This is a genomic window from Sphingobacterium sp. R2, assembly GCF_040760075.1.
Lineage (GTDB): Bacteria > Bacteroidota > Bacteroidia > Sphingobacteriales > Sphingobacteriaceae > Sphingobacterium.
Genome location: NZ_CP142884.1, coordinates 1,441,786 through 1,499,456, shown reverse-complemented (window position 1 = coordinate 1,499,456; position 57,671 = coordinate 1,441,786). Strand labels below are relative to the sequence as shown.

The 57,671-nt window shown below is 37.8% G+C and carries 56 protein-coding genes (1 of these 56 running past the window's edge); 16 read left to right on the top strand and 40 right to left on the bottom strand.

Annotated elements, in window-relative coordinates:
• Window positions 1-144: 144 nt before the first annotated feature.
• Window positions 145-381, bottom strand: a complete 237-nt coding sequence (locus tag VXM68_RS06340) for a hypothetical protein (RefSeq protein WP_367210789.1) — start codon at window positions 379-381, stop codon at window positions 145-147.
• 436 nt (window positions 382-817) lie between these two features.
• On the opposite strand from VXM68_RS06340, the gene VXM68_RS06335 reads away from it, so the two are divergent.
• From VXM68_RS06335 to VXM68_RS06325, 3 genes are all read left to right on the top strand, one after another.
• Window positions 818-1,822, top strand: a complete 1,005-nt coding sequence (locus VXM68_RS06335; protein ID WP_367210788.1) for a hypothetical protein — start codon at window positions 818-820, stop codon at window positions 1,820-1,822.
• A gap of 351 nt (window positions 1,823-2,173) precedes the next feature.
• Window positions 2,174-3,652 carry a TlpA family protein disulfide reductase gene (locus tag VXM68_RS06330; RefSeq protein ID WP_367210787.1) on the top strand — a complete coding sequence of 493 codons (1,479 nt, stop codon included), beginning with the start codon at window positions 2,174-2,176 and terminating at the stop codon, window positions 3,650-3,652.
• 168 nt (window positions 3,653-3,820) lie between these two features.
• Window positions 3,821-4,894: an AI-2E family transporter gene (locus VXM68_RS06325; protein WP_367210786.1), complete on the top strand. Its 1,074-nt coding sequence runs from the start codon at window positions 3,821-3,823 to the stop codon at window positions 4,892-4,894.
• Window positions 4,895-5,320: 426 nt separating this feature from the next.
• On the opposite strand, the gene VXM68_RS06320 is transcribed toward VXM68_RS06325, so the two are convergent.
• The 3 genes from VXM68_RS06320 to VXM68_RS06310 are packed head-to-tail and all read right to left on the bottom strand — an operon-like array spanning window position 5,321 to window position 6,659.
• Window positions 5,321-5,599, bottom strand: coding sequence for a hypothetical protein (locus tag VXM68_RS06320; RefSeq protein WP_367210785.1), 279 nt, complete (start codon window positions 5,597-5,599; stop codon window positions 5,321-5,323).
• Between the two features lie 25 nt (window positions 5,600-5,624).
• The gene (locus VXM68_RS06315) at window positions 5,625-6,077 is read right to left on the bottom strand and encodes a DUF5675 family protein (protein ID WP_367210783.1); all 453 of its coding nucleotides are present in this window, start codon (window positions 6,075-6,077) and stop codon (window positions 5,625-5,627) included.
• A gap of 3 nt (window positions 6,078-6,080) precedes the next feature.
• The gene (locus VXM68_RS06310) at window positions 6,081-6,659 is read right to left on the bottom strand and encodes a hypothetical protein (RefSeq protein WP_312365311.1); all 579 of its coding nucleotides are present in this window, start codon (window positions 6,657-6,659) and stop codon (window positions 6,081-6,083) included.
• Between the two features lie 78 nt (window positions 6,660-6,737).
• Here VXM68_RS06310 and VXM68_RS06305 point away from each other — a divergent pair, with 78 nt between their 5' ends.
• Entirely contained in the window at window positions 6,738-6,917 is a 180-nt protein-coding gene (locus VXM68_RS06305) for a hypothetical protein (RefSeq protein ID WP_367210782.1), read from the top strand.
• 93 nt (window positions 6,918-7,010) lie between these two features.
• Here VXM68_RS06305 and VXM68_RS06300 read toward each other — a convergent pair whose 3' ends face one another.
• From VXM68_RS06300 to VXM68_RS06280, 5 genes are all read right to left on the bottom strand, one after another.
• Window positions 7,011-7,289, bottom strand: coding sequence for a hypothetical protein (locus VXM68_RS06300; protein ID WP_367210781.1), 279 nt, complete (start codon window positions 7,287-7,289; stop codon window positions 7,011-7,013).
• 74 nt (window positions 7,290-7,363) lie between these two features.
• Window positions 7,364-8,137 carry a LytR/AlgR family response regulator transcription factor gene (locus tag VXM68_RS06295; protein ID WP_367210780.1) on the bottom strand — a complete coding sequence of 258 codons (774 nt, stop codon included), beginning with the start codon at window positions 8,135-8,137 and terminating at the stop codon, window positions 7,364-7,366.
• A 26-nt stretch (window positions 8,138-8,163) separates the two neighbouring features.
• Complete coding sequence (locus VXM68_RS06290) at window positions 8,164-9,192, bottom strand: hypothetical protein (RefSeq protein ID WP_367210779.1); 1,029 nt, start codon at window positions 9,190-9,192, stop codon at window positions 8,164-8,166.
• A gap of 189 nt (window positions 9,193-9,381) precedes the next feature.
• Window positions 9,382-10,299, bottom strand: a complete 918-nt coding sequence (locus VXM68_RS06285) for a hypothetical protein (RefSeq protein ID WP_367210778.1) — start codon at window positions 10,297-10,299, stop codon at window positions 9,382-9,384.
• 85 nt (window positions 10,300-10,384) lie between these two features.
• Window positions 10,385-10,513, bottom strand: a complete 129-nt coding sequence (locus tag VXM68_RS06280) for a hypothetical protein (RefSeq protein ID WP_293956111.1) — start codon at window positions 10,511-10,513, stop codon at window positions 10,385-10,387.
• A gap of 325 nt (window positions 10,514-10,838) precedes the next feature.
• Between VXM68_RS06280 and VXM68_RS06275 the strand changes: the two genes are divergently transcribed.
• The gene (locus tag VXM68_RS06275; RefSeq protein ID WP_367210777.1) at window positions 10,839-11,810 is read left to right on the top strand and encodes a helix-turn-helix domain-containing protein; all 972 of its coding nucleotides are present in this window, start codon (window positions 10,839-10,841) and stop codon (window positions 11,808-11,810) included.
• Between the two features lie 149 nt (window positions 11,811-11,959).
• Here the strand turns inward: VXM68_RS06275 and VXM68_RS06270 are convergent, their stop codons facing one another.
• Both VXM68_RS06270 and VXM68_RS06265 read right to left on the bottom strand, forming a co-directional pair.
• Entirely contained in the window at window positions 11,960-12,163 is a 204-nt protein-coding gene (locus VXM68_RS06270; RefSeq protein WP_367210776.1) for a recombinase family protein, read from the bottom strand.
• A gap of 311 nt (window positions 12,164-12,474) precedes the next feature.
• Window positions 12,475-13,560: an ATP-binding protein gene (locus VXM68_RS06265; protein WP_367210775.1), complete on the bottom strand. Its 1,086-nt coding sequence runs from the start codon at window positions 13,558-13,560 to the stop codon at window positions 12,475-12,477.
• Window positions 13,561-13,830: 270 nt separating this feature from the next.
• On the opposite strand from VXM68_RS06265, the gene VXM68_RS06260 reads away from it, so the two are divergent.
• From VXM68_RS06260 to VXM68_RS06240, 5 genes are all read left to right on the top strand, one after another.
• Window positions 13,831-14,013, top strand: coding sequence for a hypothetical protein (locus tag VXM68_RS06260; protein WP_293956114.1), 183 nt, complete (start codon window positions 13,831-13,833; stop codon window positions 14,011-14,013).
• A 14-nt stretch (window positions 14,014-14,027) separates the two neighbouring features.
• A complete protein-coding gene (locus VXM68_RS06255; protein WP_367210774.1) occupies window positions 14,028-14,249 on the top strand; it encodes a hypothetical protein in 222 nt (73 codons plus the stop codon).
• Window positions 14,250-14,546: 297 nt separating this feature from the next.
• On the top strand, window positions 14,547-15,191 hold the full coding sequence (locus VXM68_RS06250) for an OmpA family protein (protein WP_367210773.1): 645 nt from the start codon (window positions 14,547-14,549) through the stop codon (window positions 15,189-15,191).
• 34 nt (window positions 15,192-15,225) lie between these two features.
• Window positions 15,226-15,927, top strand: coding sequence for a PRC-barrel domain-containing protein (locus VXM68_RS06245; protein WP_367210772.1), 702 nt, complete (start codon window positions 15,226-15,228; stop codon window positions 15,925-15,927).
• A gap of 397 nt (window positions 15,928-16,324) precedes the next feature.
• Complete coding sequence (locus VXM68_RS06240; protein WP_367210771.1) at window positions 16,325-16,738, top strand: hypothetical protein; 414 nt, start codon at window positions 16,325-16,327, stop codon at window positions 16,736-16,738.
• Window positions 16,739-16,796: 58 nt separating this feature from the next.
• Here the strand turns inward: VXM68_RS06240 and VXM68_RS06235 are convergent, their stop codons facing one another.
• Genes VXM68_RS06235 through VXM68_RS06220 form a run of 4 tightly spaced genes read right to left on the bottom strand, consistent with a single transcriptional unit; the run spans window position 16,797 to window position 22,331 of the window.
• A complete protein-coding gene (locus VXM68_RS06235; RefSeq protein ID WP_293956119.1) occupies window positions 16,797-18,164 on the bottom strand; it encodes a RagB/SusD family nutrient uptake outer membrane protein in 1,368 nt (455 codons plus the stop codon).
• 10 nt (window positions 18,165-18,174) lie between these two features.
• Complete coding sequence (locus tag VXM68_RS06230; protein WP_367210770.1) at window positions 18,175-21,351, bottom strand: SusC/RagA family TonB-linked outer membrane protein; 3,177 nt, start codon at window positions 21,349-21,351, stop codon at window positions 18,175-18,177.
• Window positions 21,335-21,952, bottom strand: coding sequence for a TlpA family protein disulfide reductase (locus VXM68_RS06225; RefSeq protein ID WP_367210769.1), 618 nt, complete (start codon window positions 21,950-21,952; stop codon window positions 21,335-21,337). Before VXM68_RS06225 ends, VXM68_RS06230 begins: the two co-directional genes overlap by 17 nt.
• 1 nt (window position 21,953) lies before the next feature.
• Window positions 21,954-22,331, bottom strand: coding sequence for a hypothetical protein (locus tag VXM68_RS06220; RefSeq protein WP_367210768.1), 378 nt, complete (start codon window positions 22,329-22,331; stop codon window positions 21,954-21,956).
• An 873-nt stretch (window positions 22,332-23,204) separates the two neighbouring features.
• Here VXM68_RS06220 and VXM68_RS06215 point away from each other — a divergent pair.
• Entirely contained in the window at window positions 23,205-23,690 is a 486-nt protein-coding gene (locus VXM68_RS06215) for a hypothetical protein (protein WP_294346609.1), read from the top strand.
• Between the two features lie 306 nt (window positions 23,691-23,996).
• Here the strand turns inward: VXM68_RS06215 and VXM68_RS06210 are convergent, their stop codons facing one another.
• Window positions 23,997-24,929 carry an Rpn family recombination-promoting nuclease/putative transposase gene (locus VXM68_RS06210; RefSeq protein WP_367210767.1) on the bottom strand — a complete coding sequence of 311 codons (933 nt, stop codon included), beginning with the start codon at window positions 24,927-24,929 and terminating at the stop codon, window positions 23,997-23,999.
• A gap of 63 nt (window positions 24,930-24,992) precedes the next feature.
• A complete protein-coding gene (locus VXM68_RS06205) occupies window positions 24,993-25,490 on the bottom strand; it encodes a TlpA family protein disulfide reductase (RefSeq protein WP_367210766.1) in 498 nt (165 codons plus the stop codon).
• Between the two features lie 828 nt (window positions 25,491-26,318).
• Here VXM68_RS06205 and VXM68_RS06200 point away from each other — a divergent pair.
• The 3 genes from VXM68_RS06200 to VXM68_RS06190 all read left to right on the top strand — a co-directional run bounded on the left by VXM68_RS06200 (window position 26,319) and on the right by VXM68_RS06190 (window position 28,301).
• Window positions 26,319-26,948 (top strand): hypothetical protein, encoded by a 630-nt coding sequence (locus VXM68_RS06200; protein WP_367210765.1) that lies wholly within the window; start codon window positions 26,319-26,321, stop codon window positions 26,946-26,948.
• Between the two features lie 426 nt (window positions 26,949-27,374).
• A complete protein-coding gene (locus VXM68_RS06195) occupies window positions 27,375-27,848 on the top strand; it encodes a hypothetical protein (RefSeq protein WP_367210764.1) in 474 nt (157 codons plus the stop codon).
• 102 nt (window positions 27,849-27,950) lie between these two features.
• Window positions 27,951-28,301, top strand: coding sequence for a helix-turn-helix domain-containing protein (locus tag VXM68_RS06190; protein ID WP_367210763.1), 351 nt, complete (start codon window positions 27,951-27,953; stop codon window positions 28,299-28,301).
• Between the two features lie 69 nt (window positions 28,302-28,370).
• Here the strand turns inward: VXM68_RS06190 and VXM68_RS06185 are convergent, their stop codons facing one another.
• Complete coding sequence (locus VXM68_RS06185) at window positions 28,371-30,284, bottom strand: polysaccharide biosynthesis protein (RefSeq protein WP_367210762.1); 1,914 nt, start codon at window positions 30,282-30,284, stop codon at window positions 28,371-28,373.
• A 258-nt stretch (window positions 30,285-30,542) separates the two neighbouring features.
• Here VXM68_RS06185 and VXM68_RS06180 point away from each other — a divergent pair, with 258 nt between their 5' ends.
• Window positions 30,543-31,595 carry a nucleotidyltransferase family protein gene (locus VXM68_RS06180; protein WP_367210761.1) on the top strand — a complete coding sequence of 351 codons (1,053 nt, stop codon included), beginning with the start codon at window positions 30,543-30,545 and terminating at the stop codon, window positions 31,593-31,595.
• Window positions 31,596-31,643: 48 nt separating this feature from the next.
• Here the strand turns inward: VXM68_RS06180 and VXM68_RS06175 are convergent, their stop codons facing one another.
• From VXM68_RS06175 to VXM68_RS06070, 22 genes are all read right to left on the bottom strand, one after another.
• Entirely contained in the window at window positions 31,644-32,606 is a 963-nt protein-coding gene (locus VXM68_RS06175) for an NDP-sugar synthase (protein WP_367210760.1), read from the bottom strand.
• A 264-nt stretch (window positions 32,607-32,870) separates the two neighbouring features.
• Window positions 32,871-33,854 carry a gliding motility protein GldN gene (gene gldN / locus VXM68_RS06170; protein WP_367210759.1) on the bottom strand — a complete coding sequence of 328 codons (984 nt, stop codon included), beginning with the start codon at window positions 33,852-33,854 and terminating at the stop codon, window positions 32,871-32,873.
• A gap of 31 nt (window positions 33,855-33,885) precedes the next feature.
• Window positions 33,886-35,181 (bottom strand): SUMF1/EgtB/PvdO family nonheme iron enzyme, encoded by a 1,296-nt coding sequence (locus VXM68_RS06165; protein WP_367210758.1) that lies wholly within the window; start codon window positions 35,179-35,181, stop codon window positions 33,886-33,888.
• A gap of 29 nt (window positions 35,182-35,210) precedes the next feature.
• Window positions 35,211-35,903, bottom strand: coding sequence for an outer membrane beta-barrel protein (locus tag VXM68_RS06160; protein ID WP_367210757.1), 693 nt, complete (start codon window positions 35,901-35,903; stop codon window positions 35,211-35,213).
• A 132-nt stretch (window positions 35,904-36,035) separates the two neighbouring features.
• Window positions 36,036-38,438 (bottom strand): GumC family protein, encoded by a 2,403-nt coding sequence (locus tag VXM68_RS06155; RefSeq protein ID WP_367210756.1) that lies wholly within the window; start codon window positions 38,436-38,438, stop codon window positions 36,036-36,038.
• Window positions 38,438-39,133 carry a polysaccharide biosynthesis/export family protein gene (locus VXM68_RS06150; protein WP_367210755.1) on the bottom strand — a complete coding sequence of 232 codons (696 nt, stop codon included), beginning with the start codon at window positions 39,131-39,133 and terminating at the stop codon, window positions 38,438-38,440. Before VXM68_RS06150 ends, VXM68_RS06155 begins: the two co-directional genes overlap by 1 nt.
• 399 nt (window positions 39,134-39,532) lie before the next feature.
• A complete protein-coding gene (locus VXM68_RS06145) occupies window positions 39,533-40,669 on the bottom strand; it encodes a DegT/DnrJ/EryC1/StrS family aminotransferase (RefSeq protein WP_367210754.1) in 1,137 nt (378 codons plus the stop codon).
• A gap of 17 nt (window positions 40,670-40,686) precedes the next feature.
• The gene (locus tag VXM68_RS06140; protein ID WP_367210753.1) at window positions 40,687-41,274 is read right to left on the bottom strand and encodes an acetyltransferase; all 588 of its coding nucleotides are present in this window, start codon (window positions 41,272-41,274) and stop codon (window positions 40,687-40,689) included.
• A 9-nt stretch (window positions 41,275-41,283) separates the two neighbouring features.
• Entirely contained in the window at window positions 41,284-41,889 is a 606-nt protein-coding gene (locus VXM68_RS06135) for a sugar transferase (protein WP_367210752.1), read from the bottom strand.
• A gap of 103 nt (window positions 41,890-41,992) precedes the next feature.
• Window positions 41,993-42,163 carry a hypothetical protein gene (locus VXM68_RS06130; RefSeq protein WP_367211291.1) on the bottom strand — a complete coding sequence of 57 codons (171 nt, stop codon included), beginning with the start codon at window positions 42,161-42,163 and terminating at the stop codon, window positions 41,993-41,995.
• Between the two features lie 172 nt (window positions 42,164-42,335).
• Window positions 42,336-43,484: a glycosyltransferase family 4 protein gene (locus tag VXM68_RS06125; protein WP_367210751.1), complete on the bottom strand. Its 1,149-nt coding sequence runs from the start codon at window positions 43,482-43,484 to the stop codon at window positions 42,336-42,338.
• A gap of 3 nt (window positions 43,485-43,487) precedes the next feature.
• Window positions 43,488-44,810 carry a polysaccharide pyruvyl transferase family protein gene (locus VXM68_RS06120; RefSeq protein ID WP_367210750.1) on the bottom strand — a complete coding sequence of 441 codons (1,323 nt, stop codon included), beginning with the start codon at window positions 44,808-44,810 and terminating at the stop codon, window positions 43,488-43,490.
• 55 nt (window positions 44,811-44,865) lie between these two features.
• On the bottom strand, window positions 44,866-45,771 hold the full coding sequence (locus VXM68_RS06115) for a glycosyltransferase family 2 protein (protein WP_367210749.1): 906 nt from the start codon (window positions 45,769-45,771) through the stop codon (window positions 44,866-44,868).
• A gap of 118 nt (window positions 45,772-45,889) precedes the next feature.
• Window positions 45,890-47,323, bottom strand: a complete 1,434-nt coding sequence (locus VXM68_RS06110; protein ID WP_367210748.1) for a hypothetical protein — start codon at window positions 47,321-47,323, stop codon at window positions 45,890-45,892.
• A gap of 115 nt (window positions 47,324-47,438) precedes the next feature.
• Window positions 47,439-48,506: a glycosyltransferase gene (locus tag VXM68_RS06105; RefSeq protein WP_367210747.1), complete on the bottom strand. Its 1,068-nt coding sequence runs from the start codon at window positions 48,504-48,506 to the stop codon at window positions 47,439-47,441.
• Window positions 48,503-49,921 carry an O-antigen polymerase gene (locus tag VXM68_RS06100; RefSeq protein ID WP_367210746.1) on the bottom strand — a complete coding sequence of 473 codons (1,419 nt, stop codon included), beginning with the start codon at window positions 49,919-49,921 and terminating at the stop codon, window positions 48,503-48,505. Before VXM68_RS06100 ends, VXM68_RS06105 begins: the two co-directional genes overlap by 4 nt.
• A gap of 144 nt (window positions 49,922-50,065) precedes the next feature.
• Window positions 50,066-51,508 carry a lipopolysaccharide biosynthesis protein gene (locus VXM68_RS06095; RefSeq protein WP_367210745.1) on the bottom strand — a complete coding sequence of 481 codons (1,443 nt, stop codon included), beginning with the start codon at window positions 51,506-51,508 and terminating at the stop codon, window positions 50,066-50,068.
• A 24-nt stretch (window positions 51,509-51,532) separates the two neighbouring features.
• A complete protein-coding gene (locus tag VXM68_RS06090) occupies window positions 51,533-52,816 on the bottom strand; it encodes a nucleotide sugar dehydrogenase (protein WP_367210744.1) in 1,284 nt (427 codons plus the stop codon).
• Window positions 52,817-52,845: 29 nt separating this feature from the next.
• Complete coding sequence (locus tag VXM68_RS06085; protein ID WP_367210743.1) at window positions 52,846-53,814, bottom strand: SDR family oxidoreductase; 969 nt, start codon at window positions 53,812-53,814, stop codon at window positions 52,846-52,848.
• Window positions 53,815-53,826: 12 nt separating this feature from the next.
• Window positions 53,827-54,345: an ArsR family transcriptional regulator gene (locus VXM68_RS06080; protein ID WP_367210742.1), complete on the bottom strand. Its 519-nt coding sequence runs from the start codon at window positions 54,343-54,345 to the stop codon at window positions 53,827-53,829.
• An 83-nt stretch (window positions 54,346-54,428) separates the two neighbouring features.
• A complete protein-coding gene (locus tag VXM68_RS06075) occupies window positions 54,429-55,811 on the bottom strand; it encodes a nucleotide sugar dehydrogenase (protein ID WP_367210741.1) in 1,383 nt (460 codons plus the stop codon).
• 221 nt (window positions 55,812-56,032) lie between these two features.
• Window positions 56,033-56,494 carry a hypothetical protein gene (locus tag VXM68_RS06070; protein WP_367210740.1) on the bottom strand — a complete coding sequence of 154 codons (462 nt, stop codon included), beginning with the start codon at window positions 56,492-56,494 and terminating at the stop codon, window positions 56,033-56,035.
• Window positions 56,495-56,675: 181 nt separating this feature from the next.
• Here VXM68_RS06070 and VXM68_RS06065 point away from each other — a divergent pair, with 181 nt between their 5' ends.
• Window positions 56,676-57,671, top strand: partial view of a 7TM diverse intracellular signaling domain-containing protein gene (locus VXM68_RS06065; RefSeq protein ID WP_367210739.1) — the 5' portion only. 918 nt of this gene lie beyond the right edge of the window; the window shows 996 of its 1,914 coding nt (coding positions 1-996); the start codon lies at window positions 56,676-56,678; its stop codon lies off the right edge, out of view.

The window sequence follows — 57,671 nt, the reverse complement described above, 5'->3', positions numbered from 1 at the left end:
TAATAAGCAATGATTCCATTCTTATTACCGAAAAATTCATTTCTTATTGCACAGAAAAACAAGCTATTATTGTGTTGTTATTGTTTAATGCATTGGGGTTAGACACAAGAATTCCGTATTCACCTTGCTCCATACCGTTAATACTCAATTTGTAAGAACTATCTTTGATTTTACTTTACCTATACCAATAATGTACATGGAAGCACTCGCTTTACTTTTGATTTTCACACTTTGCTTTTCAAGTGGAAGAGGTGCTCCATCGCTTTTTACATATACCGCCTCCCCTATATATTCAGGTTCTTCAATATGGTCAAAATTTTGTTGGCTAAACCCTTGAAGGGCAAATGTCAATAGGCTAATGATTAATAAAATTATTTTCATTTATTAATCAATAAATTGCGTTAATATAGAAAAAGAAAATATATCCGCCCAAATATTACCGCATCTTTAAAATGAAAAAGCCACTCCCGTTCGGAAATGGCTAAACAAAATTATTTATATGCTTTAAATGTAAAAAGAAACATTTTGAGTACGGTTGAATATACATCATGCAAAAAGGGTTATTTAATGAAAATAGTTACATGTGGCCACAGTATTGTTAGCATGCGCGAGAAAATCGCTTGGGATATACCAAATACAAATTCAACCTTACCAATTGTAGATTAACAAGCCCAGGTAAACTTGACATTTTGTAATATTGTATTACTCAGATAAAGAGCTTGCATGTCTTCACACTCCATATGATGAGTGTATCCGCTGCAAATCATTAAGTTCTTATGTTAAATAATGGATTGATTTAAGATATAAACATATTTTTATGAGTGGATTTAAACAAAGCGAGTTAATCAAATTAGTTGGGCTAGCCTCAACAGATAGCTCTTTGGTACAGTTTTTTGAATATCATGGTTTAGGAAAGTTGCCAAAAACAATTACTAGCAATCAGGGGACAAAAAGCATTATTTGTAAATCATTAAATATATCATTTTGGTTTGCTTACGATATTATTAATGATCATTATCAACCCCCAATTAGCCCTCGTAACGACAATTATAAATTTAAAGCTTACTTATCCAGCATCATTTTCACGCATAGAGAACATTCTGTTAAACATCCTGATCCCAAACCTAAAGATTTTTGGGATGTACTCCCTCCACCGAGCGCATCTCGGGAAGAAACAGAAATGGTAATGGGTCCCCCAGTGCATATTAACGATGATTCCTGGAGTTATAAATTGTCCATAGCGGAAGAAAAAAAACTAGTTTTGAACTATACCAAAAGTTCAAAAAATCAGCTATCCTATAATAGCTGGATATCAATACGTCAAGAGTCAGAAATTGTAAGCCGAGTTTTCTATGATCGCAAGAATGATTTTGAGAACTTTCCTTTTTTAAGACGAGCACACACTTCAATTATCAAATGGTTATTTGACAGCAGGTTTCTACAACTTACTGAGGATGTATATCAGTTGCCCCTAAAAGGAGATACCGAAACAATTTTGGATTTTGTTGAACATCACCTTAAGAGTCATCTTTGGAAAAATCAACTGGCAGCTATTGATCAGCTCGCCAGTTTTTTATATCATATTACTACAAATAGAATACTACAAGATCCTGAAGGTAACCGTGTATCACTTTACATTCGCACTATCATATTAGAGATTTTAAATCAGGCTGAAGTTTTTGAACAGATTTATGAGCAGAATTTTAGCGCCACAGATCAGTTTCTAAATGATATTTTATTTGATGAAACCCTGTATAGCGATATTTCTACCGTTTTAACGGAAAAATTTAAATTATTTCAAAGCTGGAAAGCATCTCGATGATGCTTTCTAGCCCTCCTTCCATATTGCCTTTCTCTTTGCCTACGTTATCAACTTTTTTCAAAAGGATACTCATATCGAAGTTGATGAGTATAGACGAAAATAAATAATTACATCTATAATAGATTTGAGCGATTATAACTATCTTTAAAATTATAAAAGATTATAAATTATACAGCTAGTTTACTCAAATCGCAAAAAATATGCAATTTAATAGTATTATCGATGTTGAGACACGAGACCCTAACTGGACAAAATGGAGAACCCGCTTTATATTGGTGCTGAAGGAACACGTTTTGAGTGGAATGTTAAAAAAAATATCCTCTAAATAATCTCCATATCATGGATAATCGAATGAAAAATAGAACTTGTCTTAAAATACTTTTATGTTCCTTAATTTGCGCCATTACGATTCATGTAAATGCACAAAATAAGTTGGAAAAAAATGGGGAGAGTTTCGGAGAGTCGTATCTTAAACTTGAAATAAGAGGAAACACGAGTAAAGAGCCACGATTTTTCAAATTAACGTTGACTAGTAATTTGACCAGCTATTATGATATCAATATTCCTATTTTGGGAAATGCTGATACGCTCTTAAAAATTCCATCATTTAAGCTGACATCAGCGATTTTGAAAATAGATAGTATCGAGCGATACATATTTCTTCTTCCACATGATTCTACCCAAGTAATTTTTAATTTCAAACCTAGCGCCCCACCTGATATTCAGTATAAGGGCCCCTACAAGACGATATTTCGGGAAACAAAAGTTATACAAAATCTATTTAGAAGCATATTCAACGATAATCATACTTCAGATAAATATGTATTTGAACCTAACACCTATCGCGATAATGCATTGTCTTCAATGAGAGAAAAGATAGATAAGATTAACAATGCTCCTTTAGCTGAAGATTCAAAAAAAAGTTTGCAAAGAACATATGCTACCGTATACGCCCGAATGTTCTTATTGGATCCAAATAATGGGATGTATCTGGATAATGTGAATGCGGGTATGGATAAAGAAAAAGCCAAAATTAAAAATAAAATTAATTTAGACTACTACACCTTCTTGAGGGACCTCGACCTCAATAATAAAGACTACCTACTATCAAACTATTATAATGAATTAACCAAATCCCTTTTGGCTGATAGTGTGCTAAACTTGCCTACTACAGATCATATTTTATTACAAGATTGGATGAATAGGACTGTCGCTATACTAAATCCCTTATTAGGATACTCTCGAGGTTATTTCTATGATATTATGTTAGCAAATGCCTATTTGGATCAAATCGCCAGAAATAAATATCTTTCGGATGAACAAACTAAGGATATTATTGGATATTTTAAAGACAAATCGTTTTCTGATTATATTTTGTACCAAAATAATATCAACACGCTCCGGATTGCTCAGGATACAGGACGAGTTTATGACTGGTCTCGTCTCGACAAGGGGGATTTACTTTCCGAAATCATAAAAAAATATCCAGCTAAAAGTATAGTTATTGATTTTTGGGCCACCTGGTGCGGGCCTTGTATAAGTGCTATGGACAAAATTAAACCGGTAAAAGAAAAATATAAAGATGTCGTCTTTGTCTATATAGCAGACGTATCCTCTCCACGGACTTTGTGGAACAATCAAGTCAAAAGTATAGCAGGATATCATTATTATCTCTCATCAGCACAAATGGAACGACTACAAAAACAAATGAACTTTTCATCGATTCCAACTTATTTAATTTATAATAAGCATGGAAAATTGGAAGATCAGCTAACAGGCTTTCCTGGCGTGCAAAAATTCGAAGAAATTCTGAGAAATTTGCACAACTAAATGATGCCAAACCATCAATTGGTATAGAAAGGCCGTGCGTCCAGTAAGTGCATCAACTAATACCACCTTTTACGATCTATTGAAACAAATCCTAACGGTAGCATGTTATCTGTAGAGGTCACTCTTTATTTCAATCATCCGTATTTCGTAGAAAACAAATTCATTTTTATGCTCAAATTGCCTATGACTTCTATTTACAAAAAAACTGCAGCAGTGTGTATCGTTGTGTTACTTTTTTTGATGATGACCGTTCTATTCGTCAAAGCAACCACGTTGTTACTCTTGCTATTCGGTGGAATACTATTTTCTATACTTTTTCATGCCATCTCTGCCAAAATAAGACAATGGACAGGCTGGCATACCAAGGTATCCCTGTTGCTCGCTATCGTTTGGGTGGTTGTCTTCTGTAGTGGCATATCCTATTTTATTGGCAATACTGCGGTAACCCAATATAAAGAACTTGCTGCCACATTACCCGAAATGATTGACAATTTACAGCGTTACCTTGCCAATACAAACTGGGGCTCTTATCTGATCGACAACATCGACAGTGCCGAAGATCAGATGAATACCATCATTCAGCATCTGCCACAGGTGTTCAGCGGTACCTTTGGCTTTTTTGGAGACCTTTACGCTTTCCTATTTTTAGGCATATTTATTATGATCTCCCCCAGAGAATATATGATCGGCATCCTCAGCCTCTTTCCAGATCAAAACAAGCAAACCGTCGAAACGGTGTTAGATAAAGTAGGTGAGCAACTGAAGATATGGTTGAAAGTACAGCTGTTGGATATGCTCTTTGTTTTTACACTTACCGCGATATCATTGCTTATTTTAGGTATCGACCTTTGGTTAATTTTGGCCTTGATTGCAGGACTGTTGACCTTCATTCCCAATTTAGGTCCAACACTGGCACTCGTACCAGCTGCATTGGTCGGTCTGCTGGATGGCCCCGCAACGGCCTTGTATATTATCGCTATTTTCGTTGGCGTTCAAATGATAGAATCTGCAGTATTCGCACCTTTTGTCCAAAAGAAAATGCTGTCCTTACCGCCTGCTATGGTGCTCTTTTTTCAGTTGTTAATGGGCACACTCACAGGCCCCTTAGGTCTACTATTTGCAACACCCATCTTGGTCGCTATAGTCAATTTTGTCAATGAGATCTATGTCATGAGGGTATTGAAGCAAGAGACAGCAGGCGAGCTGATCGAAGAAATGGAACATCTGAAACAGGAAAATTGATCTGGTTTAAGTATCAGGTAATCTTAGCGCATCAATTTAGTCTCCTTTTTGCCTCAATAAAAGCGTTTGATAGAATTTTGATAACTAGTTACGCTTGGCCATCAAATCTGACGAATGTCATTTTGAACTATGATAAAATTTCCTCTGGTCACTCTTTAAGGAATGAGCTTCATGAATTAATACAATCATTTCCCAATACAGCGATTTACAAAATGAGGTAAGGATACCTGATTTTAAAGGCATAGGCACCTGCTTATGCAGATGCCTAAATTCTATTTCCTCCTGAACATACGATTTAACAACCGGCTCAACAAAAAGCTGGCGAGTGTCCCCACAAGCGCTGTCAATGCACTGTACAGTAGCCCGCCCACTGAAAATGATGCCCAGACCCCACAAACGGTTCCACCAATGGTAGAAAGTTTAATATCACTCCAGCGCATCGGCTCCCCCCTTCCTGCGGTTCCGTTCGACCGCTTTTTTATCCTTATCCAAATCATCGCCCTGTCGGGTCCCGTCCGGCAAATCTGCCGAAGCAGCAGTCTTTTCATTCGCCGCTCTGTCCGTATCTTTTTCCAGAACGGACTCCACAATGCCAAGCCCTAGCGCGATATATTTAACAACATTCAACGCCTTATTTGGCAATTTAACAGGTGCCAGCAGAATTACCTGCAGGACCTTTGCGATTTTATTTACGATTTTTTTCATTGATCTTACGTGTTATTGATCAGCCCTATCGCGAAAACTTATTCTCGATTTTTAAGATGACCTGCCCAATTTTTACCTGTTCAATAATTGTCCTATACAACTGCTTATACGCTTCGGCCGATTGATATACCCCCCAGTCGTCATAACTTTTATGAAAATAGGTTCCGACCAGCAGGCAGCCTTCCGTATCGTCATGCGTATTGCCGATATGGATGTAAACGAGACTGAAATTGGGGATAGCCCTAATCTCGATCATACCTTCGTGCATATTCGGAAAACGCTTTTTGTAAGCGGTATTCATGCCGCCCGTCCTGTTGATCCCGAGTTTGTAGGTTCCCGCGGGAATAGCTGTCCGACCTTTTATCTTTACATCGCGCACGGTGTCCTCAAGACCATAACACTGGAAGGTTCCGTCGATGTAGAGTTCGGACAGGGTACTATTATTCCCCTGCCGAAAACGTTTTAGTGTCAGCTCCATACCTTACGGATTGCCATATACTAATTCATACGTATATTCATGCCCGGGCGTATCCGTCAGTGTAACCCGGTACTTCGCATTTTCGAAATTCGGATTATCGGCCTGCACCTGGTACATCCACGATATCCCTTGTCCGTCCATGTCCTGCGCCATCCCTACCTCCAGCTCCAAGTCATTTGCATCGAAAATCCCGACCTCTACTTTCACCACCTTCATCACGTCCTTCACCATAAACAAGATCTGATCCATGGCGTTGCCTTGATAACCACTATCGTCCCAACGACGAATGACCGGTGCCGTAAAGTAATCTTTAAAGGCTACATTATAGGCCGTCTGATTAATATTTGCCTTGGCCTGATAGGCCGCCTTTAGGTCAGGATCCTGTATCGCCGTACGGGCGTACAACGATGCATCAATAAAGCGATTCTGTACAGCAAGCTGTTTAACTGTGGGTGCTTTCTTATTTTGAAAAGTCGGTCTGCGGGCAATGATTGTCTGATTGCCACGTTGCCGGAATACGAGCATCTTGCCTACTGTCCCCGATGCTCCCTCCATGACGATATTACCTTTTGATTTTGCCATTACGTTTGTTTCTAAATGTTAAATAATCTGTCTATTGTCAAAACGAAGGGCGCCCATCATTGCCTTGACGATACAAATATGCACTCGAAATCAAGCGATGTCAATAGCGTCAGACAGATGCGGGGAAATACGGTTAAATCTGACGGAAAATGTTTAAAAACGGTTAAACAGATGAATCCAACGGTATGTGGCGGCGAGATGCCCCTGGCTTATGTTATCCTTGTGCTTAACAAGGGCTTAGAAAGGGTCATCCTTTAGTTGTTGTAGTATGTTTCTTGTGCGAGGCTAGGGTGAAGCACATAATTGCCCAGATCCGGTCCATATAAAATCCGGGCAATTAGATCTCCTTTGCTATTTCTGCTTTTTGGGGTTTGCCCTGATGTGAGCTGCAATCTCATTTTTAAAGTAATAATCTTTGCCGTCGAGATTGTAAATCGGGAGCTGGCCTTTGATTTGCCCCAATTTAGTATCCCGTATATGCAGCAATGCCTTAAGATCGGTATTATCCAATATTTCCACCGCGCTATCGGCCAGGTGTTGGCTTAAATGCTGCGCTTCCGTGGCGATTACCTGCACAGCCTGTACGAGCTCGCGTAATTCGGATCGAACTTCTTCAAAAAATTTTTCCATAATCTTTGTTTATTTAAACTATCATTCGGTTTATTAATTCAGTTTAATTCATCCCTCCCTACTTATCCGTCTGCTCATTCAAACACGTGCAGCTTCTGCCGAAGTTCCTTGATATAGCTACGGGTCACGGCAAACGAGCGCTGAGGACCCTCACTCATCACAATTTTATTCTTCAAAAAGGAAACAATAAAGTTCATATTGACTAGGGTCGATTGATCCACCTGAACAAATTCGGTTGCCGGTAGAAAATCGACAATTTCTTTTATGGTCTTTTTTGCCTTTCTCGGCACTGGCTTGCCAAACCCATCCAATCGCATATTTCTTTCGAAAAAAGCCAGTTCATTGTCCCCTTTCACTTTCTGCACGAAATAAATATCACTGAACTGTACCCTTTGACACATTTTATCAGACATTTCGATAAAGGCAAATTCAGGTTGTGGCCTAAACGTGAGATTGATCGGAACAGCCAAACGTCGAAAAGCATTTTCTAGCGCCCTACAGACCATCGCAAATGTAGCCGGTTTGGGCATAAAGTCCGCTGCATCCAAACGATAAGAGCGCAGCGAAAACGCTTCATGCTCCGTCACAAATACGACCTCGGGTCTTCTCTTCGCATCAATAGACTCATAAAGATCCATTCCATTGAGCACAGTATCCTCAGCGCTCCGATTCAGCACAATATCCATAAAGAGTACATCATACTTGCTGGAGTGGATTTTTTTCAACGCATCTTTTTTATTATCCGCCACATCAATTAGCAGATCCAAATCTGTTTTTTCTAAAAGAGCTTTTAATTTCTCAGCATCAGGTCGAAAATCTTCAACGATAAGAATAGGAATTATTGGCATACGCTATTATTTTTTAAAATACTCCGTTAAATCGCTTTCCGGTAGTTGTGGAGCAGCGTTAGCTGAACACTAAAAATGGAATGTTGTTCCCGATATTCAATCCGATAGGCTCCGGGCAATACCGCAGCAAATAGTTCCCGAAGCAACTTATTGCCCTCCCCTGTATGCCCTTCTGAGCGCTTTCTGCAGACATAATTGATCATCTGGAAATGCAACTGACCATTTACCCGGGTCCATTCCATGATAATTTGGTCCTGTGTTCCCGGCGGACTGTAGTTCAGCGCATTTTCAAACCACGAGAGCATCGATGCAGCAATGATAGAGCGGCTCCAATCGGTTGCAAGGAGCACTTCTTCCCCCTTAAATAGCATGAGGCGGTCTGTAAAACAGGAGGCCATCACCTTGAGCTGCTTCCATTCTTCAGCAATAGCTACTTTGACTTTTCGGTTTGCTGTCACTGCGATGATATATCGGAATAGTTCCAGTGTATCGTTTCGGTGCAGCAATTTATTCTGCTGCGCGATCTTGATCCATTCTTTCACAAAGTGCTTGGAGAGACGTCCCGCCAGCCTGCCGACCTCCAATTCCATTGTGAGCAATTGAAATCTTAGCCGAAAGGAACAATAGTTATAAACGATATGTACAAGCAAGGCTGTTTCCAGTGCCAATAAATTGCCTATCGCAATACGATTATGAAATTTCATCAAATGGTAATCGGTCAGTTTACCGATAAAAGAAACACCATGCGCCGGGAGCCATGAATAGGTATAATATACCCAAAAGTCCATACTCAGGTAATACCAACCACCAGCCAACAAGACCACGAGCAGCCTGCCATATAAACCGCTCATTTGGAATACTTTTATGGCAAGCCAATAGAGCGTAAATGAAAACAGGTAGGGTCCGGTCAAGGCCAATAGATGTCGCATGGTCAATCGATGCCATACATGAATATTCATTTTGAGCAGCAGCAGCAGCCAGAATCCTGTTCCGATAAAAAATAAGATGTATCTACGCGTGAAAAACTGGGTTATTTTGGGCCGTCTATCTTCCATTATCTCCTCTTTAAAACATTGGCGAAATTATTTTTCCCCCATAATTAATGTACTTTGAACACTTAAATTACAAAAAACAAAACGTAAATAATAAATTAATTAAAAATAATATTTCGCTAAAAGGAAACATCATCCTTATCAAGAAATTATACAGCACCTCATTTACTTGATTTTATACTTTTTACCCTTTCAGCAAATTTCTCGTTTTTTAGTTCGAAAAATTCCCGGTTTTTCACGTCGAAAAAGAAAGCACGCCCGTGTACAGATATAGGCATTACGCACCGGAGCGTATCTTGTAAAAACGACCGTTCTATCCTCAACATCCGGATGATAAATATGAATCAAGGGCCAGTTTTCCCATGCCGTCCAATCCTTCATAACAATCCCAGTGATCACCTTGTTTAATTGTCCCTTAAACCTCTTCATAAACCCGTTAGGTTGCTCCCCTCTTTTACAGTTCAGTCTTTTTAATAAAGCGAGCTTCCACAGGCCATTATTCACATTTTTTTCCATCAGTAGAAAAGAAAGGGGTAATTGAAACCGGAAGGCAAACTGTGTTATACTCGCGTGGAAATACAGTCTACTAGCTGCGACGGGGACCTTTAACAGGGCCCGGGGCTCTTTGGCAGCCAAGCGATTTGCCCCTTCGTCCGCGTCAAGGTATACCAAGACCAAACGCTTTTCATGTAAGTCCGAAAGTACATTTTTGAGCACGGTACGTCTTGAAGCATCGATATAGCGCAGGCTGTCTGCTTCGAGATTGTTATACTGCAGCAGCTGTTCAGTCTCTTTCTCTTCCTTTTTAATAATATTGTGCGAAGCCAATACAGTAATTTTATAGCCTGCCGCAAGCAGATAGCGCGGTATCAGACGGTATGGGCCATAATGAAAAGAGATGACAATGCCGGTAAGATCAGTTGGAAGCATTTCAAGACACGTGGCATCCAGCATTTGGTCCAGTTGGACAGATTCCAGCATCTTGGCAAAAGACTGTCGGTAAGCGCTCCATCTCAGGTAATTTAGTTCAAGATCTTCGACAGTAAATTCCGGAAAAAAATTCCATACGTTGGCAAACCAAAACGGTTTGGTCAATTGGTTATTGTTCATTTAAATTGTGGTTTAAAAAAAATTAGGTTCTTGTTCAATCAGTCAACAGCATCGCCTTCAGGAAGAAAGCGATGCTGAATTAAGGTTACGGTATTTCTACCCAGCATTTTTCATCGTCAACAACATCTCCCATTTCCGGAAATAGCTGCATCATCTGAGACAAAGTCAACCCTAGATTGACGATCTGATCACTTGTCTGCATGTTCTCGTTCATGTTGATTTGAATTAAACACCGGCCTGCAACGATACGGGTCAGGCCACTCCCGTTGGCTGTACATGCACTAAAATTGTATGAGCTAACGATCAAATGTGGCTGAAATCCTTCAAAAAAAGAAAAAGAATGATAGGTTACAAAAAAAGAAAGCAAATTGACAGTGATGAACTAAAGAACAGGGAAAGAGGTCAGATATCCCTTATTTTGTGCATGATTTCCTCAGAAATACGTCATCTATCATTTTTTTAGCTACTTCTCAAACCTCGATTTTACTTTTATAAACATAGATTGAGCCCTTTATAAAACCTGATTAACTGCATATCTAATGATCAAAACGTTTCATTTTATATTGCCCAAGGTGGCCCAATTTACCAGGCAAGTAAAAGCCTTTTCACCTAAGTTGCCCGATTCCCAACTACAGCGCTATGAGGATGCGAACATCCAATTGATAGAAGAATATATTGATTACCATAGCGTTATATTTTATCGCTTGCAGGCTCAGGTGCAAGGAACATTTCACTTGTCCGTGCAAACCAATAAATCCGATTATCATCTGCTGTATAATAGACATTCCGTTTCGACCATTAAAATAGAACATGCAGTAAATAATAGTCACTTGCAGCTGCCTGCTGGATATGATACTTATGCCTACATTCCCAAAGGGAAGATGCAAATGCTTCTGGTGCAGGGAGAATATTTGATCTACGGTGTTCTGGTCGATATAGGATATATCCGGTCAGCCATATTTAAAGAAGACCATTTTCTATTTAAATTCAGTACCGCACATCTCCGCGACAAAAAGCGACTCTATCAAAGTGCAGTATGGCCCATCAAAGAAAAGACAAGCTATCAGCTATCTAGAATTGAAGAGCATTTTTTCAATTATCATAAAGACAATGAAGCTATGGCGGTAAAACTTGTCTATGACCTATTTGATATCGCCATCTACAAAAATTTTGAACACTATGAAAAGATAGATCCCGATCAGTTCCTGGCCGAAAGGGCCAAGAGAATGATTAGGGATCAGGTTATGCAGACTTTTAGCACTTGTTCGATACAGGTTATTGCCGACCAGCTAAAGATTGACATCAGTAAATTGGATAAGTTGTACAAAACCGTCTATGGTGAGACTCCCAGACAGACCTGGAACACGCTTATAATTCAAAAAGCAAAAGATTTACTTCTTGCAGGGCATTCGGTCAAGGAAGTTTCAAACTATTGCGGATATGGGTCCCAGCAGAATTTTTCAGCTTTTTTTCGGAAACAGACCGGCATCTGTCCCAGCGCTTATAAATAAAGAAACATCCCTATCCATCCCACATATTCGGCATTCACCCCTAAAATTAGACCGCTCGTCCCAAAAATGAGTGCTAACATTCAGTAATAAAAATACAACCTCAAAGAAGAGACGGGGCATCATCGCCAAAAAACCATACAACTACGTACCTAAAAATCATACATCCATGATATTGCATTGGGCTTTATGATGATACCTTTTTCACTTAGCGACAATACCAAATCAATAATATGTTTTAGACTTCTACCCAATCGATCAAGTCGCCAAACATACAGTTCATCTCCTTCTCTAAACTGTTCGATCATCTTATCTAACTCAGCGATTCTTTGTCGAGCCTGATATTTTTTCCTCAAAGATTTTCTCGCAACCTGCTTTTTGAAGGGCTTCAATTTGCAAGTCTAAGTTCCAGCATGCTCCGGTATATGCATCTGGCTTATCTTATTTAAACCTTCTTCGAGATACGATAAAATCGGGGGACAGTTCGACACCCGCATCACTCGATGGATGGGGAGTTTTTTTGAGCATAGATCATCTTTAAAATGAAAAGCCACTCCCTTTCGGAAATGGCTCAAAATAAATATCTATAAACTTTAAAAGTATTTGATTACAGTTTTTCGATTTCTTCGATAGAAAGACCGGTGCCTTAAACTCCTGGCGTTCGCGATCAAACTGGAAAAAATAAGCGAACTACGGTACCTTTGTTAAGTTCGCTCGATAAGTGAATCGTCCCACCGATACGTTCCATTAGATGTTTAACCAATGCCAGTCCGATTCCCGTTCCAGCAATCTTGGAAGCATTGCTCGCCCGTTCATTTGTAAGAAAAACCTTCTGCAACTCGTCTTCCGGAATTCCAATACCATTATCTTCGAGATAATATACTACTCCTTTATCAGCTTTTTCACTGTAAATATGCAAAAAAGACTCGCCTGATTTTTTTGCATACTTAACGGCATTACCAATTAGATTTATAAAAACCTGATAAACGATTCCGCCATCCGTATACAAAGGAAATAGATCTCCTAATTTGATTTCTATTTGTTTGTCGGGATATACCAGTTTAATTTCATCAATACAATTCCCTATTTTTTTATCCATTGCCACACACGTGACTTCTTTCTCGGCACTGCGTATCTTGCCAAGCTGCAATGTCTGATTTATAATACTTTCTATATTTTGAATAGATGCCGCAAAGGCTTCAAACCACCTTTCACTTACCTTAACCGAAACACCCACATTTTTGCTCAGAAAACTATTCCCGATTTTCAAAACAGACAATGGATTTTTTAGATCATGTGCCAATGTGCTAGCGAGCACGTCCAATTCGCGGCTAAACATAAGTTGCTCTTGCTTTTCTTCCACATTTTTGTAAGCAAGATGTCGGTCAGTCACATCGCTTGCCGTATGCAAAATAGCATAGGTTTCCCCCTCCTTGTCAAGCAATGGCCTATATTCAAAATTAAAATACCGCAGTGTCTTCGTCCCTTCATGAACAATATTTGCGGGTGTATTCTCAGCCTGATAGACAATTCCTGTTTTCCATACGTTTTTCAAAATAGATGAAAAACCTTCTTCTTTAAAATTAGGAAAGCATGCACAAAAACTACGCCCCAGAATGGACCGATCCACACACCAGATATCCAGCATACCTTGGCTAACAAAAGCAATATTTAGGTCTATGCTATCATAAATTGCAATCGCACTATGGGACTGCTCTAGAATAGACACCAGAAGATTAGCTGTAATTTTCATCTACACTAATTTAATCATAATATTTTACAACTGATAAATCAATAACGGAAAATCCGAAAAACAAAAGCTAATCACGAAGTTGACCTGATGCATCTTGACAGAGAAAGCTTCGACCCCATGATGTCCCCAGAAAAGATTATGAAGTACATTGAATCTCTTTACGACCTTGCCGATTTCTTCTGGACACGCTTTTTTCTTTGATGCAGTAAACTACATCTTTTTCAACAACAATGCCGGTAGATTCGAATAGCTTTGAACGATAATGGATACATGGATGAACATATCCCAATTGTTCTATTTGACCGGGATCCGGTCGAAGGTGTGGATTTTGTCGGAACCAACAACAAGGAAGCAATGATTGAAGCTTGTATGCATCTATATGATAAGGGTTTCGTCAGATTGGATTTGTTACACTCGAATCTACACAAAGCCAAATGCATGAACGATTATTAAATTACCAAGAGACGATGGAAAAATTAGCTGTTGACCCTAAAGTAGCCTTTACGATCACCGCCATACGTCAGCCCTTGGAGGAACTAAGTAACAACATTATAAAATTATTGCTAAAGCAGATAGAAAAACCAACAAAAGATAATGCTAGTCATGTAGTGTTACCCTCTGTGATAAAAGCAAGAAAGTCATCTGAAAGAAAAAGCAATAATCTTCTGCCAATCGGTCGCAACAACTGATCGGCCGAACAGTGCGTGCCCCCTAGTTCGATACATAAAATTATATTCTCAATACTAGACATTGGTTATAAGTTGGTTATTAATAATCCCGTATCTAAGCAAAACCCGGTTTTGCCTAGATAATGTGAAGAAAACACTTATATTTGAAAATCAAATTTTTAATGTAAATTTTTATCTTCCATCCGTCTTACATCCTCCCTTAAGTTTAGCGGTAGCCCCTATTTTGTATGTGCCGTAAAAAAACTTTTAAAACGGAAGATAGATTTTAGGTGTTCTCCTAAAAAAAATAAAATCTATATGGCACATTTAGAAGTAAAACCTAAAAGCGGAGCACCATGGTGGCTTTGGCTTCTGCTCGCACTTATTGCGTTGGCAATAATCTTGTTTTTTGTAAATCGTAATAACAGTGCATCCGATGTCGTTGATGGCAGGGACAGCACCGGCATGGTAACGGATCAGGGCGATATGGTCGGAGATACCCTTGCAACAACGGAACCGAGCTGGAATTCAGTAGATTTCAATAGTGCTGAATCTTCGGACCCGAATATCACGGACAAAGATATTCGCGTACGCTCCAGTGATGGCTATACCATTTACTCGCTTGGCGAAAATATATTATTTGCCACTGACCAAAGCGCCATACAAAGCAATTCCGAAGCGAAACTTAAACAAATTTCGTCGGCTTTGAATAAAGACTTTCAAGGTGCCTACGTAGGCGTATTTGGGAATACGGATTCTACAGGCACGGCATCCCACAACAAGCAACTGGGCATGGAACGTGCTACTGCCGTGAAGGACTGGTTGGTTAGTCAAGGTGGAATTGACCAAAGCAAAGTAAGCGTACATTCACGTGGAGAAAATGCTCCTGTGGCTGACAATGCAAGCGCAAGCGGAAAAAATCAAAACCGAAATGTAGAGATCGTGGTTTTTCGCAATAAATAGAAACCTAAAGTTTTGAACTCAAAAATTTAAAGACATGGCATTAGAAGAAAAAAAATACAACCATTTGATCGAATTAGGAGGAAGCGATTATGAAATCGTTGATGGTGAACCAGATATTAGAGGCTGGAAAGTAAAAAATCAGGCCGGACAATCGCTAGGTGAGGTAGATGACCTCCTTTTTGACCCTCAAAGCCAACAAGTGCGCTATATTATTGTTGACCTGAAAGATGCAGATTTACCTATAGAAGACGACAAAAAGATATTGGTGCCCATTGGCGTAGCTGCACTTTATGACGGGAAGCGTATACAGGCGAGTAATGATGACACGGGTACCGTGGAGCCCATCGAACGCAGCGGCATACTAACGGTAGATGAAATCGATCCCGTGGAACCTGCTACAGACTATCGCTATAATCCGGCCGATGATGGTGAAGTCGTGGTGGTACCGGTTACTCCCGACCGTCTGACCAGACTACCGGCGTACCGTGAAAATTACCTGGATCCGGATACTGAGTTATCAATTCGCCATATTTATGAGGGAACAGGTGATGTCGGATTTACGGTAGGATCTGGTGTATATGACCACGATTTTTATCAACATCCACATTTTAATGAAGATACATTTTATAGCCCGGGATCAAAGACAGACGAATTTGCTGCGGAGCGCGAGCGTGCCCGACGTGTACGTGCGAGATATGATAGAAATTTAGATGGTGATCCCAATGATTTAATCTAAAGAATTTATCAGGTTAAGATCTTACCATTCCAAAGGTTTTCATTCTTTACAGTTTGAAAACCTTTTTTTTCGGGAACCTAGTCCTTAGCAGCTGCAGGCAGATCCTCCCATATTCGACATTCACCCCTGAAATTAAACCTCTCGTCCCAAAAATGAGCGCTACCATTCAGTAATAGAAATACAACCTCAAAGAAGAGACCGGGCGCCATCGCACAAAAAACCATACATCGAGCTCCCCAAAAGTCATACATCTATGGCTGATCACTGCGCTAACTTTGGTATAAGACAACAGATCGGAGGACAGGGAGATGCCCGGCCGGTCAATAGTAATCACTCCACGGCCGATCCAGGAGGATAATAAGGATAAGCAAAAGTATAACCATATAAAAACAAAAACATGAGAACATTAGTAAAAAGATTCATCAGCACCATGAGTATTGGTGTGATGGCGTTAGGAATTTCATTCAGCGCGAATGCGCAAAGTATTAAAAGTGAAAAAGAAGTTAAAGGAGAACAAGAAGTAAAGACAGTAGCGGCGAATCAGGTGTGGTCATACCATGGCACATCCTCAGACTCTCCTACGGACCCCAGCAAATACAGCCTGGGACCAAGTGATGAATGCGGAACACGAAGCGAGACCATCTGCCAGATCAATGCACCTGCAAATCCATCAAATCCATCACAACCCGATATGACGGCGCTGGTTACCCCGCCGGGATCATCTACCCCAACAACGATCGCCCTTCGCATCAGCACTGCCAACAGTAGTAAAACACCGAATGAAACTGTCACCGATTTCAGGCCGTTTTAATTCAAGCTATAGCTCAAAGAAATTAGCGAAGGAACTACCCTTCGCTATTTTCTTATGATTATTCCATACCGGTCATATTTTTAACCTCAGCTGGAATATTAAAAATGTAACCGCTGCTATTCGGCAAGAGTTTGAATTGTTCAGTTTTACCGTCAACGGTTACCTCACGGACAATTTCCTTTTTAAAACGTTCGTCTTTATTCAACCGTCTCAAATCCGACCACCTTAGCCCTCTACGAACCAACTCTTTACGCCGCTCCCTAATTATTATTTTCAACAAAGCTTCTGAGTTAGTTTCTGTTACAGGCACAAAGAATTGCTTCTCAATCCGATTTTGCAACAGATAATTTAACTGTTCCAATGCGCTGGTAACATTTCCCAATCGTGCGTTACATTCAGCGGCATTTAATAATACTTCAGAAGTCGTCATACCTACAAAAAAGAGCCCTGCCCCCGTTCCCATATACTGCCCTTTAAATGTAGAGAAGCCATCTGTTCCTTTTTTATAGTTTGCCCGAAGTCGCAAGTCATGCGCTTCATATAGTTGAAGTAAATCCATTGTCAAGTACGACCCTCGACTCCCAATAAACATGGTCGAGCCGTTTGAGTATGCAAAAAATAACGTTTCAGCATTCATCGCTGGATAAGGATAAGCTGCATCGACATTCATTGTATTGAGATCCATCAAAGTCTTATAACTGCCCAATACCTTATCCGCATAATTTTTTGCTTGCACATAATCTTCCATCGCCAAATACACGCGTGAAAGTGCAGCAAAGGCTGAAATCCTGTTGGGTCTTGTCAGTATACCCAGTTCATGTGGCAGCAAGTCACTCGCTTGTTCCAAATCTTCAATAACCGAACGATAACATTCCCCGACTGTTGACCGCTTGGTTTTGTCATTGATATCAGCAGTCAACTTGAGCGGTATGCCAGCCCCATTATTATCACCTTTCTGATCAAAAGGCGCAGCATATAGCTGCAAAAGAGTAAAATGCATCAATGCCCGATGAAAAAGCGCCTGTCCTTTGATGTTAGAAGGATCAAGTCCTTTCAAAATTTTAATATCAGGAAGTCCATCCAGCACCGTATTTGTTACAGCAATAGCCTTATACGCGTTGCGCCACACAACCATGTTTTCAACTGTTCCATAGAGCGCTGGATTTTGAAAGGTATACACTTGTTGTTCAAAATTGTAAAGCCTATTGTAACCAGCGTCCGAAACGAAAAAATCATCTGTACAAGCTTCGAGCAAAAAAGGGTAACTCCCCAAATTGAGCTGATTACCTGCATCAAGGAGTGCCTGCATATCCTCCAATGTGGATGGCACTGTGCTTGTTTTATTTGTTTTATCCTCTAGAAATTTAGTACAGGAAGCCATACAAAATAGGCTTACTAGGAGTAGTTTGTAAATATATTGTTTCATGACACAAGTATTAAAAATTAATATTCCCACCAACTGAAATTACGCGCGGCGCAGGCAAATCCAAATAATCAGGATCGAGATTTTCCTTATTCTTCCGCCAGATCAATCCCACGTTATTTGCTCCAATGTAAAGTTGGCCTTTGATCTTTTTGTCGTTTAGGCCAAAGTTGTAGCCGAGTCTAATATTTTGTACCCTAATGAGATCACCTTTGACGATATTATTGGTAGAATGCTGATAAAACAGATCGCGATAACTATCGTTGGGGTATTGCATCGATGGAACTGTTGTCGTCAATTCGTCCCCTGGCTGCTGCCATCTCTTGGCAAAATCAGCGTGTCCATCCCAAGAGTCAAATAGACTACCATAGACAATGGATTTCTTCTTAAAATAGTGGCCAAATTTAAAGAGTAGACTAAAATCTAGGTAAAACTTGCCATAACCTATGGTATTATTCCATGCTCCGTATATTGGAGGTAAGGCAGTGCCATGATAATTTAGGTATTGCAGTGAATCTGTCGTCAGGGTCTGATAATCTTTCGATATGTCGCCATTTTTATATCCCCTTGGATCGCCATTGACCGGATCCAGCCCAGCGGATTTATAAGAGAAAACAGGGTACAGAGATTTACCCAATAGCGGCATCAGCGTCTGTCCCCCATCCAGATACAAGCTTGTCGCTCCGATTGTCCCTCTATAATCAGTCACTTTATTTTTGCTATAGGAAAAATTAATGGAAGATTGCCAGTAGCCTTTTCCGAACCTACCGCTTGAGGCGAGCGTTAAATCAATGCCATGCGTTGCTATTTGACCTACATTTTTTGTCAACAGCGAATAACCCGAAGTCGGATCTAAGGGATCATCAGAAAGTAGGTCAAAAGACTTCTTCCGGTAATAATCTAGATTAGCCATTAATTTTCCACCATAGATTGAAAAGTCCATTCCGAAATTTAAGGTACGTACCGTTTCCCATTTGAGTCCCGGGTTTGGCGGGCTTCCAATCAGAGCATAAGGCAAATTGCTGTAATTTGAATTACCGACGTAGCCGATTACAGTTTTATTGAGTGCCCCATAAGGTTGTACACCACCGTAACCGAAGGTTGACCGCAGTTTAAGATGATCTATCCAATCGGTCTCTTTCATAAATTTTTCCTTTGCTATCTGCCAAGAAAGTCCTGCCGACCATAGTGGATTCCACTGGCTGTTGACATTCGTCCCGAAGGAATTCGCGGCATCCTTTCGCGCAGAAAAAGAAAGCCCATATTTCCCCTTATATTCGTATAAGCCATTAAAATACATGGAAACGGTTCTCGATAATGTTCCTGCATACGAATCCAAGGGCGTCATAAACCCGTAGCCGAGCCCACCGTAGAGCTGATAGATAGCATTATAATCCATGCTTTTGCGGCTGAGAACTTCGGCATTGTAACCATAAGATCCCGAAGAGCGCTGGTCGGCATTTCTGGTATACAGCTCTGTACCGATCAGTGCATTCAAAACATGGTCGCCCCCAAAAGACTTGTTGAAGCTCACTTGTACCCTTCCACGATGCGATTGCATCTCATTGTCAGCATTGCGCAATATAGCTCCAAATGGAAAATCGTACAACTTTGCCCCATTGACAATTCGCGTATACTTATTGATCAAATCCCGCACCTCAAAAGAATCCTCTCCCGAAAGCGATTCTGATTTGGTATTACTATGCTCATAACCATATATCAAATCGGCCTTTAAGAACGGGAGGATGTCATAATGCAAGTTAAAATTTAAATAAAGGTGCCTATTCCAGGCCTTGTAAGTCGACTTATCCCGATCCGCTAAAGGTCGGTAGTTCCAGTCCAATAGACCGTCAGCATTTGCACTTTCAAGAAAAGATGAATTATAAAATCTCGGAATCGACAGGAAGTTTCCTTCCCCATCAGCCAATGAAGCATAAGGGTATAACGTATTTTTTCCACCACTGGGAACCATAGGATAACGTGGCGTTGAAGAGAAAATTCGGTCTCGACCATTGATCAGGGAAAGCGTGTTCTCTATGGATAACTTTTGCCCCAATTGCCAGCTGTTTACGGCTCGCAAGGTTAACCGGTCATTATTTGCCCCTTTTGTATCCCCTGTCCCGCGATCATAGCCTACCGAATAGCGGTTTCTATTGGTTGCATTACTTGTGGAAATATCCAAAAAGTACTGCTGATTGACCGCAGCTTGATAAATATATTTCATCAGGTCATTTCGATAATCGTTACCCTCTAGCGCCCTCAATCGCGTATTCAGATCAATATCCGACAAGCGCCCCGCTTTATTTGCATACAACATATCCACAACAGGCGAAAATATCGTCGTCTGATTGTAGGCGCTATTGTATGCATCATCGTAATACTTATTATCAAAGAGAAAACGTTCCACATCGATAAAATCCTTACTATTGATCACTTTGTTATAGAATAGGTCAGGCTTGCTGCTGACCATTGTTGTTGTTGTGAAATTGATAGTAGGCTTACCGCCCACCTTTCCCTTTTTGGTGGTCACGACGATCACGCCATTTCCTGCTCGAGATCCCCATATACTGGAAGCTGCCGCATCCTTCAATACGGAGACAGATTCCACATCATTAGGATTAAGATCATCCAATGTACCATCGTAAGGGAAATTATCGACCACGATGAGGGGCTGAGCCGCTATTTCAGAAAAGGTGTTTATCCCCCGTATATTTAACACCGATTTTCCGCTCCTTCTATCAAACTGCAGTCCGGAAACTTTACCTTCTATACGGTCCAAGATCCCTCTGCTCGGGATTTTATTGAAGTCTTTATTCGATACCGCTCCGAAGCTACCCGTGGACCGTTCTTTCGGCATAATTTGATATCCCGTGTTCACCTGAACTTCATTCAGTTTATTTTCTTTGGTCTGCATCGAAATTATCAAGTTTGCACTATAATTATTCCAGCTGACCTTTTGGGTTTCATAGCCGATTGCTGAGACGGAGACCGTAAGTGGAGTAACTATACTGCTTATTTCAAACTTACCCAATGAATCAGTTCGATAAATTGATGCAGAACCCACCAATTTAATATTCGCATCAGCAATTGGATGCATCTTCTGGTCGATAACCTTTCCACTGTACCTACCCTGAGCAAATACAGTAAAGCAACAAAGAGTTGCCAAGATGGAGCTAATTATTCGTGTCATAGCGATAATAATTTTTTAGAAAGGAGTTAACAGATGCCCGACCAATCAATCTTTTTAGTGTTATTGCCGCTATTCTTTCATTGGCATCTACCCAAACATAAAATGGGTATACATCGTGCGGAAACAGCTTAATCAAATAATCATCAGCATATATTGAGGTAAGGTCATTTGTTCGAAGGATATCATTAGGCATATTGTGTATCCGTTGATAAGTATCTTTTTTACCGTAGGAGTTTACTAACAAAATATTTAATTCCTTCCCGAACTGCTTTTGTAGCTCGACTAAGTCTGGAAAAGCAGCGATACAGGCGCCGCAGGTAGTAGACCAAAAGTCAAGAATAAAAGATTTGCCTTTGTACTTAGATAGTTCTACGAATGCTGTGTCCCCTTGATTATAGATTTTCACTTTTCGGGACCAGAAATCTTGAGGTAATTTATTTCCGACGAGTACTGGACGCACTGGATCAGACCCATCCGCCCCGCTGTCCTGGCGGGGCGTTTGGGCAGATAAACTAAACATAGAAACCAAACACAGCAGCATCGCTCGTGCTCGTTTGCTTTTAAAAGCCTTATGTAAATTATATAGTATTGTTTTCATCATCTTAAGGTTTTGGTTGGTTAATAGATTGAAAAAAATCGTTGATTTTTTTGGTCAGCTGGAGTTCCTCCATATTCGCTTCCAGAGCTGACAGTTTTAATTGGCCCGTATCAATTTGACGGCTATGCGTCAGGAAATAGGCTATTAGCGCGCGCAAAATATCCGACAAAAACAACGTTTGCTGTAGAGACTCCAATTTGCTTTCGGTAGCTTCGCCGAAGGTTTTGCATTTGAGATCCAATGCGTAGAGGTTTTCGCGTATGGTGACTAGCGAATAATGATCCCAAAAGTTTTCGATACATTTCAATGGATCGTAACTATCTTCATGGATCTCATAGAATGGCCTGTCGAGATGCAGGAGATCTTCATAAATGGCTTTCATGTGTTTAGTTTTTAGCTGTGACCATAGCACATAGCATTCCCTGTCCGACCGAAATCAGCTTTTTTGTGGGAACCTGAATGGGCTCAGATCACAACGGTGGAAAAATAAGAAATAGGTTATCGGGCGCGGTGCAGGACAGTTACACGTAATTTGATAGAGACGATACCGCGTCCGTTGGTAAAATAAAAAACCGACCTTTTATATAGAAATTCTATAACAGTATTTTTCTCAAATCTTTGCTTTTGAAATCGGAAACCCTTACTTTTAAAGTGCGAAGATAAAAGAGATGAGGGCTGTTCAATTTTAGAGCGTGGATCTAAAAAAATAGGCCGGCAAAATCAACAATTGGTATGCAATAAATAGGCCATTACGGCTTTTATATCCATTCGATACCCAGGGGCTATTGGCCATTATTGATTTTAAGCTTTTAAGAAGCTATTCAGGTGGGCAGTATTTGTTCTTTATGAGCAATGATACTGCAAGCTGACGAAGCTGATCCTTGATCTGCTGCCGCTTTGTTGTAGTTAATGACTCTTTTTGCCTCATAATTTAATAGTTGGATTATCAATAAGAGTCTCGAGGGGAAGTAAGAGGGCAAAAATTTATAAATATAAAAGAGGCAAGCCCCACTATCTTCCACCAAATATCAAGCACGGCAAAGAGCTCTGATGCAGTTTCCAATAGGGGAGCTTGCCCCTTCTTTTGCAAAGATACAAAAAGCATTGGGGGTCGCAAACCCTACGTCTCGCATCAATTGAAATTTGCCGTTTCGATATTTGAGACTAAATCAGACTACTGATTATAAAGCAAATATAGTAAATAAAACCAAAATAACGAGCAAATAACCGGATTTAAAATTAAAAAATAACACAAATGACTGACTACAAGAAGTTTAATTTAAAATCATTCAAAGGTTTTATTGAAATAATTTTAGATAAAAAATTTAGAGGTAAATTCAATTATTCTGAAATAGATAGTAAAATTGAGAATATTCTAATTAACGAAACGTCGAAACTTAGTGCTCTCTCTTTTTATAAAGTGTTACATATAATTGGTGATGATTTCGACAAACTATGTCAGGCATTTTTCAAAGGCCACACTGCATCTAAATTAGAGTCATTAAATCATAATGCAAACAAATTAGACCGTTTATTTTCCCCTCTAATAAATTCAAGGAAAGAATTAAGTAAAGCAAGCTCTATTAAGGAAACTAGATTAAGTGAGCTTTTTAAAACAAGGTTCGACCAATTGTACGCATATGAGGCCTTCGGACTAAGCATTGCCGCTAACCTCAAACCAAGTCAACTTTTCGATTACTTTTACGGTGATGGCGAGCGTCCAATAATTGGATTATACTAAGAGGCTCTTCACAAAAAACGGAAAAACAAACAGCAAAAAGATATTTTTAATTTTTCAATTTCAAAAAATTAGTTCTATATTAGATCAGCCGGTTGAAATATACCAACATTTAGCGAAGCGCCTTAATTTATTAGGGCGCTTTATTATTAACGATAAGATTTTTCATAATTTAGATTTATAAAGTTTCTCCTCTTTTATCAGCGACGAAAGGGGAGTTTTTTGAGCATATAGCATCTTTAAAATGAAAAGCCACTCCCTTTCGGAAATGGCTTAAAATAAATATCTATAAATTTTAAAAGTATTTGATTACAGCTTTTCGATTTCTTCGATCGAAAGCCCGGTTCCTTTAGCAATATCAGCAATAGGTAAACCCATTTTCTTAAACTCCAGTGCAATGGCAATAGCTTCTTCCCGCTTTCCTTCAATCTTTCCTTCAATCTTTCCTTTCTGAATTCCTTTTTGAATTCCTTTTTTTTCAGCTTTATCTAATAAATATTCTTGAGTGCCCATAGTATCGCTCCTTCCTATTTTTGTTTCTATTTCTTTTTCAAATATACCCAAAACTTCCTCATTATCAAAACTTACGTAGTAAGTTAGGAAATTATATAACCCTTGTCTCGTATCCTTATCCATCTCCCGGCTTATCATTTCATCATAAAGATCGTGTTTAATCGCTTTCAGGCCTTCGTCGCTTATTTTCTTGTTCTTGATAGCCAAAAGAGCAGTAAGAACAATAACAGAAAATGGATTCTTATTTGACCGCAATACCGACTCTTGCTGATCCATGATCTTGTAACTGTTAAAATCATAGCGCAATGAAGTGCCCATAAATTCTTGCCTATATACCTCCGGCCGATAGCTTCCATTTTCATCGGCCAGAATAGCTATAGCCGTAATAGGAACTTTATAACGATCCCATATTCTATAAAAATAGCGAAACATGCGCTCGGCCAAATCACCATTTCCTTTGCTGCTCTGTATCTCCACATGGCAGAGCACAAACTGTTCGCTCCCATCATTTAAATAGACTTTGACGAGCTTATCGACATAACGAACTCCCTTACCGTTACTTTCCGGAGGGAATAATTGCTCAAACTCTTTGTCAAGATAATCAAAGGGTCTATTCAAATCAAAAACAGCATCTGCATCCGGAAAAATAAATCGTAGAAAATGGGAAAATGTTTGCTCCAAAGTAGATTTCCACAAGGGATCATCTATACGCCTTCTTCTTGGACTCATAATTATTTATCAACTGGTTAACAGTACAAAGATAGGAACAAACAATATAAAATACTAATATAATTAGTATTTTGGTTTAAAAAGTAAAGTTATTATTGCACACCGAATTAGTTGATCCCTTGCATCTGTTGATACGTAACAGCTGTGGGCGGCAAAAACCCGATAGGATTCAAACATGCTATTTTTAATGATATAATCTTTATAAAACTCCATATTTGGAGTTCCATCGACGTCGGTCACAAAAAAAAACGCCAAATTCGGATTATCTTTGAGTTTTAAGCGTTTCCCTTGCGACGATTCAATACCGGAGCGGCATGGGCCGCACCACTGTGCCCAAAAGTCCACAACAACGACTTTACCATGGTATTTATCTGTCATGCTCTTAAAGATAGCTGCAGCATCAGTAGGAGGCAGCAAATAGCCGTTTTTGGATTTCTTCACCCGTTCAGCCAGTTGGAGCGCTTCAGACCTTAAATCTCTATTTTTTAACACGGCCAATAATTGTTCTGTAGTTTTTGTTATCCCTACTGTATCAGCTGCACCATTTAATGCAGACCGCAAGGTAGTAGTTTCGCAACTTCCGAGAACAACGTAATGGCTATCGTTGGGTTAGATTTTTGATTTGCCGAATCCAATACCAAATACAAATTCCCTTTACGTTGACTATTTAAGGCATCATAATAGACATCACGACTAAATATTGTCGAATACTCGATGGAACATATAGCCGCTTAGACGATAATAACTAAAGCTTCCCAAATACCTTTTTGCTCTATCGGTATCATCAATAGTTAATCCACGATTAATTAATATCTTTAAATGCTCATCTATAGTACAAGCTTTCTTGGTGTATTTCATAAAATTAGGCAAAAAAAAACCTCGCAAGATGCGCTTGAGGCAGAGGCGTGCGAGGGTATAACGAAACAAATATACTAATAAAGCAATATATTCCAAAATATGATAAAAATAATTTTAAATAATTCTAATGATATTTGCTTGCGAAACCTTTTGCTAAGTATACCAGATGGACTCATTTGAATAGAAAAAACAAGCTATTATTGCGTTGCTATCGTTTAAAGCATTGGGTTATACTCAAGAATTCCGCATTCACCGGGTTCCATGCTGTTTATGCTCAAAAAATAGGAACTGTCTTTAATTTTTTTTGCTTGGTAGGCGACGGAGTCTTCGTTGCCAGTTGATCCTCCTCAAAATGTTCCCAATTCAGTTATCTGAAATTTATGTTTTTTTAGTGGTTTAGAACTTAACAACGCTCAGTATAGAAAGTGGATCAGTCTAAATTATTGTAACATTTATCCTGGAATTGTATGGATTTGTACTAATTTCGTATCAGAAGTTCATTAATCCGTTATTATTAATTCAATTTAAACCATGAATGATCAAAGAAAGAACCAATTAAAGCGTGAGATTTCAACTATATCTAACATTACTTTGAAAGCTCAAGAAGCCTATTTAATAGTCTCATATTTACAAAAAGATGAAGATGATGCGGATTTAAACTATCAAAAAAAATTGAGGAGCTTTTTCTATTATTCTCGAATAATTTATTGGCAAATAACAATAATTGAGATTGCCAAATTACTTAATGAAAAGGAAAAGTTTAGTGTCTCAAGAATTATTAAAAAAGTAAAGCCGGATGGTGAATATAGTGAACTTAAAGTTTCTATGGAACTAATTGGTAAATGGGAAGAAAAATTAGCACTCGAAAAAGAATCAATTAAAAACATAAAGGACCAAAGAGATAAAGTGTATGCTCACGAAGATGGATCAGACGATATTAAAAATCTAATCCCCCTTTCGAAGATAGAGTTTTTTCTAAACCTGTTTAAAGAAATAATATTAGAGTTAGAAAAACCGCTCGGCTTACCCCATAAAATGTTTGATCTTATTAACTCACCCGCAACTAACTTAAAATACATCATTAAAATGAGCGCGAAAGGAACAAAATATGAACAAGAAGCATATCGAGAATTGACAAAACAGTATAGTCTAGAAATTTAACTAACCCCGGTAATTAATAAAATCTTAAATCAACAATCATCTTTCAACCTAAAGCCCGATAGTACAATCGGGCTTTGTTATTTTCACACATAATCTACAGCATATTCTGGTATTTTAACGATTTCCGTTTTCAATTTCTCGTCATTACTTTTAAGCCTGGCATAAGCGCTTCAATTTCAGTGGTATAAATTGATCCGGTTTGCGTAAGCGCTAATCATAATGCCTAAATTAAGCATTCTTTGGTCTCAAAAAGGAAGCTGGTATTAAAAAGAGCAGCTGGTTAACAAAATAAATAATCAAGCATATAATAACTCTCAGTTATTATAACTATCTTTAAAATTATTCTTAGATTATAAATTACCGTACTTGCTCATCCAGATTCGGATCCGGAGTGTCCTATCGACGATACCTGGTTCGTGGTAACCTATGCACACGATTTATGTCAAACCAGAAAAGGTGGTGGCTAAACAAGGCTGTGAGCAAATTGAGGTATTTATTTCCAATTTAAAACGCGCAGTTCCTAAACATATGAAAGAGAAGCTTGAAAAGAAAAATAGTATTAATAAAAAGAAACGAGAGCAGCAGAAAAAAGAAAGTGAATTTGTCTTATTTGTCGCTAAAACAACCAATTATTTCTTCCGACCACGGACAATTTATCAAATGGCTGCGGACTTTTCGAATGAATATAGTTTCGATATTACAGCTGAACGGATTAACTCCATTTTAAGAAAGATCGTTGTGAACGGCATTTTAAAGGCGCACAAAGTTCCCTATCGTTACGGATTTGGTTATAAGCATATATTATTTAGCACTGTCGTATATTATCATCCCGATCTCGATTGGAATGAACATCCTGAACAAATAGCGGGCTATAATTGGATGCCTACCTATATTTTCTAGCGATTTGACTGCAGTTTTTAAGATCAGCGTCAGAGGTATTGCTGTTTGAGCTGTACAGGGTCAAAGCTATTTTTTATAAGTTACCGATAAATTATTTTTTTCATGAAAAACATAGGGAAGGCATTTAGATTACTTCGGATACAAAAAGGCTGGGAACAAAAAGAATTTGCCAAAAAATTGAACTTATCTACTCCCGCTGTTTCAAAGATCGAAACAGGCGTTACCACGATTACGCTCTCTCGCTTAAATCAAATCGCAAGCGTATTTAATTTGACAACTGTACAGTTATTAGCTCAACATGTATTGCCTCAACGGAACAAAGGTAAAGTAAAAGAAAGAGATGAGTGTGCTGAAATTTTAAAAAAAATACGACAACGTGAAGAAGAAATCATGCAAATTCAGACGAAGATTATTCAACTCTATGAGGAACTTTACAAAAAAGATACTGTTTAAATACTAGTTGCACTAAATGCTGTTATAGCTGAAATCTGTCGCATTAAAGCCATTCCTTTTCGGAAATGGCTATTTGTCCAATGTTTCAAAAACAGAGTTCTGAGAGCGGTATTCCGGCACGATATCTTTCACCAGCTGCACCAATTTCATCTTATCGGTATTCGGATCAGCTGTTTTTGCCAGCGCACACAATTGCTCTACTCTCGCTTTTTGTACGTCCAGATCCGGTGTATTCACTTTTGCGATCATGATCTTTTCGTGATAGGTCTTCTCGGTGTTTTCGCCATTCGCCAGCAGCTCCTCAAAAATTTTCTCGCCCGGGCGCAGACCGACAAACTTAATATCAATATCCTCAGGGTAGTTGTAGCCCTTCAAACGGATCATCTGTTTGGCCAGATCTATGATCTTGACCGGCTCACCCATATCAAAGACAAATATTTCCCCACCTTTACCCATTACTGCGGCTTCCTGCACCAATTGACAGGCTTCAGGTATGGTCATAAAATAACGGGTAATATTTGGATCGGTAATGGTGAGCGGTCCCCCTTTGAGCATCTGCTTTTCAAATAGTGGGATGACCGAACCGTTAGATCCCAATACATTGCCAAAGCGCGTGATGATGAAGTTCGTTTTGGAGTTGCTATTGACGGTAGATATCGCAATTTCAGCCACACGTTTTGTTGCTCCCATCACATTTGTCGGATTCACGGCTTTATCCGTAGACACCATCACAAATTTAGATACACCATACTTATCCGCCAATTGTGCCACATTATAAGAGCCCCATACATTTGTTAGAATCGATTCGTAAGGATTGGCCTCCATCAGCGGCACATGTTTATATGCTGCAGCATGAAAGACATAGGTCGGCCGGTAAACCTGGAACAGCGTCTCCATAAATAGCGCATCCCTGACATTACCTACCATAAACACACAGCGCTCAAAATTTGCCGATGCGCTCAGCTCCTGCTGAATATCATACAGCGCAGATTCTGCCTGGTCCACAACGATCAGCTGTTTGAGATCCGTATGTGCAAGCTGTCGCACCAGTTCACCACCAATTGAACCCGCACCGCCCGTTACCAATACAATTTGATCCTTCATCTCTGCCGCAATGGACGGGTTGTTCAGATCGATTGCCTTTCGACCCAGTAGATCTTCGATGCGCAAGCTTCGGATCTGGCGGGTTGCCACCTCTCCTGCCAACAGACGTGCCGTATCCGGAATAATTTTGACGACTAATGGAATCGGCTCCGCCAGCCTAAAAACGTTACTTAAGCGCTCAGGCGAGCGATTGTCGATAGCAACAATCAGTTCAGCAGCATTCCCATGCCGATTGACGAACTCTTTATCCAATTTATTGATATCGTGGATTCTAAACCCTTGAATACGGTTGCCGATACGATGCGGATTATCGTCCATAATGGCCACAATGCGATATTTGGTACGTGATGTTGTATGGATAAAGTGAAAGGTGGTATTGCCCATATTTCCGGCGCCAAAAAGGATTACGGGAATACGATTATCTTTACCTCCCCACATCAGCTCATGGTACAATGCCCGGTAAAGCACGCGGCTAAACGTCATTCCAAATCCCGCTATCAGCGCATGAAAAAGCAGCTGGGTATCAGAGAAAGGAAAGGCTTCATGCAAGAAAGAAGGCTGCGTCCATTCCAGTAGCTTACATACAAGGACAGAAGAAAAATAGCCCAGTCCAATTGCAAACACCATCCGTTGTAATTCGCGGAGACCGGTTTTATGTATAACCCCCTTAAATGTTCCCAGTAAAAGAAAGCAGATCAGATAAATGGTAGAGACCAAAATGAGTTGTATGCGCAACGCATCCGGCTCAACGCCGCCCCTATGTTTGAAGATGAGCACATAGCTGGCAAGAAAGGATACCACTACTATGATCATATCTATCAAAAGAATGACCCAACGTGGCTTGTTAACGGACAAGCCCTCCCTCCATAAATTACTCATTTAAAATATATTAAAGTTCCCTTAAGAGGTTTAAGTTTGCGTAAATGTAGCAAAATAAAAGCGATGTTTTTTAAAAATGTTTTGCTACTCAAGATCTCAATAATAGGAAATGTTTTTGGCACTAAATTGCTTTTAATTATTACGCGAAATTCATTAAGTATAACCTATAAATTATTATATTTGGAATAACCACTATTTGTAAAACCAGATGAACAATCAGCTAAGGGATATTTTTTTTCAGTTATTACGGATCGGCCTTTGGGGGAAGGGAAGCTTTCGCTCACTAGCCCTTTGTCGGACAACGATTGGAATACTATGTTAAAATATGCGAATAATCACACTGTTGAAGGAATTATCTATGACAGTTTCGAATTTTTAAACGAAGATCAATTACCGCCAGCATCTCTACGTTTAAAATGGGCTGTCCGTGTGGACCAGATTGAACGTCATAATGCAAAGATGAATACAGTAATTGCCGAACAGTTTTCATTGTTTACGCAAAATGGCATACGACCAATTTTACAAAAAGGACAGGGTGTCGCATCCTATTACCGCATTCCTACGCATCGCATCAGCGGCGATGTTGATTGGTGTTTTGAAGAAGAAGATTATAGTCAAGCAAGAAATTACCTCAAAGAAAACCATCCTGATTTTGAGGATACAGCAGGCTTCAGCCTCCACTATTATTGGAAAAATATTCACATTGAGCATCACAAAAAGCTTTTTGATATACGCAGCCCATTAAAAAAAAGATATTTAAGAAAAATTGCCAATAAATATAGCGATAGATATGAAAAATTATTAATTCACAACATACCAGTCAATTTACTCGCATCCGAAATGCAACTACTGCAAGTAAATTCTCATATTTTAAAGCATTTATTAGGATTTGGAATTGGACTAAGGCAATTTTGCGATTCCGCTCGACTCTATTTCGCTCATGCAGAAACAATTGATTCAATTGCTTTAAAACAGATTTATAAAAAGGCTGGAATTTTGAAATGGACACATTTATTACATAAAATTTTGGTTGATTATATTGGACTACCAAAATCTTATATTCCTTTTCACTATCCCGAAGATCTAAATATCAGCTGGATGATCAATGAAATCTGGTATGCTGGAAGTTTTGGTTATAATGATGAAAGATTTAAAGGGGGAAAGACAATCTCGACAATTTCGGTTCAACCTAAAGCTTCAAAGCGCCTTTTGTTAAACTTCCTCCGCTATTTTAAATATGCTCCACAGGAAGCTATCGCATTTCCCATTATTCAAGCCTACTCCAAGTTTCTAGGAAAAGAAAGTGATTAAAAAAGCGTCTCCGATCCAAAACTAGAACCAGAGACGCTACATTTCGTATTAAAAATCTAAATAAATGCTTTCATCAACCACCTTCTTCTCGGGCCATAAGCGTTGCGGATAGTTCCCTCGCTCAATTAATTGATGAATACTTTGCTGAACCTGATCCTTATCTTCCTTATACGTCACGCCAAACCACTTCGCATCGGTTGGAAGTACAGAAAAGTTTGCAATGCCTTGTTTTACCATATAATCCGGCAAATCAGGGATAAAGAATTCCGCTTTTGGGTTCTCGTGATTTTGCTCCACAAAATCAGGAAATAATGCGCGTGCAACTTCAAATATTTTAGGCGTAAATCCCCAAAAATTCATCGACACCCGAGTATTGCCAGGTAATACAGTTTCTTTCTCTTCCTGCGCATAGACGATATCGCTGTCTTTTCGATAAATGTTCGTTCTTTCCGTGACGCTTTGTAAATGATTCGTAGCATTTACTTCACATACACCACGCGAGACATAGCCAAAGTCAGAAAGGGTATTCCCAACCTCAAATCCAACCAATGCCATTTCCGTATCATTGGCTTGATGCTGTAAAAAAGCAGCCATTTTCTGAAAGGCATCATAGCCGTAAAAGTCATCCGCATTGATCACACAAAATGGCCTATCCACTTCGTGCTCGGCACTCATTACAGCATGTCCTGTTCCCCAAGGCTTTTGACGTTCGACGACGCGATCCACACCAAATTTTTTCAAGTCAAAATCCTGATAGGCGTAGGCAACTTCAACGGAGTCTGGCAGCTTATCCCCTACATTGGTTTTCATTACCTCCAAAAACTCCTCCCGAATCACAAAAACGACTTTTCCGAAGCCAGCCTTTATAGCATCATAAATTGAATAATCGATAATTTTTTCACCAAAGGGGCCAAAGCACTCTACCTGTTTTGCCGAACCATAGCGGCTGGCCATCCCGGCAGCCAAGATGACTAAAATTGGCTTCTTGGAATACATTTCATTTCTTAGCATGACGATTTGATCTTATCTGTTTGTTGTTTTAAATATTTCTTTATATACTACACGATGAACGTTATAATACACGATTATTTTATTTGTTTGTATTTGAAAATTTATAGGATAAATAGCAGCATAAAATAACAAAACATATGCCACTATATGTCCTTTCCCATTAAAAAACTAGGAATAATTGATTAAAAAGAACCTTATAGGACCCTAAAATAGTGATGCCTCATCTTTTGTAAAGAGAGGCATCCCCAAAGAACCTTTTTATATTTACAGTTTCTCTTCTGTCGTTTTTCCTTCAGCCTTATTTCCCTCAAGCTCCTCCGCCTTTACGCCTTTCGGATTGCTCCATAGTTTCTTTTTATAGGCATCCAGCTTCTCCTCCACTTTTTTACCGTCCAGCTGCTGCCCCCCATTTTCCGTATCTTTCAGATTTTGCAACATACCAGGCGATGATTCCCTCACGATTGTACTTGCAAATTTGTTCTGTACAAAGAAATCGTCCATGGTCATATCATATAGCCCTTTATCCGGATCAGAAATATCGACCTGTATCAAGCTATAACGCAATTGCGGAAAATACAACCAGAATGCTGGCGTTGCCCCCACAGATTCTGCTAATTCTGCTGAAGTGGTGATATTCATTAAGGGTGCCACACCAATAATGCGTGTCTCTAATCGGCTACGTTGCTTATCAAAGAAAATATCCTCCTTTACTCTAAATTTAGTCACACGAGCCGGATCAAACTCATTCAGTGCCATTTTGGAATCAATCTGATTACCCTCACCATCAAAAATTGGGACAAGTACACTATCCGCAAATCGAGCCATCCCCTCTTGCGCACTTAATCTCCCTTTGAACGAATCATCATCCGGACTGTAAAGTGACAATTTTCCTTTTTCAATGGCTTTCATGATCACCTCAATCAATGAGTTGCCCGGTACGGCCAATAGATTATTCTTTTCATCCTTAAGGTCAATATCGCGCCATACACGTTTGTAAAAACGGATATTCTTCTTATTCACCTCAGGGTACGCAAACGGTACTGCATCCTCCATACTATTCGCCTGATAAAAGCCATCCTCTAAAGGAATAGTATCCTGGATTACCTCCCCCGCAGGGATAGGCGTCGAGGCACCCGTTTGCAACATCCGCTGCTGCGCAGGCACAGTATCTATTGTGGTTTCTTGTTGCGCAAACAATGACCCAATTCCAAAAGCCATCGCCGCTATCAATATTATTTCTTTTTTCATCGTTATCGATTTCTATATATACAACAGCGAATTAATATTTACGTGTTTTACTTTGTACGGTTGGCATTTCAAAAGCCGACATTACACAACGGAATCCAATGTAAGAATGCGGTTCATAATCTACCGAGTAATTTCTGGTTTCACTATTTAACTGTTCACCGTTATCTTTCCAAGATCCGCCACGCACCACTTTACGTTTCAAAGCATCGCCATCCTTCTCATCAGCATCATACAGTAAAGCCGGATTTAAGTCATTCACAAAAACCACTGCTGAGGGACTATACGCATCGAGCGTCCACTCCGATACGTTACCAGCCATATTATAGACACCAAACGCATTCGGCATATACGATTTCACTGGAAGCGTAAACGTGGCACCATCACGGGAATACGTTCCCTCACCCTGTTTAAAATTGACCGCCAATTTCTTTTTTCCTTCTGCTCCATCAATTGTCATACGCGATCCCGCAATTGTATCCTGAGGATCCAATTTACCCGATGCCGCATATTGCCATTGTGCTTCGGTGGGTAGGCTCAAGCTAAGCTGATAGCCATTAAGATAGGAATTTTTCAATACCGTAGCGGCCATCTCATTTGCACGCCAGTCGGTAAACGCTCGCGCCTGCCTCCAGGTAACCCCCACTACCGGATAATAATCAAAAGAGGGATGGGTAAAGTAATTCGCATCTAGCGATGCCAGTTGCGCATTCGGAAAATCTTTTGTCCAAATATCTTCAACGGGCATTACAGCTACCGTATCAGTCACATATTTCTTTTTGACATTCCCTTTCGATTGAAGGTAAGAGAAACGATATTTGATCATCTCTGGATTGAGTGCTCGTCTATTGCCCTGCATTTCAAGCATAGGAGCAATACGCTCTTGGATAGCAGGATCATTACTTCTCCAAATTGGGGATATCTTTTTCACTTTTGCCCAGTTGATCCGCTTTTGTCCAACCTGTTCGCCCGCTACGTCCATAAAATATTGGTCGTCATTTAGATAATCCGTTACAGCAACCGAATCCGCTACCCAATTAACAAATTCACGGTACTGTTTATTGGTTACTTCCGCTTCATCAATAAAAAATGCACTCACGCTCACATTTTTCCCTACGTTTCCGCTATCTAGTGATCCTTTGAATAAAATGGTTCCCGAGGGAATATACACCATTCCAGGAGGAGGGGGTAATTTTCCACCTTTAAACGCATTTACTTTCGGTGCTTTGTACATCGCTGTATTTGATTTACACGCCGTAAAACCGATTAAGATCGCTAAACAAAAAAGCCCAAGCAGGCGATTGCCATTGTACTTATTACGTATATTCATTATTTTTTCTATTTAAATATTAAACTGGCCTATTTACGATTGAACAATGCATATTTTACGCCTACAGAGACAAAACCATATTGATCGTTATTCTTATTGATAATACCATCCAAGTTATCGTTAAAGGTCAAAGTATGTTGATAGTTGACATTAATTGCCCATTGTGGTCCATATAACGTACGCCCAAAAGGAATATCAACACCTACGTTTAAAGGAACTACAAAATGAATCTGCCCAAACTTATCTGAAAGTTCACCGCCTTGATCAATGATTGCTTTACGATATTGGGCGGATAGCTGAGTTGCGATTCTATTCTTTACTAAGCCGGCTCCAGCGCCAACGTAAACATTAGATAGAATACGTGATAAGGTATTTGCCTGCAAGGTGTAATAACTGTAATTCTTAGCTCCTTCCAAAAATTGACCGACACGGATTTTACCGTTGATATTTCCTGCGAAATACCGATTCTTAAATTCGCTTTCGTAACCATTCCCTTCCAAGGCTCCTTTTTCGCCATGTAGTCCGACAGAGATAAAAGGTGTGATGAGATAATCCAATTCCCCATAAAAAGCAAATTTAGTCTCCACATTACCTAAGTCGGTCAGATTGAAGGTTGCGCCAGCACCAGCTCCGATACTGATTGGTCTAGAGAACTGCGCGGAAGCAGTTAAACCCGTTAAAAATAAAATTCCAATAAGGCTAAAAATTAGAAGTTTTTTCATCTGGTTGAGTGTATTAAAATAATAATAAGAACGGCCTAAGACTTATAATATTATTCCATCAAAAAATCCCAAGCCGTTTTCTACGACTTGGGATTCAACAACAATAAGGCCAAAATTAGTTAATATAGACCTTTATTTTATATTTAAGCGATCTTTCAAATCTTGCCAAACTTTTGCAAGGCCAGTTTTTTTGGTCCCTTTGTCGCCATAGCCATAGCCATAGCCGTACCCATAGCCATAACCCCGAGCGAAGTCCACATCATTGACAACCGATGCAAGATTTTTCAATTTGCCATCTACGTATAGTTCACGCGGCACTTGGAGTAGGCGTTTGTCAAGATAATCTACCCGGGACACATATAAAGTTAAATCGGCATTATGTGCAATTAACAAAGTATCTGTCACTAGACTTACTGGGGCTGTATCCACCAACACATAATCGTAATGTTCACGCGTATACTTGATGACATCGTCAAAGTGTCCATTCATCAATAATTCCGCGGGGTTCGGCGCAATATAACCCGAATAGACCACGTCAAAATCATAGTTACCAGGCTTTTTGATTATAATATTATCCATATCCATATCAGGATTGATCAAGAACTGCGTAATACCCACGTTTGTATGCTGTAGGTGAGACAATCCGAGGTAATCTAAGACTTTAGGACTACGAATATCAGCGCCGATTAAAACCACTTTTTTACCAGACATAGATAAAATCTGAGCAAGATTGGTGGTTACGAAAGATTTCCCTTCTCCAGAAATCGTGGACGTTACAAATACCACTTTAGAAGCATCTTTATTATCAGCTCCAAACATGAAATTCATATTGGTTCGTAAAATACGGAAGGCTTCGGCTAAAGAAGAGCGATCATTTAGATGAACAATTGTATCTTCGGCTGTAGGTATCTCTCCCAATACTGGGATTTTGACAATATCTTCAATGTCTTTACGGGAATGAATTTTGTTGTCCAACAAAAATTTGAGATAGAGTATTATAAAGGGAATTAAAAGGCCAAGCGCCAAAGCACCAAAGAGTACTAATGATTTTTTAGGAGAAACAGGAACTCCATTTTCATAAGCTTCATCAATAATTTTTAAATTATCTGGTGTAGCCGCAGCCTTAACTTCACTTTCCTCTCTCTTTTGTAATAATAGCAGATATAGAGACTCTACGATTTGCTGTTGTCTTGAAATCTTTTTAAATCCTTGCTCTTGGTTAGGAATCGAGCTAATCCTATTTTTTATTTCATTAGATTTTTGCTGAATACTATTTAGGGCTAATTTGGTTACTCGTTGGTAATTTCTTAGCGATTGCCGGATATTATTGCTGCTTTCAGCTATATTCTCATTCAATGCTACAACGGTTGGATTCTGATCAGAAGCAGATTTTAATAAATCGTCACGTTCCAAAACCAACTTATTATATGCTTCTATTGAACCCGCAATTGAAGCATCTTGCAAACCTATATTAGAAGGAAGCAATTTCCCCACTTCTTGACTTTTTAGATAATCATTCATATGGTCGACTAATTGGAGCTGAGTTTTATACTCTAGCACCTTTTTATCATTATCCGAAGCCGTATTTAAAAAGACACCTGCTTCAGTTGCCATATCAACCATTGAATTTGCGGATTTAAACTCAGCTGCTTGTTCATCCGCTCCCGATAGGTCTTTTGAAATCAACATCAATCGTTTATTAATAAAATCAGATGTCGCTCTCGTCATACGTAATTTATCGTTAGTCAAATCCTCATTATAAATTTCGATCAAGGAATTTAAAATCAATTTAGCTTTTTTGCCAAGCGTTGAAACCATTGAAAAGTTCACAATATACGATTGTGCCTCTTTACTTGGTGAGATATTTATTGATTTTAGGTTAGCGTCTATTGCCCAATTAATTGGTAAGACATTTACGATATACTCCGCATTTTCATCACCTCTATTTTTTCCATATTTTCGAAAAATAAAAATGTTCTTTCCAATTTTAATAGGCTTTTCATAGTCAACAACAATTTTTTCCTTAGACTCTAAATTAGTGACAGTTAGTCTTCCTTTATTAACAATCACCTTCAAGTCAGCTTTTATACTATCTTGATTGCCTTGCGTTTGTAAAATAAAGGGCATATCTTTCTCCAAAATTTCCGAAGAACGAATATTCCCTTTAACTGTATAAATTACGTTTAAGTGATGCTTATCGACTACTTTCCGCATTAATCGTCTTGAAGAAAGTACTTCTATTTGATCAGTCACGAAAGCAGCTCTCGTTCCTCCTAACCCCATACTACTTGTCAATTCTGCAATACCTGCCAATTCCCCTGCCGAAGCACTTTTTTCGTCTTTCAATAAAATCTTCGCCGTGGTACTATAGGTCTTTTGAGCATATCGTAAATAAACAGAAGCAAGAGCCAATGCTAATATTACTGCGAAAACAAACCATTTCCAATAAAATGCATATTGTTCAAATATTTGTCTTAAATTGATATCCTCTTCTTTTTCTCTTATTTCTACAGGGTTCTGTTCCATTATATTCATTAACGAGTCAATACTGAAATTACTGTGATCAATAAACTGGCAATCGAAATTATTATATTTGTATTCGCCCCAAGCTTAGAATTATTAATTTGAGCCTTGTTCGGCTCTACATAAATCACATCATTTTGAGCTAAATAATAGTATGGCGAATTAAGGGTACTTTGCTTAGTTAAATCCAAGCGTTGCATGGTTTTTTGTCCATCTACTTCACGTATTAGCAAAATATTCTCTCTTACTCCTCTTATGGTTAAATCACCTGCCATCCCTAATGCTTCCAACACGGTAACTCTCTCAGTGGGCATAATAAATGATCCAGGGCGTGTAACTTCTCCCAGAACTGACACCCTAAAATTATTGAAGTTTATATTAACTCCTGGATCTTTAATATATTTCTCCAATTCCGAACGAATTTTTTCAATTGCTTCAATACGTGTTAATCCTTCCAATCTAACTTTTCCTAACATCGGCATGACTACATCGCCATAATTATCCACTGTATAGGTCGGCCGCAATGCCATATCAGTTTGTTGGGATAAATTGCTAGACATCATCGTGCTAAGGGGATTAAATGGAGCCGTTACTTTGGGATCTGATGCTGTTACCACTATTGTCAAAATATCATTCTTCTGAATTTTAGGAACATACTGCTCAAACAAGGTATTTATTTGAGTTGAATCGGGTTGTAAATACACCATATTTTTACGTGAACCACAAGAACAAAATATGAAAAGGCATACTATAGACAAACTTAATAATATGCTATGCTTTGAAACTACTTGCATTTTATCTTAAATTATAAATAAATTCAATTTAATACCTACAAAAATATATTTTTTTATCCATACAACCTTTAAAAACGGCAACTAAAATAGTACCTGCTTAAAATTGTCTCACACTAGCAACATCTATGCCTAAAATTATAATTATTATGAATATAGAATTTGGACAAACAAATATTTTTCATCATTACCCATAAACGTATAATGAATGAATGATTTAAAACATAAAATTCAATATTATTCATACTAACAAAGTAAAATAGTGATCGAATAATAAAAAAAGCTTTTAATTTTAAATAAAAGCTTTTTTCAATTTTATTTATGGAAAGCCAATTTTATTTTCTTTCGAATACGTTGTTTATCCTCTTCAGTTAGGTTTGAACCTGATGGCAAACAAAGTCCTGTATCAAACAATCTTTCAGCAACATTACTTCCATAATATGGCGAGTTCTTAAATACAGGCTGAAGATGCATCGGCTTCCATAAAGGACGCGATTCAATGTTGTCTTCCAAAAGCGCGAGACGCAAATCCTCTCTCGAAATACCTGCCACCGCCTCATCAATAGTTATGGCAGCTAGCCAATGATTGGAAAAAAAGTCTTCAGTAGGTGCTCTTAAAACATTGACACCCTCGATATCAGCAAATAGGTCCGAATAGAACTCTGTCATTGTACGACGAGCCTCAATCCGATTTACTAATACCTCCATTTGGCCTCTTCCTATACCTGCACAAATATTGGACATCCTATAGTTATAACCAATATGTGAATGTTGATAGTGAGGAGCATCGTCACGTGCTTGTGTAGAAAGGAAAACGGCTTGATCTTTATCTTCTTTTGTATGGCATACCAAAGCTCCTCCTCCTGAAGTTGTGATAATCTTATTACCGTTAAAGCTTAATACTCCGAAACGTCCAAAAGTACCACAAGCCTTCCCTTTGTATTTAGAGCCCAATGCCTCAGCTGCATCCTCTATTACTGGAATATCAAACTCACTAGCCACAGACAATATCTCGTCCATTTTTGCAGGCATCCCATAAAGATGAACCACCACAATTGCCTTTGGCTTCTTCCCATTAGCAAAACGATCTTTTATCGCTTCTTTCAAAGCAACCGGACACATATTCCAAGTATCGGCTTCTGAGTCTACAAAAACTGGTATAGCACCTTGATAAGCGATTGGATTAGCTGACGCAGAAAAAGTCATGGACTGACAAATCACTTCGTCTCCGTAATTTACATCGCATTCGATTAAGGCCAAATGCAAAGCTGCTGTACCTGCCGAAAGGGCTGCAACCTGAACACCAGCATTTAGAAATTTTTCTAAATCTTCTTCAAAGCCGTTGACATTGGGGCCTAGTGGAGCTACCCAATTATGGTCAAATGCTTCATGGATGTACTTTAATTCATTCCCCCCCATGTGAGGAGAGGATAGCCATATTTTATGTGACATAGTGGTAAAAATTAACGTTAATTCTTTATTATTCTTCCAGGATTACCCACCACGGTACATCCATCTGGTATATCTTTAATAATTACTGCTCCAGCACCTATCTTCACCCATTTTCCAATTGTTATACCTTGGATTACACAGGCGCCAATTCCTATATGTGTACCTTCTCCCACGCGTACATTTCCAGCTAATGCGACATTTGGAGATAAATGTACAAAATCTTCTATGACACAATCGTGATCTATGCAAGCATTCGTATTGACAATACAGTGTTGACCAACACTTACATCGACGTTAATAGTTGCACCAGCCATCACCACTGTACCATCTCCTAAACTACTGCGGTTAGACATATTCGCGCTTGGATGTACTAGGGTTAGATAAATCGATGATTCGATCTCATTTACAATTTTCTTTCTTACCTCATTATTTCCAATAGCTATAACAAATTCAACAGCATATTTAGGGTTCTCGTGATAAACTGGGTATCCCAGTAAAGATGATTTATTTAAATCGGTATCGATAAATCCTTCTATCTTCAAATCATTGCTTTCAGCAATTTCTGCTATTACTTTTCCGTGTCCACTTGCTCCGAATAAATACATTATTTAAAATTAATTATTTCCATTAAAGGGTTCTATGGTAACATGTCCATCTGCTGAAATGCCCTCCCGTTTAAATACCTTTTTGAACGTTTTAAAGAATACTTTCAAATCTATAAGAAAGCTGACGTGGTCTACATACCAAACATCAAGTTCAAATTTCTTCTCCCAAGAAATAGCATTTCGACCATTCACTTGTGCCCATCCCGTGATTCCAGGTCGTACCTCATGACGTCGGCGTTGATCTTGACTGTAAAGCGGTAAATATTGAATTAGGAGAGGTCTAGGTCCAATAAGGGACATATCTCCTTTTAGAACATTTATCAGTTGCGGGAGCTCGTCTAGCGAAGTCTTACGAACAAAGGCGCCAATAGTAGTTAAGCGTTCTGCATCAGATAGGAGACTACCATCGGCTGCTTTTTTATCGTTCATTGTTTTAAATTTAATAATTTTAAATATCCTTTCATTCCGTCCCGGACGAGATTGAAAGAAAAATGGCTTCCCTGAGTTTGCGAAAAATAGACCAATAGTAACAACAATAAAAATTGGGGATAATATCAATAATCCAATCAATGCGCTTAAGAAGTCTAGCAAACGTTTAAAAAAATATTTATACATTTTAATTTACAACTTTTATATTTGACGATTCAATAATTGAAAATTTAATCTTTCGATTTTAAAAACCATCTTTCGAAATAGAAATACCTTATATGCGAGACAATTAATGATGTAAAAAAACAGAAGCAAAAATCACTATTGCATTTAAAACACTTAATTCAAAAATTCTAAAGTCCAAATAATGACTTAACAAAATTATAATTAGTGGGTGATACACATATAAACCAAAAGACAATTTCCCTATATAAGAAAAACGTTGGTTTTCTAAATTTATAACCCTATTTTTACATTTACCTGCCCGTCACTTATGCCAAAAGTCACCAGTGCTAAATTAATATGTGAAAACAATCCCCTAATGCCGCAATAGTTCGTATTCCATTTAATCCTGAGAGGAAAACAATCTGATTTTTCATTCTGAATAAATTAACATAATTTTTCAATCAAAGTTATCCTCTGTAATTAGCTAATAAAACTTTGTATTCTTCTAACAATGCGTTCCACACAACATTTTGTTCATAACGATCAGCTATCATTTTCCTTGAATTAGCTTTCAATTTATTATAATATTGTTTATCATCAAGTAATCTTAACAAAGCCACACAAATTGCTGCCGAATCTTTAACTGGTATTATTGTACCATTAACACCTTCTAAAATTATTTCATTGCAGCCATTTATATTGGATACAATTGCAGGCAGTTCCATTGCGCCAGCTTGCATAACTACATTGGGAAAGCCCTCTCTGTAACTGGGAAATACTAGAGCATCTGAAATGGCAAAATAAGACCTGACATCTTTTTGAAATCCTACCGAAATGATATTAGGATTAGTTTCAATTTCTCTTTGCGTATTCTCTTTTACGGGATCAAGATCAGATTCAAAAGGCCCAACTAACAATAATTTCACCTCTGATCTTTCTAACGTTGAAAAAGCTTCTATCAGCTCATTAATGCCCTTATCCCCTACTAAACGTCCTACAAACACAAAAACAAAATCATTCTCATCAATACCCAATGAGGATTTTAATGCTAATCTAGTTTCTTCTGAGATATTATTAACATCATAATATTCTAAATCAATACCATTGACATTTCCATTTGCTAAAATTTTCAGTGGCTTTGATGTGATTTTAAAACTGATTAGGTCCTTTCTCACCCCCAAGCCTTCTGGATATATATTTGTTGCTGCAGAGCATAATAACTTATCCATGTTTATTAAAATCTTTTGCAAAAAACCTTGTTTTGAAGGAAATATTAAACCTGTAAAAGTGTGAATACGAATAGGAACACCAGCAAATTTTCCAGCTACCATACTTAACAAACCAGCTTTGGGTGTGATAGAATGAACTATTGTAGGTTTTTCCCTTTTAAAAAGCAAGTACAACCTTATTAATGAAATAACATCTCTAAATGGGCTAATTCCTCGCTCCATTTCAACCCTAGAAACCCTAATACCCTCTCTTTCAGACACTTCATCTAATAGTGGGCCAGAAGACGAAACTCCAAGTATATCGAAATATCTTTTGAGAAATCTAAGTTGTCCTTTTAATAAAACATTCAAAGACAGAGGAATTGTTGAAATCCTAATTACTTTCATTATTTAATACAAGCTTTTAATATCCTCTAATAGCCGATTTCTACTAGCAGTAACTAAATTCATTGAAGATGATAAAGAATTTTTAATTTGATCATAATTTCTGACTGCATCATCAAACATTTCAACAAGTTGCAACGGCTCTACTTCATGAATTTGCACAACATAGTTGTTCAAATTAAAATCTCCCATAATCCCCTTTGCTTTGTTTCCTCCGTAACCGATTGCAATTGAAGGCACTAAAGATGTTAACGAGAAAATAATAGAATGAAATCTCGTACCGACAAAGAAATAAAAATTTGAGTATACGGCCTTTAAAACTGGGCATGTTAAATTTTCATTAATCCATATTAAATTTTCATGTGTAACTCTCTTTAGTAAATCTCTTATTGCATTCCGATCATCTTCATGAGAGTTTGGTCCCAAAGACTGATTACAAAGAGCGACTTTATATCCAAGTGCCAAAATATGGCGTGTCAAATTTTCTACGCTTTGAATATATTTCTCGTATAGCTCTTCGGGATTAGATTTCCCAGGAAAACGCCAAGGTCTTATCGTAATACCAATAATCTTATCGTCTTTAGTAAGACCATATTTTTCCAAAATGAACTCAGCATCGTTTTGATCTCCTTTTTCCAAAAAGAAACCCAAATCCATTTCTACTGGTATTTTTTTACCCAACAATAAACCCAAACTTTCTGCAGACACATTTTCTCTTGCATAAACAAGATCTAATTTATTAAAGACTGATCTGACTTGCCTTTTTACTGTCAATCCTTCAAAAGGGCCATATGAGTTGGGAAGAAATACAACTTCTTTATTTAACGCCTTAGCTAACCTTACATAGAAAAGAAAATACCACATTAGATAGGGCGCTGTTTTTTCTCCATATGCATGGATAAAGCCGCCCCCTTTCACGAATATTGTCTTTGCTTTGTGAAATTCCAAAACAGTGCGGTACGTTTTTTCATCAAACTCCTTCTTGACCTTATCTAAATTATTACAAATTTTTATCAAATACCGAGTACTTGAGAAATCCATCACAGCGTTTTTCACTTGTTTAAATAGTTCAAGCTTTGATTCCTTTATATGCTCATCAGACTTATGTTGACCTCTTCTGGGATGTTTAAGAATATTTTCTAACAATTTGAATCCATTTTCTTGTGACTGCTTGCACAATAGCTCTCTTTCTTCAATTGTATCTCCAGCATCAAGAATATAGATCTCATCATATAAGCCTGTATCTTTTGCCAATCTCCAACTTTCCCAAACTAGGGCTTGATCACCTTTATTTAAATCGGTCACTCCTGGTACAATTATCGCGTTCATTAGTTAGATTATTATTCAAATATTAAATATTAAAAATCAATAGTTTTACTATTACCTATGCTTTGTTTAAATTCTTATTTATCGCGGTCTTTTTAGTGCGAGTTATATAAAAATACAATAACACTCCAAATGGAAATGCTAAAACTGTGGTTAACTTATATCTCGTTTTTTTTAAAAATCCCCAATCCTTCGCTATTAAAGAAGAAGAAACATAATGAATTGCATTTTTAAAACGTTCCTTATAATTTAATGCGTATTTCATTTTTGCCAATCGATAAAATGCGAAAGATTTCGGACTTGTTCGATATTGATTTATCAATCCTTTCGACAAACCGTCTTCCATATATTCTACAATACAAAACACTTCATTAAACAACAATAACTTATGCTCCTGTTCTATCAGCAAATATAGATAGCTGGTAATTGGAAATTTTTCATTGTCAAAAAATGGGTAGGGAAGATATTTGTTAAATACTCTTCTATTATGTACGAATTTTTTATCCCCTGTTACCTTATGAAAAGTATATAATTCGGAAAATCTGCATTCCTTAATTTCTGGCAATTTCGTTCCGATAATTTGCCCATTTTTATATGCATCAAGGCCGACCATACCTGCCGAATCCGGATAACCGTATTCCTTCCACAACTTCAGAATTTTCTCAATAGCATCATCTGGCATAAAGTCATCTGAATCTATACATACACAAAGTTCCGTTTCCATAATGTAATGGGCAGTATTGTGTGCGCCAACCATTCCCTTATTCGGTTGATAATGGTATTGCATGGATATCCTTTCTTCAGCTAGCCACTTATTGACTAAATCTTTAGTATTATCACTGGAACCATCATCTATAATCAACCAATGAAAATCTTGATTGGATTGTCGACAAAGACTCTCATATAGCTCATGTAAGCAATACGCCCTATTGTAGGAAGGGGTAAAAACTGTTATTGATTTCATATTTTCTTACTTTAGTGTAATATTTTTAAAAAATCAGCATTAATAAAGCATTTAAAGAAAAAAGCCGTCGTCTAATAGCTGATTTCTATGACTTTTATTTATATCAAAAATAAAAATATCATTTCATGCTCCGGATCTGCGAATTGGAAGATTTAATACTCCTAAAATTTGGATTTAACTTATTGACTTGGATACTCCTAACATTACTATTTTTAACTTCAATTAACGTCCCAGTTTGATTATTAAAATTATTCCCTTCAATAGATAGGTCTCCAATATTACTTCCATTGTAAATTCCAGCAATTAATGCATTCGGATTAGAGCTACTAAATTCGTTATTAAGTATATTAATTTTATTAAAACTTGAATTATATTTCTTATCTTCTATAACCTTTTCATCGGTTAAAAGAATATTGCCACCACTTATTTTATTACCAACAATTGACAATCTATCAATTCCTGCTAATCGAAAATGAGAAGAACTTCCTTTAGACCCTCTATTAAAAACATTTCCACTAATTTTAACATCTTGATAATGTGCAATATTAATACTTACTGCAGACGCCGAAGTATTTTCAACTTTATTTCCTGAAAATATTACATTTTGAATCCCATTACTTGTTTTCCCAACATTCCCAAAGCTACCATAAAGTCTCAATGAAGTTCCGTCCGTTATAAATTGATTGTCTGATACCACCAGATTTAACTTATAAAAACGATCAGCGGTAGTTTTATTTTCAATTATGGAATTATGTCCGACCGAATTAAACACATTATTTCTAATTTCAATGTCTTTAGTAAACATGTATAGATCGATAACCTGCTTCTTTGAATTAGTAACAGATTTGATATTATTTCCCAATATCTTTATGTTATCAGAAAATAATTCCCCATTAGTATCTGTAGAAGTTACTTTAATAATTCTGTTACTATTTTTTATATCAAAACTGTTGTTGCAAATATTCAACCCATTAATATTTAATATTTGAATAATATCATTTTGTATTGTATAATTTTGATAATTACTAAAATCAGCAGTAAATCTATTTTTAATAATTGAAATATTTTTCGAGAATTCACGTGAAGTGTTTCTTGAATATATTCTTCCATTTACAATGTCACAGTTCTGAATTGTGACATTACTCATTCCATTAATTTCGATAGCTATAGGAGCATTCACTAATAGACGATCATTTTCGATAGAAAATCTTAAGTTTTCTATTATTATTCCGGGATTCTGTAAAAAGAAAATTTTATTATGCTTAGAGGGGGAGCTAATAGTGGCTCCATCAGATTTGACAGAACTATAGATTTTGGCATTTCCATCAACATAATAACCTCTCGAATCTGCGCTTTTTGGAATAAAAACAAAAGTCCCTTTTTGACGCGCTGTATAGCTCGCTGCTTCCAAGGCTGTTAAATTATTAGTTATACCATCCGCTCTTCCTCCAAAGTCTTTAATATTAACTCCTTGATCAAATGCTAAACTAGCTTTCACTAGTGTTATAGAGAAGAGAGAATTAAACAAAAATAATAGTAGTAAATTTTTCATATTTTAAAATTTTGATTAACTATATTAATCATTATATTCAATCTTACAATGGCAATCAAAAGTATCTTTAAAAATTATCTAAACATATTTTTTGAACTCACCAATTATTCTGATTTTACTTTTTTCCAATCGTATGACTTAAGAAGTCGGTTAATGTTTTCGCTATAGTTTCAACTTTAAATTTTTCTCTATTTAGAATTCCTTGTTCCATAAATGACAATCTTAAACTCTCATTGTCCATCAATAACTTTAGCTTTTCCTTATAAGAGTCATGTTCTCCCATTGAGATAAGAAATCCATTCTTACTATCTTCAATTAGATCAGAAACGCCCGCGTCACAATTATATGCTATGCTCGCAAGAGGATATGCCATTGCTTCATTTAATGCATTGGGAAATCCCTCTGAAAGCGATGTATACGCAAAAATTGATCCCTTTTCCATCCAGGATTCAACGTCAGAAACTTCTCCACTGAAAATAACGCAATTATCTAAACCCAAATCCCTCACTTGTTGCTTGAGTTTCATCTCATTTTTCCCCCCTCCTACTATATACAATTTCCATTCTTCATTTCTAATCTCATAAAAGAGATCTATAAGTTCTTTCTGATTTTTGGAGTCGACAAGTCTTCCTACTGTAATAATGGCTTTGTTGGACGGCTTAAAAACAGTATTAACAATATCTTTCAATGGGTTTGGTATAACCTTTATGTTTTTATTATATCTCTTTCTCAAAAAGATTAATTTCGCTAATTCTGTTTGAGCAATAATTCCATTTGCAAGAGGATATGTTAATTTCCGAGTTAAATTATCCCTTAATGTATGTTTAAGCTTAGGATTACTTCTATCGGAAATAATTATTTTATCTCCCGTAAGCAATGAAACAGCAATACTTAACGGATTAAAAACTTCACTAAAACTAATTACAATATCAGGGTTTTCCTCTTTGAAAGTTCTATATAAAAATCTAAAGGATTTGACCTTATTTAAAATCCCCCTTGAATAATTAAATTGAGGGTATATGTGCTTTACCCTTCTATCTATTGTGTAAGAACAAATACCATTAATTACACAAATAATAGAAATCTCGTATCCTTGGTCAATCAAATAGTTACTTAACACAGAGATGACTCTTTCCATTCCCCCTTTTTGCAAAGACGGAGTTATAAAACATATTTTCTTCATTTTTCAAGATTCTTTCCAAAAAATTTTATAAACTTGTCCAATATCAGTGTATACACAATTAGCTGCAGCGGAAAAAACAAAACAGACCTATTCATATATATAGCCGTACTTATCATCATAAAAATGATTAGTAAGTTTTTGAAATTACCATCAATAAACGCTTTCAGCGAAATTCTTGAAACATAAATCCCAAACAAAAACATCAGAAGAAAAACACCAATAAGTCCAAAATTAATATAAATATCTCCAAGGATTTCCGAACCCTCACCATAAGTATAAAAAGTTCCTTGTCCAGTGATTGTAAAGAAATAAGTTGAAGATCGATATATTTCAGGGATGGAGAAAGTTTGAATGACAAACCCACCCGCAAATGGAACCGCTGTTGCTATATCCATAAACATTGTGAGCCCATATAAATAATCGTGTTGGACGGGTACCTGATCTACAGCTTTGTAAACAATTCTCACCGACGAAGCGAGTTCTTCTGTAGTATTAGAATCATTTTCGAAAAGAGCTTCAAATCCTCTTTCCAATATAGAACCTTGTTTCGAAGAATCTTTACCTCTTCCTAATTTCAATATTGTGAGAAAGGAACTACCAATAAAGATCAATAAAACAAGTTGCCATATTTTTACCGACCGAATAAAAAAAGAATAACAGGAAAGAATAAGAACACCTGATTCAATCAACGGCCCTCTATCACCCGCATTCATAAAGATTATAAGATAAAAAAAGAGAACGATTAGAAACAACTTATTTTTTGATGCATAGGTCTTTAAAGAGATCTTTGATCTATTAAACCTATAGTTATAAAAAAAGTAAAAAATTCTCAAGCAAATAGCTACTCTCAATAAGACATTGACATATGAAGCTCCTGCCCCCCAGTTCTTCCCTCCATCATAGGCTCCACTAAGAAACGCAGAACCAACCAAAACAATAAACGATACAAATAAAATTATTATTAAACCATCTAAAATAGCTAGATTCGCACTCTTATTATTCCTCGCGTATACATTCTTAGACTGTCCTTTAAATATAATACCAACATAGTTACCAACAATCCAAATCAATCCCCCCATATAACTCATCCAAGTACCAAAATTTACGACATTAGGATTAGCCCAAATGAATCGAGGATTTTGAGGAGGAATACCAATTGCGTTGTAAAAGGGTATTTGAAAATGCACAATCAGAAAGCCTATTAAAAAGAATGTCTGAAAATTTAAAACTGTCCCAAAACATGATTTCATAACAATAAGAAATAAAACAACATTTGTAGACACTATAATACTCAATGTAAGCAGGAGTCCGTTATTTATCTGCCCTCTAGATTCTGGCATTAAAAAAAAACCAATTATTAATGACAAAACACTAATAAATGACATAATATTTACTGTCGCTCTTTTTATTCGCATTGCTGAATTATTTATCGAAAATCCCCATTAGTTTTGGTGAACTGTAATTTCTCTTCTAAACCCATTTATCTTAGATCACGCCACATTAAACCTACATTTAAAGTAAATTGTTCTAAATTAAATAAACCTATTAATCAATTATTTTTATCGATTTCCTATTTTTAAAAGCCTTCTAATTTCTACCAAACTTACCACTCTCATTAATAAGAGTGAACTTATATATAATAAACAAATTAATGGTATAGATAAAATACGTATTAAAAACTCAAATTGCATTATATTATCAATAGCAAGATATAACGAACATAAAAATATACATACTGTTGTTATTTTTCCCACTATTTTAAGCTCATAAAAACCAGTATTTCCAATCACCTTTCTCGAAACAAGAAAGTTCAAGACATATCCAAAAATACTCGAAATAACAAAACCAAAAATCAATAATTCAAGGTTTTTATAATAAACCGCAATTATAATGCTAATGGATTGAACTACTTTTTTTACAAAATCGCAATAAAGAATAAATTTAGTTTTATTAAAAACTTTAAATACCACTCTATTAAATGTTTCTTGCATATAAAAAAAAGATGCTAAAGTTAACACTTGCATATAAAAAATTGAGCCAATCCACTTTTCTCCAAAAAGTATCAGAATAATATCTCTTGAATACAAGTAAAACAATAAGGATATGAATCCCAATATCATTGCGAAGACTTTGCTTATCAAATTATAAACTCTAAGAAATTCACTACTATTATCTTGCAATTTTGATAAAGATGAAAAGATAACACCTTGGCTTAATACGTTCAATATTCCGCCAGGAACATCTTGTATTCTTTTAGCCTGGTAATAATTTCCTGTTTGAATAACAGAGAAATATTTAGCCAATATAAGTTGGTATACATTATCAAAGAAGCTATTAAACAAAGATGACACGGTTGTAAAGATTCCAAAAGAAAAAACTTTCTTAAATGACTCTGTGGAAAAAATTAGTTTTAGAAAGATCTTTTCACACATCCACAGGCAAAGACCATAAATCAATGAATTCAATAGTTGCATTACAATTAACGACCATATTCCAAAATCACTATAAGCCATGACAATTCCTATAAAAGAGGAAGCAATCGTTGCTATAAATTTGTAGATATACTTTTGCTTAAATTTTAAGTCACTGATGAGTTTAGCATCTTGCGATATTTGCAACGAATTGATAATTACTACTAATGAAGACACCAACAATAAAACTCTTAAACTACCGTCATTATAATAACTTGAAATAGGGTAAGAGCAGAGTGCAACTACTAAATATATAATAATACTAAAAAACAAATTTGTAAAAAAAACTGTTGAATAATCTGTGATAGTAGCATTTTTATTCCGCACCAATGCTCCCCCTAAACCACTTTCAGTCAACACAGACATTATAGTTATGAAAAACATAACTATACCTATTCTTCCAAATTCTTCAGGTGAAAGTATTCTCGCTAACCAAATATTGGTTATAAAAGCAATAATTAATGTTAAGAATTGACCTACCACGGACCAAAAAGACCCTTTTAACAAGTCCTTCTTTAAACTATTTCCCATTATAGTTTTTAAAAAACAAAATCATTATAAACGACCATCAACACCTTCATAAAGAACACCTTTCACATCATAAGCTATTGAATTATTCTTCCTCAAACCATTTAGATTGATTTTTAAAAACTCATTGTGGGCTACACCTAATACAACGGCATCAAATCTTTTATTTGGCAACTCCCGAACGCTTTCAATATCATACTCATGTTTTACTTCAGCAGGATTTGCCCAATGATCATATGTCGTTACTTTAATTCCATAGTCTTCCAACGCGCGGATCACATCCACAATCTTAGTATTGCGCACATCAGGACAATTTTCTTTAAAGGTTACGCCTAGCATCAATACTTCGGCACCGTTAACATTAATTCCCTTTTTGATCATACATTTGACAACCTGAGAGGCCACATATTCGCCCATCGAATCATTCAACCGACGACCTGCCAAGATAATTTCGGGATGATAACCATGCTCTTGTGCTTTCTGCGCCAAATAATAAGGATCTACACCAATACAGTGTCCACCTACTAATCCTGGTTTAAAGGGCAAAAAGTTCCATTTGGTACCTGCTGCTTCCAATACGGCATGGGTATCAATATTTAAAATATTAAAGATCTTTGCTAATTCATTCACAAAAGCGATATTAATGTCACGTTGTGAATTCTCAATCACCTTAGCGGCTTCAGCAACTTTAATACATGGCGCTAAGTGTGTACCTGCAGTAATCACTTCTTTATATACAGCGTCCACTTCAGCCCCGATCTCAGGTGTCGAACCCGATGTTACTTTTAATATTTTCTCAACGGTATGTTGTTTATCGCCTGGATTGATGCGCTCTGGGGAATAACCTGCAAAGAAATCTTCATTGAATTTTAAACCGGAAATCTTTTCTAACACTGGAATACACTCTTCTTCTGTAACACCGGGGTAAACAGTCGATTCGTAAACAACAATATCGCCTTTCTTCAACACTTTACCGACAGTTTCAGAAGCTTTGTATAGCGGTGTCAAGTCAGGACGGTTATTTTTATCAACTGGTGTAGGGACAGTAACCACATAGAAATTTGCGTCTGCAATATCCGCCAACTGATTGGAACAGTACAGACCAGTTGTATTGGTTGAAAAAGGGTTTTCACTCACCAATGCGGCCTGAAGAATATCATCTTCCACTTCCAATGTTAAATCTTTACCAGCGCGCAATTCATCAATACGCTTTTGGTTGATATCAAATCCTAATACTGGAAATTTTGTTGCAAACAGTCTCGCTAAGGGTAAGCCTACATAGCCTAATCCAATGACAGCTATTTTTTTCATTTATATCTTGAGTTTATAATGATTAAATCTTATTTTAAGTTATCCCAATACCACTTTACCGCCTCTTTCAATCCTTCTCGGATCACGTGAGTAGGTTCATAGCCTAATAATTGACGGGCTTTGTCAATCGAAGCCAACGAATGCGGTATATCACCCTGTCTATTCGGCCCATGCACAATTTCAACCTTTGCAATTTCAGCGTCGTACGCGGTCAAAAATTCTTTTAGATAGCCAACCAATTGGTTTAACGTGGTACGATCGCCAACAGCCGTGTTATACACCGTATTAATGGCGTCTGGATTGGTTGTTGTCATTGCACGTTCATTCATCTGGATCACATTATCGACATAGGTAAAATCACGGGAATAATCACCAGCACCGTTTATCACAGGACTCTCGTGGTTCATAAATTTCTTTACAAATAATGGGATCACAGCAGCGTAGGCACCATTTGGGTCTTGACGTCGGCCAAATACATTAAAGTAGCGCAAACCAATCGTCTCCAAACCGTAGGTCTTCGAGAAAATATCTGCATATAATTCATTGACGTATTTGGTAATGGCATAGGGAGATAGTGGCTTTCCAATCACATCTTCCACTTTTGGAAGACTTTCAGAATCACCATACGTAGACGAAGAAGCGGCATAGATAAAACGCTTTACCCCAGCATCGCGCGCCGCAACCAGCATATTTAAAAAACCTGTTACATTGACCTCATTGGAAGTTTGAGGATCTTTAATCGAACGTGGAACGGATCCCAAAGCGGCCTGGTGCAATACATAGTCTACCCCTTCAACAGCTTTTTGGCAATCTTCATTATTCCGAATATCGCCCTCAATTAAGGTAAAATTTGGATTGTCTGCGTGCTGCGCAATATTGTGACGGTGACCCGTAGCGAAATTGTCCAACACCACCACTTGATGGTTTTTACCTAAAAAATGTTCTACGAGATTTGAACCTATAAAACCGGCCCCACCGGTGATTAATATTTTACTCATCTTTTGAAGTAATTATATGGTAGAATGATTTGTATATAAAATAATATAACGTTGTTCTTCAATAGTCTTCTGAAAAGAAAGATTGACCTGCTTTCCCATTTTTTTTCCAACCTTGTCCGCTAACAGCAATAAATATGCCTGATTTAGATTTTCCCCCAAAATTAACACATCTATTTTACCCGAATCTATGCCCTCAGCATAGTCGCCAACCAAGCTAACTTCCTGTATATCGCCCGCTTTATCTAGGATATTATCGACAATGTCATCAATCCCCAAATAGGTATGAATTAATTTCTGAAGGGGAGCAAATAAAGAATGTTTTGTATTGGCACGGTATAGTATTTTATTTTTAGCTGTACTTTTTTCTAAATAGCCCGCTTCGGACAGTTGGTTCAGTTCTTTTCGTATGGCATTGGTCGATTCTTGAAATTCGTCAGCCAGCCCCCGCAAATGGGATTGATTGCTAGCCGAGACAAAAAACTTAATCAGTAATTTCAATCGCGTCTTCGATGTAATTAACGTGTCTAGCATGGTATAGTTCAGATTGAGTAACAAAAGTACTCAATCTGCTTTTATTTATCAAATTAAATTAGTGTTAAACAATCATCAATTTACTAACTACCAATCGCATAATAGTCAAAACCTAAGTTTTTTAACTGCTCACTGTTCAATAACTTCCGTCCATCAAACACAAACGAAGGCTTTTTCATCATGTGTTTGATCGCCTCCCAGTCATAACTTCTAAATTCGTCCCACTCCGTCAATACAGCCACAGCATGCGCATCCTCTAACGCTTCATAAGGGTCGTTAACAACAGTTACCAAGCGACGATTATCCTCCGAAGATCGCGTTTTTAGATAATCCAGGTCTTTATAAATCTGTTCTGCAGTTACTTTCGGATCATACACCACAAGCTGCGCTTCCTCATCCAGCAAGTGATCGGCTACGTATATTGCAGCAGACTCGCGCGTATCGTTGGTATCTTTCTTAAATGCCCAACCCAAAAAGGCAATCTTCTTCCCATTGACCGTATTGTACATCGTCTGAATAATCTTTTCAGCGAAGCGCAATTTCTGATGATCATTTAAAATAATCACCTGTTCCCAGTAATCGGCAACAGCCGTCAAATTATAGCTCCGCGCAATATAGACCAGATTGAGAATATCCTTTTGAAAACAGGATCCTCCAAAACCCACCGATGCTTTTAAGAACTTAGGGCCAATACGGCTATCGTGTCCAATGGCGCGCGATACTTCATCCACATTGGCACCTGTCACTTCACACAGCTCGGATATGGCATTTATCGAAGAAACCCGTTGCGCTAAAAATGCATTGGCCACCAATTTGGACAATTCAGAAGACCATAAATTTGTGGTGAGTATCCGCTCTTGCGGCACCCACGATTGATAAATCTGCACGAGCGCCTGAATAGCTTCCTCATTCTCCCCCCCGATCAATACGCGATCAGGCTGGTGTAGATCTGCTACTGCTGTTCCCTCAGCCAAAAACTCCGGATTGGATAGAATATCAAAATTCACCCCATTACCGGTATCATTCAAAATACTCTTTAATGCAGCAGCCGTACGGACCGGAAGGGTCGATTTTTCGACAACAATCTTGTCCCCTTTGGCCACTTGGGCAATCTGCCGCGCACACAATTCGATATATTTTAAATCTGCTGCCTGCCCCTTCCCTTTACCATAGTTTTTCGTCGGGGTATTGACGGATATAAAAATCATATCCGCTTCGTCGATCGCCTTTTCAACATCGGTCGAAAAAAACAGATTCCGTCCGCGTGCTTCTGCCACCACCGCATCTAGCCCAGGCTCATATATCGGAAGCTGCACAAGATCTTCGTTATTCCACGCATCGATACGCTGTTGATTTAAGTCAACAACGGTAACCTGAATACTTGGATTTTTCTGTGCAATCACAGACATCGTTGGCCCACCGACGTATCCTGCACCAATGCAAGCTATTTTTTTTATTTCTTTCATATAATCAGCTCAAACTATTATTTTTCAATGTTCTTTTTACTTCCCTAACTTTATACCGTTAAAGATAGGAATATGCTGCGAATTAGCCGTTAAAAAGAAATTTGAATAATTGAGCGATGCCTGTCTCCACGTGGAACATGACCAAAAAAATGAAGAAACCCCGGCAAGCAGGGTCCCTTCGGGTTAAATAGGTATGTAATATGGAATAAAAACACGTTAAACTAACTATGCGCATAAACACCCATCATGGGCAACGTTGTACTAAAGGCTTTCTTTTCGCCATTTTGATAGTTTACCACCGCATTCACCCTAACCTTGTACTTGCTCAAATCAACGCGCTCGGCTTTATCAGAAGCAATACGAAAACGGACAGATACTTCGGACGAGGTTTGCTGGTTTGCTTTAAAAGGTAACACGAGCACCTGCTGCAGCCTCACTTCAACCTTTTGATCGGTAGAGCGGACATCCTTTACCACAATATTAAGCACGTCATCATGAAATCGCTCTCCTCGAAATACCAATGCACCATGGGTAGAACTGAGCCGCCCGCTATACTGCCCCGGATGTTCCTGAAAACGGTAATAAACACTTAAAGAGACATCATCTGGCTTCTTTCCTGAAGCAAAAAACTTAAATAGGGCAAACATAATCGCAGTAAAAAGAGCTATATATAAGTAAATCATAATCGAATAAATACTGTATCGGAATCAACATATGGTCTGCGTTCTTTCTAATATTAAATGCGTAAAGCAAAAATAAACACTAAATACCCTCCAAAATAGAGACCCTAGGGTCTTATTTACAATTAGGAAAATAAAACCTTATTAGATTTATTGGAAAATAATTGCACTTTTGTTTTGCTATATGAGACCAAACATTATAATCATCCTATTACTGCTGCTGAGCATAATCGCCACTCACTATGGGATGGAAGCTATCGTTTCACATAATAGGGCTATTCAAAGCACCTATATGGACAGTGAATCTCCTATAGTCATCGCCCAGGAAAAAGAAAACCAAACGGATCCCATCTATTATTACACCAATAAACAACTGTTCAAACCGCTCGCACAATTCAAACCGGCAAAAAGCCAGGATAAAAATAGCTATTGGTTAAAAAAGGTAATTTCCCTGGATGAAAATGCCTTAACGGGCGATTATGTGCTGTCGTTTGATAACCTAACGTTCGTCGACATGGCGCTCATCGGTATGGAAGGACAAATCATCGAGCGAAGGAGCGCCGGCTTATTTCGTAAAAAAGCAACGCTATCCCCTAAAGGAGGGCGTGACCATTTTAATATTCATTTAGACAGCAAGAAAGTTTATACCATTTTACTGCGGGTCAAGCACATTAAAGGGTATACACCGTTTTATGACTTCCGCTTACAAACACAGAAGGACTACCTGAAGAAAGTGCAAGGCATCAATCTTACCCATGCTTTTATGGAGGGAGCCATTATTGTATTGTTGCTCTACATGGCTTTTGCATGGCTCGTTTCGCGCTATAGGCCTTATATCTGGATTTTTTGCTTTTTACTATTTATCGGATTTTATAGTTATGGGCTGCAAAATCAATTTATAGACCTCTTCTTTCCCAATAATCCGCAGCTTGGGTGGAGCCTGGTATCGGTATTTAGAAATCTGGCGGGGATTAGCTTCTCACTGTTGACAATTGCCTTCCTAAATCTCAAGAAAATAAGCCGCCAGTATTATAAGCTGATGCTTGGGCTCATTCTGCTGGTCGTAATGACGTCTATATTCAACTTTATCAATAACTATTGTTTCGCCAATTTTAAACAGAGCAATTCTGTGAACCTGTTTGTGGGGGTGCTATATGTGCTCTTCTTTTCGAACTTATTT

What these genes read in the sequence shown, in the direction of transcription:
- VXM68_RS06080 (WP_367210742.1), bottom strand. Translation starts at nt 54,345, where the DNA reads ATGCTAGACACGTTAATTACATCGAAGACGCGATTGAAATTACTGATT.
- VXM68_RS06240 (WP_367210771.1), top strand. Translation starts at nt 16,325, where the DNA reads ATGAGAACATTAGTAAAAAGATTCATCAGCACCATGAGTATTGGTGTG.
- VXM68_RS06185 (WP_367210762.1), bottom strand. Translation starts at nt 30,284, where the DNA reads ATGAGTAATTTATGGAGGGAGGGCTTGTCCGTTAACAAGCCACGTTGG.
- VXM68_RS06120 (WP_367210750.1), bottom strand. Translation starts at nt 44,810, where the DNA reads ATGAACGCGATAATTGTACCAGGAGTGACCGATTTAAATAAAGGTGAT.
- VXM68_RS06290 (WP_367210779.1), bottom strand. Translation starts at nt 9,192, where the DNA reads ATGGAAGATAGACGGCCCAAAATAACCCAGTTTTTCACGCGTAGATAC.
- VXM68_RS06315 (WP_367210783.1), bottom strand. Translation starts at nt 6,077, where the DNA reads ATGGAGCTGACACTAAAACGTTTTCGGCAGGGGAATAATAGTACCCTG.
- VXM68_RS06195 (WP_367210764.1), top strand. Translation starts at nt 27,375, where the DNA reads ATGCACACGATTTATGTCAAACCAGAAAAGGTGGTGGCTAAACAAGGC.
- VXM68_RS06285 (WP_367210778.1), bottom strand. Translation starts at nt 10,299, where the DNA reads ATGAACAATAACCAATTGACCAAACCGTTTTGGTTTGCCAACGTATGG.
- VXM68_RS06335 (WP_367210788.1), top strand. Translation starts at nt 818, where the DNA reads ATGAGTGGATTTAAACAAAGCGAGTTAATCAAATTAGTTGGGCTAGCC.
- VXM68_RS06295 (WP_367210780.1), bottom strand. Translation starts at nt 8,137, where the DNA reads ATGCCAATAATTCCTATTCTTATCGTTGAAGATTTTCGACCTGATGCT.
- VXM68_RS06140 (WP_367210753.1), bottom strand. Translation starts at nt 41,274, where the DNA reads ATGTATTTATTCGGAGCAAGTGGACACGGAAAAGTAATAGCAGAAATT.
- VXM68_RS06160 (WP_367210757.1), bottom strand. Translation starts at nt 35,903, where the DNA reads ATGAAAAAACTTCTAATTTTTAGCCTTATTGGAATTTTATTTTTAACG.
- VXM68_RS06100 (WP_367210746.1), bottom strand. Translation starts at nt 49,921, where the DNA reads ATGCGAATAAAAAGAGCGACAGTAAATATTATGTCATTTATTAGTGTT.
- VXM68_RS06150 (WP_367210755.1), bottom strand. Translation starts at nt 39,133, where the DNA reads ATGGTGTATTTACAACCCGATTCAACTCAAATAAATACCTTGTTTGAG.
- VXM68_RS06095 (WP_367210745.1), bottom strand. Translation starts at nt 51,508, where the DNA reads ATGGGAAATAGTTTAAAGAAGGACTTGTTAAAAGGGTCTTTTTGGTCC.
- VXM68_RS06330 (WP_367210787.1), top strand. Translation starts at nt 2,174, where the DNA reads ATGAAAAATAGAACTTGTCTTAAAATACTTTTATGTTCCTTAATTTGC.
- VXM68_RS06075 (WP_367210741.1), bottom strand. Translation starts at nt 55,811, where the DNA reads ATGAAAGAAATAAAAAAAATAGCTTGCATTGGTGCAGGATACGTCGGT.
- VXM68_RS06265 (WP_367210775.1), bottom strand. Translation starts at nt 13,560, where the DNA reads ATGAAAATTACAGCTAATCTTCTGGTGTCTATTCTAGAGCAGTCCCAT.
- VXM68_RS06155 (WP_367210756.1), bottom strand. Translation starts at nt 38,438, where the DNA reads ATGAATATAATGGAACAGAACCCTGTAGAAATAAGAGAAAAAGAAGAG.
- VXM68_RS06325 (WP_367210786.1), top strand. Translation starts at nt 3,821, where the DNA reads ATGCTCAAATTGCCTATGACTTCTATTTACAAAAAAACTGCAGCAGTG.
- VXM68_RS06225 (WP_367210769.1), bottom strand. Translation starts at nt 21,952, where the DNA reads ATGATGAAAACAATACTATATAATTTACATAAGGCTTTTAAAAGCAAA.
- VXM68_RS06255 (WP_367210774.1), top strand. Translation starts at nt 14,028, where the DNA reads ATGGAAAAATTAGCTGTTGACCCTAAAGTAGCCTTTACGATCACCGCC.
- VXM68_RS06165 (WP_367210758.1), bottom strand. Translation starts at nt 35,181, where the DNA reads ATGAATATACGTAATAAGTACAATGGCAATCGCCTGCTTGGGCTTTTT.
- VXM68_RS06090 (WP_367210744.1), bottom strand. Translation starts at nt 52,816, where the DNA reads ATGAAAAAAATAGCTGTCATTGGATTAGGCTATGTAGGCTTACCCTTA.
- VXM68_RS06110 (WP_367210748.1), bottom strand. Translation starts at nt 47,323, where the DNA reads ATGAAAAATTTACTACTATTATTTTTGTTTAATTCTCTCTTCTCTATA.
- VXM68_RS06115 (WP_367210749.1), bottom strand. Translation starts at nt 45,771, where the DNA reads ATGAAATCAATAACAGTTTTTACCCCTTCCTACAATAGGGCGTATTGC.
- VXM68_RS06125 (WP_367210751.1), bottom strand. Translation starts at nt 43,484, where the DNA reads ATGAAAGTAATTAGGATTTCAACAATTCCTCTGTCTTTGAATGTTTTA.
- VXM68_RS06305 (WP_367210782.1), top strand. Translation starts at nt 6,738, where the DNA reads ATGCACTCGAAATCAAGCGATGTCAATAGCGTCAGACAGATGCGGGGA.
- VXM68_RS06320 (WP_367210785.1), bottom strand. Translation starts at nt 5,599, where the DNA reads ATGAAAAAAATCGTAAATAAAATCGCAAAGGTCCTGCAGGTAATTCTG.
- VXM68_RS06250 (WP_367210773.1), top strand. Translation starts at nt 14,547, where the DNA reads ATGGCACATTTAGAAGTAAAACCTAAAAGCGGAGCACCATGGTGGCTT.
- VXM68_RS06190 (WP_367210763.1), top strand. Translation starts at nt 27,951, where the DNA reads ATGAAAAACATAGGGAAGGCATTTAGATTACTTCGGATACAAAAAGGC.
- gldN (WP_367210759.1), bottom strand. Translation starts at nt 33,854, where the DNA reads ATGAAAAAAGAAATAATATTGATAGCGGCGATGGCTTTTGGAATTGGG.
- VXM68_RS06300 (WP_367210781.1), bottom strand. Translation starts at nt 7,289, where the DNA reads ATGGAAAAATTTTTTGAAGAAGTTCGATCCGAATTACGCGAGCTCGTA.
- VXM68_RS06245 (WP_367210772.1), top strand. Translation starts at nt 15,226, where the DNA reads ATGGCATTAGAAGAAAAAAAATACAACCATTTGATCGAATTAGGAGGA.
- VXM68_RS06215 (WP_294346609.1), top strand. Translation starts at nt 23,205, where the DNA reads ATGACTGACTACAAGAAGTTTAATTTAAAATCATTCAAAGGTTTTATT.
- VXM68_RS06310 (WP_312365311.1), bottom strand. Translation starts at nt 6,659, where the DNA reads ATGGCAAAATCAAAAGGTAATATCGTCATGGAGGGAGCATCGGGGACA.
- VXM68_RS06105 (WP_367210747.1), bottom strand. Translation starts at nt 48,506, where the DNA reads ATGAAGAAAATATGTTTTATAACTCCGTCTTTGCAAAAAGGGGGAATG.
- VXM68_RS06135 (WP_367210752.1), bottom strand. Translation starts at nt 41,889, where the DNA reads ATGTATAAATATTTTTTTAAACGTTTGCTAGACTTCTTAAGCGCATTG.
- VXM68_RS06235 (WP_293956119.1), bottom strand. Translation starts at nt 18,164, where the DNA reads ATGAAACAATATATTTACAAACTACTCCTAGTAAGCCTATTTTGTATG.
- VXM68_RS06275 (WP_367210777.1), top strand. Translation starts at nt 10,839, where the DNA reads ATGATCAAAACGTTTCATTTTATATTGCCCAAGGTGGCCCAATTTACC.
- VXM68_RS06175 (WP_367210760.1), bottom strand. Translation starts at nt 32,606, where the DNA reads ATGCTAAGAAATGAAATGTATTCCAAGAAGCCAATTTTAGTCATCTTG.
- VXM68_RS06145 (WP_367210754.1), bottom strand. Translation starts at nt 40,669, where the DNA reads ATGTCACATAAAATATGGCTATCCTCTCCTCACATGGGGGGGAATGAA.
- VXM68_RS06340 (WP_367210789.1), bottom strand. Translation starts at nt 381, where the DNA reads ATGAAAATAATTTTATTAATCATTAGCCTATTGACATTTGCCCTTCAA.
- VXM68_RS06220 (WP_367210768.1), bottom strand. Translation starts at nt 22,331, where the DNA reads ATGAAAGCCATTTATGAAGATCTCCTGCATCTCGACAGGCCATTCTAT.
- VXM68_RS06070 (WP_367210740.1), bottom strand. Translation starts at nt 56,494, where the DNA reads ATGATTTACTTATATATAGCTCTTTTTACTGCGATTATGTTTGCCCTA.
- VXM68_RS06230 (WP_367210770.1), bottom strand. Translation starts at nt 21,351, where the DNA reads ATGACACGAATAATTAGCTCCATCTTGGCAACTCTTTGTTGCTTTACT.
- VXM68_RS06260 (WP_293956114.1), top strand. Translation starts at nt 13,831, where the DNA reads ATGGATGAACATATCCCAATTGTTCTATTTGACCGGGATCCGGTCGAA.
- VXM68_RS06210 (WP_367210767.1), bottom strand. Translation starts at nt 24,929, where the DNA reads ATGAGTCCAAGAAGAAGGCGTATAGATGATCCCTTGTGGAAATCTACT.
- VXM68_RS06200 (WP_367210765.1), top strand. Translation starts at nt 26,319, where the DNA reads ATGAATGATCAAAGAAAGAACCAATTAAAGCGTGAGATTTCAACTATA.
- VXM68_RS06085 (WP_367210743.1), bottom strand. Translation starts at nt 53,814, where the DNA reads ATGAGTAAAATATTAATCACCGGTGGGGCCGGTTTTATAGGTTCAAAT.
- VXM68_RS06280 (WP_293956111.1), bottom strand. Translation starts at nt 10,513, where the DNA reads ATGAACGAGAACATGCAGACAAGTGATCAGATCGTCAATCTAGGGTTG.